Source organism: Lactobacillus mulieris, assembly GCF_007095465.1.
Lineage (GTDB): Bacteria > Bacillota > Bacilli > Lactobacillales > Lactobacillaceae > Lactobacillus > Lactobacillus mulieris.
Map to the genome: position 1 here is coordinate 1 of NZ_SDGL01000003.1, position 57671 is coordinate 57671.

Below are 57671 nucleotides of genomic sequence, written 5' to 3' on the forward strand. Positions count from 1 at the left end.
AGGAACTCCTTTTTCTAATGTTTTAAGAAATAAATTTAAGGAATTATTCATCCTTACACAAACTATTTTACAGTCTCCGATTTTCCAAAAAATAGTTTGTTTAAAACTCCTCGAACAAGTTTTATTGCTACATTTTTATAAATAACTAATTTATCATGCTGAGAAACATCTGAATTAATTTGGGGCAATTTTATTTCCTCACTTACTATAACTTTATTAATCAATACTCAATAAAAATTCATGCAATGCATCTTTCCACATTGGAAATTCAAATCCTGTTTCTTTTGCTAAATGCATTACAGAATAATGAGGCCGGTATGCTACAGTTGGATATTCCTCTGAAGAAACTGGCAAAACTTCTACGTCTTTGTCTTTTAAAATTTCTTTTGCGAAATCATACCAAGAACAAATTCCATCATTTGAACATTGATAAGTTCCATAAGCTACTTTGTTATCTACTAAATAAGTAATGAAATCTGCTAATGTTTTTGTCCATGTTGGACGACCAATTTGATCAGAAACAACTGTTAATTGTTTATGTGTTTTTGCCAAATTAAGCATTGTATAAACAAAGTTATGGCCATATTCGCCATAAACCCAAGCTGTTCTAACAATAAAATACTTACTACAATATTTTTTTACTGCTTTTTCACCTAGTAATTTTGCTCGACCATATTCATTTCTTGGACCAGTTGGATCAGAGGGCATATATTCACCAGATTCTTTGCTACCATCAAATACGTAATCAGTACTGATATAAACTAAAGTTGAATTATATTTTTCGCAAGCTTTTGCAATAATTTCAGATCCTAAGGCATTAACTTTTTCATTAAGTAGTTTTCCTTCACCTTCAGCCGCATCAACAGCCGTATAAGCTGCACAATGATAAACTATTTTAGGTTTATTATCAGCAAAATATTCTTCTACTTTACTTTCATCTGTAATGTCTAATTTAGTTCTATCAGCCGCATCAAAATCATCAATGCCTCTACTTCTTAATAAATGCTGTAATTCTTGACCCAGTTGGCCATTGGCACCTGTAATTAAAATTCGCATATTTTCCCTTTAAATCTCAAAAATAAAACCCTAAGGAAAAACCTTAGGGTCGCATGTTTATTGGCCATTTTTAGCATATTTTGCTTCAACGGCTGTTTTCTGAGCTTCCCACCAATCACGATGATTAGTATACCAATCAATTGTCGACTGTAAGCCTTCTTCAAAATTTGTATACCGCGGTTCCCATCCTAATTCATTGCGTAATTTGCTTGAATCAATTGCATAACGCAAATCATGACCTGGGCGATCTCTTACTTGATCATATGCATCAGATGGTTGACCCATTAATTTTAGAATTAATTCCAATACTTCTTTATTATTCTTTTCACCATCTGCACCAATCAAGTAAGTTTCACCAATTTTACCTTCAGTTAAAATTTTCCAAACTGCACTAGAATGATCATTAGTGTGAATCCAATCTCTAACATTTTTACCAGTACCGTAAAGCTTAGGTCTAATTCCACTTAAGATATTAGTTATTTGTCTTGGAATAAACTTTTCAATATGTTGATATGGACCATAGTTATTAGAACAATTAGAAATAGTTGCACGTAAACCAAATGAACGAACCCAAGCTCTAACTAAAAGATCAGAACTTGCTTTAGAAGAAGAATATGGACTACTTGGATTGTATCTCATATCTGGAGTAAACTTTTCTCCTGGTCCTTCTCCATGTCCTGGTAAGTCATCCCTCAAAGGTAAATCGCCATACACTTCATCAGTTGAAATATGATGAAAACGAACATCATATTTGGCACAAGCCGAAATTAAAACAGAAGTTCCAACAATATTGGTTTGAATAAAGGGTTCTGGATTTAATAAAGAATTATCATTGTGACTTTCAGCAGCATAATGTACTACTGCATCAGCCTTTTGTACTAATTCATCTACTAATTCCTTGTCACAAATATCACCAACTACTAACTTTACGCGATCAGAAGGTAATCCAGCTAAATTTTCTTTATTACCAGCATAAGTTAACTTGTCTAAAACTGTTACAAAAACGTCCGGATGATTCTTGACTACATAATGAACAAAGTTAGAACCTATAAATCCAGCCCCACCAGTAACAATAATATTCTTAAACAAAGTTACACCTCCTAAATCTCACCATAAACAAACGGATTATCTTTTTCAAATTCTGTTAAAGTTGGTTGATTAGCATCTTTCTCAGAAGTTATAGCTTTATCTAAATCAATTGGCCAATCAATATTTAATTCAGGTGTCTTAAAAGAAATACCTCCATCTGCTTCCGCATTATAATAATTGTCACACTTATATAAGAAATTAACATTATCCGTCAATGTCACAAAACCATGTGCAAACCCTCTTGGAACTAGTAATTGTCTGTGATTGCTTTCAGATAAAATATATCCTTCCCATTGTTTATAAGTGGGCGAACCTTTACGTAAGTCAACAATAACATCCAACACAGCTCCTGTAGCAACTCTAATTAATTTTGTTTGTGCTGCTTTACCACGTTGAAAATGTAAACCACGTAAAACTCCTGCTTGAGTAGATAAGGACTGGTTATCTTGAATAAAGTTGAAATTAATGCCCGCTGCTTTGAAGTCACGATCTGAATATGTCTCAGTAAAAAATCCTCTATGATCTCCAAAAACAGCTGGAGTGATTATTTTAACATCTTGCAAATTAGTTCCTTTTACAATCAACTTTCCCATTTATTGTACTTCCTTTATTTTATCTACATTATAAAAGAGTTTGTCATAACAATCAGCAATATATTGCCAACTATACGCATCTTTAATCCTTTGCTTAGCTTTTTCTCCAAACTGATCAATCTCAGTTTTGCTAAAATTATCTACTCTATTAATTAAATTAGCTAAATTTCCAGCTTCTTTTGACCAATACAGTGCAGCACTTTTTCCAACTTCTTCATTAAATCCAATATTTAATAGTAAATTTAATTTTGTACTTCCAAGTGCCTCAAGAAGAGAAGGATTAGTACCACCAACTGAGTGCCCATGCAAATAACCATAAGCATTTTCTCTAATTTTCTTTAAAAGTTCAGCATTGTAGACAGTTCCCACAAATTTAATTCTTGAATCTTGTTTAAAGTTTAATTTTTGATTCAATTCACTCAAAAATGCATCATCACGGGTAGTAATTATTGCTAAGTCTTTTTTACTATTTGATTTCATAAATTCTCGTATCATTGTTTCGAAATTATTTTCTGGAACAAATCTTCCGACAATCAAATAATAATTAAATGATTTAAGGCCTTTATCTGATAACCAGTTTACAAAAATATCACTATCATCAGCCAATTCAGAAGGAAAAACATCTGAACCGTAAGCAATATACGTTGTTTTAGGTGTGTATTTCGAATATTCGTGTTTTATATATTTTTCAATATTTACAGAATCACAAACTAACAAATCTGCCTTTTTAACCATTAAGGCTTCTGACGTTTTCCAATACCAACGTACTGGTTTAGACCGCTTTGCCCGTTTCCATTCATGACCATCAGGATTTACGAATACCTTTCCACCTAGTTCATGAATTTTCTGGACATATTTCCCCATAAATGGTCCAATGCGACAAGCCAAGATGTAAACAATTGGATTATTTATATTTTGCTTCTTACATTGCTTAATGCATTCTTTAAGCGCTGCTAAATCATAATAAATTGCCTGTGCTGGTCCCAATTTTTCCGGTATGTCTATTTTAAAGCAATCTGCATTATAATAAGTAAAGTGTCTGTCATCAACTGTTACAGCTCCAGGAAGTTTGTGTTCATCCATAAAACCTTGGCCGTTTGCTTTACATGCAATATGGTACTTAATTTTCTTATTATTTTGATGATATTCAATTAATTTTTGCAAAAAAGTTTCATAACCGCCGTAGTTACCAATACCCTTTGCTCCAATAATAAAAACATGTTGGAAATTCATTTATTAGTTTTAAATCCTCTCATTATTCATGATTTTTTTCTTTCACTAAGCGCAACAAATATTGACCGTAGTCGTTTTTCTTTAAATTTTGAGCAAGTTCAACTAATTTTTGCTTTGAAATCCAACCCATTCGATAAGCTATTTCTTCAATACAAGCAACTTTAAGATTTTGACGCTTTTGAATAGTGGCAATAAAGCTAGATGCTTCAAGCATTGAATCATGCGTCCCTGTATCAAGCCAAGCATAACCTCTTCCCATCACTTTGACATCTAACTTGCCCCTATTTAAATATTCTTTATTTATATCGGTGACTTCTAACTCTCCACGGTCTGATGGTTTTAAATTTGCTGCAATATCGACAACATTATTATCATAAAAATATAATCCAGTCACTGCATAATTGCTCTTAGGATTCTGAGGTTTTTCTTCTATTGAAAGTGCATGCATATTTTCATCAAATTCCACAACACCAAATCTTTGTGGGTCATTGACATGATAACCGAACACAATCGCTCCTTCATCTTTTTTAGTAGCATCTTGAAGAAGTGCAGAAAGACCACTACCATAATAAATATTATCTCCCAGAGCTAAACAAACAGAGTCTTTTCCAATAAAATCAGCACCAATAATAAAAGCTTCAGCCAAACCATTTGGTTCTTTTTGTTCTTTATAACTCAGATTAATTCCGAGATGACTTCCATCACCTAATAAATGCTCAAAAAAATGTAAAAATTCTGGAGTGGAGATAATCAAAATATCCCTAATCCCTGCTAGCATTAAAGTAGACAAAGGATAATAAATCATAGGTTTATCATATATAGGTATCAGTTGTTTAGAAATTCCTCTAGTTATTGGATAAAGTCTTGTACCAGAACCTCCGGCAAGAATTATTCCTTTCAAAATTACACCCTCTTTAATTCTTTATTTTTTAAATTATTTAAATTCAAAAAATCATCTGTTTTTGCAAATAATGCTAAAAATAATAAGTTACAATTAATTACTAAAAAGTTTTGATCTATAATCGAGCTAATAATTGCAAACAGTAAATAAATTACCAATAAATTTTTCTTTTCATCTCCAAATTTTTTAAGAGCAAAGATTATAGCAAAAATAATAATAATGAAAGAAATTACCCCATATTCTAGTGCAATATAAACAAAAGAATTATCAATATAGAAATAATCAAATTTTAAAAAGCTGTGACTGTATCCATAAAGTCCACCATTACCAATCATATTTAAACTTTGTCCCAAAAGTGTGAATGAATATCGAGAAAAGCCCAAATTAATTTGAGAAATTCTGTTAGTAAAAAATCGATCTAAAGATACATAGATGTCACTTCCATTATAAAAATATCCCAAAATAAAGAATAAGAATACCAAACAAAGCGCAAATAATGGAATGGTTTTTCTTTCTATTGTATTGAAATTATATAAAATTAATTTCTTAAAAAATAAACTTATAAGGATTATTAATAATATTAATACTGTATCCAATTTTGCTCCTAACTTTAAATAAACAAAGTAGGACAAATACAATAGCAGCAAATACTCAAATAAATTAAATTTAAATCTTCTTAATACTGAATATCCTAAAATAATATAAAAAATTTGTGCCGCAAAGTCAGTTGTATACATGTACCCATATGCAAAATATGAATGATTATTTGAAATGAAAGGTAGATTTAAAATAGCCCCTTTTACAGCACAATAAACCATTATCAAAATCAAAGGGGTTATAATACATAACTGTGTCTTTAATATATTACTAAACTTTATATTTTTTGAACCCACAACTGTTATAAGATAATAAACTAAATTGCTATTCGTATTTTTAGCAATTGCTGCACTTATTATAAGTAAAATTGTAAAAAGTAAAAATTCTTTTGAAGTATAACGTGAAAAAAAGATCACTTTAACTAACAGTATTAGCATTCCTAGTAATTTAATTTGATTAAAAATCGTTATTCCATAAACATATCTAAATGTCGTTGCTCCCAAGAAGAAGCCGGAAATTTCTATTGCAAATCCTAGAATAAACAGAAAGCTTTCAATATTTTTTCTGCTTAAACTAAACGTAAGCGATTTTTGCACTATCTATCTTCCTTACTTAATACGCTCCATTTGGATGAATCATGACCATAATTGTCTTAAAAATAATATACATATCATAGAAGAAACCACTCTTCTTAATGTATTCAAGATCAAGTTCAACCATCTCATCAAAATCTGCATTATTACGCTTAGTTGCTTGCCAAAGGCCTGTACAACCTGGCACAACTAATAATCGTTGCTTATCATAGTCTGTATATTCAGCCACTTCTGATGGCAAAGGTGGACGTGGTCCAACTAATGACATGTCACCAAGCAAAACATTCCAAAGTTGTGGAAGCTCATCAAGACTATATTTTCTAATTGTATGCCCAATTTTAGTAACTCTTGGGTCATTCTTAATTTTAAACATTGCCCCATTAACTTCGTTTTGGTCTTTTAATTGATCAAGCATTTGATCGGCATTAACAACCATTGAACGAAACTTATACATTCTAAATGTTTGACCATCTTTACCAACACGGGTTTGTGAGTATATGGCTTTGCCACCATCTTCTTTTCTAATCCTATAAATAAGATATAGAAACAGTGGGGATAAGAGTACTAAAGCAATTGCACTCGCAATGACATCAAACGTTCTCTTAGAGAAATAATATAAATATCTTTCACGGATTTTTTCTTTATCCAGTCTGACATGAATCATAGATTCCAATTCCTTCTCCTCCTACCTACAAATTTAAAACAATCCCAAAAATCTTCCTTGTTTCAATGGTCTCCAGTGCATCTCCACTGGTTCACCATTAATAATATTTTTTGCGTTTTCTTTCCAAGAATTCGCCAAATTCTTGTCAAATTCTCGTTCAAGCTTGTCATAAGCTTCACTTAACTGATATTGGCGGTTAGGTAAGTCATGAGCATCAGAAGCAAAAGTGCAACCTTGCCCTGCCTTAATAAGCTGGCGAGTAAATTTTTCTACCTTTGATCCAAAAATCCCAGTATATGATGAGGCAGTAATCTGAACTAAGCACCCCTGCTCAATAAAACCTTGTAATAACTCTGGTTTTTGCATAATCTTGGTATTACGTTCTGGGTGCACAATAACTGGCGTAATTCCCTCCCGTAATAATTCATAAACCATGCCACTACTATATGAAGGTACATCATTACTTGGAAATTCCAAAAGCATATATTTACCTTCTTCATCGCAAAACAAAATATCATCATTTGCAATTGCTTCAAGTAACTTACTATTGATGCGAACTTCCATTCCTGGAAAAACAGTCAAAGGAAGATGCGCTTCATCTAGCATTTCTTGAAAATTTTCAGTTAAACGAATAACATCTTTTTTATGATTTAAATACTTGCCGTTTAGAGTATGAGGTGTGACGACAGCATGTGTAACACCATTTTGAACAGCTTCCCGTGCTAGTTTCATTGATGTCATCCAGTCTTTTGCCCCATCATCAATTCCTGGCAAGATATGACAGTGAATATCTACTAAAACCATTTTTATTTATTCATCCATGAGAAGATACTCTTCTTTTCCTTCTCTGGTTCACCATAACCATAACCGTAACCATAACCATAGCCATAGCCAGCATCTTCAGATTTAACATCATTCATAATATATCCGAGTACATGGGCTTGAGCAATTTCTAACATTTCAACTGCTCGTTTAACAGCTTGCTTTTGGGTCTTACCTTGGCGAACTACTAATACAACACCATCAAGTTTTCTTGCTAATTCTTGTGTATCAGAAACTTCAAGAATTGGAGCCAAGTCGATAATTACCATCTCATAGTAATTTCTAACAAGGTCGATAAAAGTTTTCATTCTTTTAGAGCCAACAAGTTCAGCTGGATTAGGTGGAATAGGCCCTGCGGTTAAAATAGACAAATTTTCAATTCCACTGTCTTGAGTAAACTCATCTAAATTTAACTCATTACTATCTGAAGTAAGAATAGAAGTAAGTCCTCGACGATTAGTCAAAGAAAACGTACTGTGAACAGTTGGTCGACGCAAGTCACCATCAATTAACAAAGTCTTTTTACCTGATTGAGCATAAGTAATGGCAACATTAGCTGCAACTGTTGACTTACCTTCACTAATAGCAGCAGAAGTAAATGCTAAGGTATTAATATCATGATCAATTGCTTTAAAATTAATATTAGTTCTAACTGTTCTGAACTGTTCAGTTGTTTGACTCTGTGGTTTAGCAACAGTAATCAACTTAGCACCATAGTGCATAGTTTCATCTGTACCACGTTTTTTTCTAAATAATGCCATATACTCTAAACTCTCCTACTTCTAATTCTGCTTGAACTTGGTGATTTCGTAACTCTAGTAATTTTAAATGAGTTAGATAAATGGTAGTGATCAATTTGACCCAAGTTAGTCAAACCTAATGTCTTAGTCATAAATTCATCATCACGCACAGTTGTATTGAGCATTTCTTTTAAGATGATGACAAATAAGCAAATTACAAAACCTAAGACAAATCCTGCAATCGTAAATAATCTCACATTAGGAAATGTTTGAGTTCCATTGTTTGCATCAGCAATAACCGTCACATTGTTAACACTCATAATTTCAGGAATCTCAGTTTTAAAAGTCTGAGCAACGGCATTAGCTTCAGCTTGTGCCTTTTCAGGGGTGTCGGATGTTGCTTTAATTGAGAATACTTGTGATTGTTGTTGAGTTGAAACAGAAATTGCCTTGCTTAATTCAGTTGCTGAAATAGTATATGACTTACCAGAACGTTCAAGAACTGCTGGCTGAGCCTTTTTAACTAATTTTTTCGTTCCATCAGCTAATGTTTCATATTTAGCTGGAACAGCTTCTTTAACAACCTTTACAGGATTAGCAAGTTGCTTGGAAGCTGCTTTTAAAATCTTGGGACTAGTAACAATATCTTTGTAGGTTGTAATAACTTGCATATTAGCTTGTTGCAGAGTATATGCTGCCCCAATATTTTTTTCATCAGTCTTTTGATTAACTAAAAGCTGAGTACTTGCTGAATACTTGGGCTGAATCATAAAGCTTGATACTCCCCAAGCAATGATTGCAAAACCCAAACTCCAAATTAATAGTGATCCAATGTGTCGACGAAGTAACTTTAATAATTGTGCTAAATCAATTGTATTGTTTTCGTGTATTTGCTCCATTAATCAGTTTCCTTTTAATTATTCATAATATAGCTAGCTTTATTCTCTTTGACTTGCACCTTTGCTAAGTCCAAAGTTGATCTAATTTCATCAGAGACTCTTTGTCTTTCTTCTTGACTGATGACTTCGATTTCCATTTGGCCAAACTTAGGATTATTAGTCATTTTACTTGTTCCTTGTGCATGATCTTGTGTTAAGTTATCAGTAGCGTGACGATAATCCATACCAATTTTATACATTTGATTCATAGTTAAATCAGTTTGCATCTCATCAGAAATAGATTTCAAAAAGCCAGTATTTACTAATGTACTTGGCGAAATGGACTTTTTAAGAAGGGCCATCACAACTAAACGATTACGAACTTGACGACCGTAATCTTGCATTGGATCCCCATGACGAAGTTGGACAAAGGCTAAAGCCTTCTTCCCTTTCATGTGATAAGTTTTGCCTTTTTCAAATGAGTAACCTTGATTATCAAATGTAAGTGGTGAAGTAACAGTTACTCCCCCTACTTGATCAATTGCCTTTTCAAGGCCACCCATATTAATCATAATGTAGCCATCAATTGGCACACTATAGTATTTATCTAAAGTCTTAATAGTTTCGCTAACTCCTCCAAGAGTATATGCGGAATTAATCTTAGTCACTCCATATTCTGGATAATCTGGGAAAATTGCATTAGAGTCTCTTGGAATAGAAACAATTGTCGTCTTATTACTATTAGGATTAATAGCCAACATCATAATTGTGTCAGTTCTACCACGCCAGTCACGCCCCATTGCTCCTGTATCAGTTCCTAACAATAAAATATTGATTGGCTTTTTAGCTGCTAACACACTATCAAGCGAACGATTCTTATTGCTAGTAGTGTTTTTAGCAACTGGAGTATACATTTTATTAGCTGTATCACGTAAGTTCTTATAAATCATCCCACAAGCAATGAATCCAGCTAAAACTACAACACCAAATACCACCCAGAATCCACGCCAAAACTTACGATGATGACGGTGGTGATGATGGTGGTGATGATGTTTCACTTCATTATTTTCCAACTTCCATACCCCTTTTATTTATTAATTTTTTCTAAAGCGTACAAAGTCCATTTTACCCCCCCCCAATATTGCTTACGCAAGGGCTTTTCTATAGAAAAAGCAAAAAATATCGGGAAAATTATGTAAATGGTTTACATTTTTAAATGTTATATTTATTTTTTATATTTAAAAATATAAATATAAATCAATCTTTATCTATCCATAAATATTTTTTATTACTTCAGAACTTTAATTTATAGCAATAAAAAAACAGAATCGACTTTCATCGATTCTGTGAAAAAGATTATTAAAATCTATTTATTATTTATCGTCTTTTTTTCTTTTCTTACCAGCCAAACCAATTAGGCTTGCAACAGCCATTGCTGCGAGTCCTAAGCCGACAGTAGATGAACTTTCATTACCAGTTTGTGGGAGTTTAGATGAAGAACTAGTAATCTTCTTAGCTACATCCTTATGGATATTTGCTTCAGGGGTTAACGGAGTAGTAGCCTTTGGTTCATCCTGCTTTCCGGTTGATTTGGCAGGTGATTCTGGTGTCTTGCCAGCATTATCGTTTGACTTCTCGGGTTGAGTTGGTTGCTCTGGTGTTGGACTTGGAATCAAATTAGTGTGTAATTCAACAATTTGATCCACATCCACATCATTGTCATAGCGAGTTGGAATTTCAACCCCAGTCCAATCTGCTATATAACCTTTATCCTTCAATGCATCATCAACAGTCTTCTTAACTGTTTCTGAGTCGATAGTTTGGTAAGTCACACCATCAAATGGTACTTCCACAACCACTTTCTTGCCAGCATCATAAGCTTTAACAATTAATTTTTGTGGAAGTGGAACAATTTCCATGTTGACAACAACATCTTTGTCATTTTCCTTAACATGAACTTCAGGAGCTTGTTCACTTTCCTTAGTCAAGCCATATCCTTTGGCAACATCAGGAACATATTCTGACCAAGTATCAGTTCCTATAGCTTCACCATCAGTATATCCAAGTAATTTACCAGTTACCTTATCAACTTGAGCAGTCCGCTTGTATTGAACAACCTGAGTTTGAGTTTCAGTATGTTCAGCATTTGAACCACCTTCAGAATAGCCAGCTGGATACTTGACATTAATTATCCGAGTTATTGGTGTAGTCAAATCTTTATTTTCTACACCTTCTGGGTATTTAGGACTCTCTGGGTCGCCAGGACGAACTGGTTCTTCAGGAGTCTTACCTTCACCAGGTTTAACAGGAATAATTTGATGTTTGAAGTAAACGTTAATTATTCCATCTTTAATTTCTTTGATAAGTTCAGGAATATTGTCGTAATTGATAAATTCATAGCCACGTGGTTCAAGTTCTGATCTAATGGCTTGAACATAACTGTAGACTTGCTTGTCATCAACCTTGTCGCCTCCTTCACCAGAAATCAAAGTAGCTAAGCTGGCATTCTTAAGAGGAATTTCGGCATCATTACCATCTTTGTCAATTGCTCTGAACTTGATAGTTTGAATTGGACGATAGTCAACATCAATTACTTGGTCGCCAGCATTCTCACTTGGAGTTGAAGCATCAATCTTAATCCGGCTAGCAATGTAACCTGGAACTTGATCGTTTAAACCTAAAGTGTATTCGTCGAACTTACTGCGGTCACCATCAACTTTCCATTCAGTGTATGTGATTTCACCAGTATCAACATTAACTTTTGCATCCCGAACAAAGTGTACTGTTTGATCTTGAACAGTTACATCGCCAGAAGGCTTGTGTTCAATAATCTTACGAGTAACATCTCTGTTTAAATCAATCTTCTTAACACCATCTGGGAAGGTCTTTCCAGGATTATTAGGAATTTCATCTCCAGGGTTCTTAGGATCAGTGTGACTAACTTCTACAGTTTTAGAAATAATTGGGATTAAAATTGGGTTATCATTTGGCTGGATAGTTACTTCGCCAGGAATAGTAAAGCCCTTAGCAACTTCATATCCAGTTGGAATTTCACCGGTAACTTTATGAGTATCGCCAATATTTCCGTCGATTACTTGAGTTTTAACAACTTCACCCTTGTCGTTAATGTATTTAATGGTTTGGGTACTTGGCTTAGTGTGGTAATCAATTGTGGCTGAAGCATCACTTGGTTCATGGTTCTTATCAAATGTGACTGATGGAACACTTTCAGCATCTTTACCATCAACTTGGCTTACATAGTTTGGAAGAACTGGGGCGGTGAACTCTTTGAAGCCACCAGTCCAATCGCCATAAGTTACTTCTTTTGTAACTGGATCTTTGGTAGCAGTTCTAGTTGCAACTGCAGTTTGGGTGATTTCTTGGGTCTTACCACCAGGGTATTTAATGGTGATAGTTCGAGTAACAAGCTTCTTTGCGTCAGGATCAGTGTTTGAAACATCAATACCTGGGTGGTTAAAGATTAACTTAATAACTTGGTCTTTGGTACCAAAGTTAGTAGGATCGGTACTTTGAGAAACAAACTGGTATCCCTTGTCACCAAAGAATTCCTTTAAAGCGGCAATGTAGTCGTTCAGTTTTTGTGCTGGAACTTCATGATTAGTGTTACCAGTAATTGCCTTACCAAAACCAGCTGGAATTGGCAATTCAACTTCTTTGCCAGTTTGATTATCAAAAGTTTCAACCGTAACTTGTTGAGTTAATGGCAAGTAGTAAAGATTGATGTCCATATCACTACTATTTTCATTAACTGTGACACTTGGTGTACTTTGTGCAACGTAGCCGGTCTTTTCAGTTCCTTGAACAGCATCAAAGGTAGTCTTGTCGCTAGTTGTCCAAGGTGACCAAGTAAATCCACCAGTAACTTGATCAACAGTTAAAGTCCGTTTGAAGGTTGCTTGATCTGTCTTGGTTGATTGAACAGTCTTACCATCTGGTTCATAGACAGTAACTACCCGAGTAACGGTCTTTTGTAAGTCAGTCTTAACAACGCCTTCTGGTAAATCTGGTTCGTCACCAGTATAAGTAGTAGTCTTGTGAACTAATTTAACAGTAATGTCACCAGTTGGCTTACTAAAGTCAATTTCTTTTGGTTCACTAGAATCTTTAGCGATTTCATATCCATCTGGAATTTCTGATGGAACTTCCTTCTTATCACCATATCTACCAGTGATGACGTTTTGATGGATAATTGCGTCTCCATTTTCAGTATCTACGTAGTTGATAGTAGCTGTTTGGTTAGTCTTGGTGTAGGTAATGTGGATTTCTTGGTCGCCAGCTTCAACACTTGGAGTTGATTCGTCAACCTTAGTTCTACTTGCAGTGTAGCCAGTAACCTGATCGCTGTCGCCTAAAACATATTCACTAAACTTGTTGTTAGTGTTTGGAATAACTGTCCATTCACTATAAGTTACTGCACCAGTTGCTACGTTAATAGTAGCAGTACGAGTGAATTTAACACTTTCATCACTAACTGTGACTGAACCATCTGGCTTATCTTCGATAATCTTACGAGTAACAGTTCTGTTTAAGTCACTTTCACTAACTCCCTTAGGGTAAGTCTTACCTGGAACTTCGGTGATTGGGTCGCCTGGGTTCTTTGGATTATCTGGAGTTACAGTGACTTTCTTAGAACGTAAAGTAATGATGATTGGAGTATCAGTATCTTTAATTTCAACTGAACTTGGAATTGTTTCGCCAGGAGTTAATTCATAACCATCTTCAATCTTTTGGTTGACGGTTTCTTTGTCTCCAACATTACCCTTAAGAACTTGATCACTGCCAACAGGATTGCCATTTTCATCAACATACTTGATGGTTTGAGTACCTGGATTTGCATCGTAAGTAACAGTTACGTCATCACCATTTTGAGGTTCACCATCAACAATCTTGACTGCTTCACTTGGTACACTAGTAGCTGGTTGGCCGTCAACCTTAGTTGTGTGACCAGGAATTGACCCGGCGTCATAACCAGGGAATTCTGCCTTAGACCATTCACCTGGGGTAGTCTTGCCAGTTACCTTGTCAGTAGTATTAGTTCTATGAACAGTGACGGTTTGAGTAACTTTAGCGGTTGATCCGTCAGCGCGAGGAATAGTAATAACTCTAGTTACAGTCTTATCTTCTGGAGTTTCACTAGTTTGGTGAGTGAAGTACAACTTAATTGTTTGAACAGCAGTTGTGTACTTGTCTGGAGTAGGAGTAGTTGAGTTTGCAACGTATTGGTAGCCAAGCTTAGTAAGTAAGTTCTTAATCTTACCTTCACGATCACTAGCATCAGTTGCTGAAACTGCTTCATCCACCTTGCCAGCTAAGTCAGTATTAGTTGCGATACTGTCTAAATCAATCTGGACGTCTTTGCCACTAGCTTGGTCATAAGCTTCAAAAACAACCTTACTATCGTCAGGAGTGTAGTAGATGTTAACAGTTGAATCGCCACTGTCCCGATTTACGGTAATTGCATCAGCTTTAGTAGTTGGGGTGTAACCAGTAATTGGATCTGCATTATATTCTGCAAAGTTACTATCACCATCAGTTAGGGTCCAATCACCTAAAGTAATCTTCTTAGATACTTCATCATAAGTAGCAGTCCGCTTGAAAGTTGCTGTTTGAGAAACTGTTTTGGTAATGGTTTGTCCATCGGTTGAGTAAACATTAATCGTTCTAGTTACAGTATGCTTCAAATCAGCACTAGTTAACCCATTTGGCAAGTTAGGAGTTTCATCAGTTAAAGTTGTAATTTTGTGAACCAACTTAACTGTTTGATCACTAGTAGGCTTGCTGAAGTCAACTGAACCTGGAACTGAAGAATCCTTAGCTAATTCGTAACCATCAGGAATTTCAGGGGTAACAGTCTTAGTATCACCAGTCTTACCAGTAACGATTGTTTGGTGAACAATTGCGTTACCGTTATCTGAGTCAACGTAGTCAATAGTTACAGTGTGAGTGTCCTTTGCGTAAGTGATATGAATTTCTTGGTCGCCAGCTTCAACACTTGGAGTTGATTCGTCAACTTTTGAACGTGAAGCAGTGTAACCCCATACTTGATCATTGTCGCCTAAAACATATTCACTAAACTTGTTGTTAGTATTTGGAACAACCGTCCATTCACTATAAGTTACTGCACCAGTTGCTACGTTAACAGTGGCAGTACGAGTAAATTTAACACTTTCATCACTAACTGTGACTGAGCCCGTTGGCTTATCTTCGATAATCTTGCGGGTAACAGTTCTGTTTAAGTCACTTTCACTAACTCCCTTAGGGAAAGTCTTACCAGGGTTATCTGGAATTTCGCTGCCTTCATTTTGAGGGTTGTCTGGAGTTACAGTAACTGTCTTAGCCTTTAAGGTTACGATAATTGGCGAATCAGTCTTCTTAATGTCAATTGCACCAGGAATAGTTTCACCAGGTACTAATTCATAACCATCGGGAATAGTTGTGTTAACTTCCTTAATCTCGCCAACTTTACCGGAGATTACTTGGTCTTCACTACCATCACTGAATTTAATCGGATTACCCTTTTCATCAACGTACTTGATGGTTTGAGTACCAGGATTTGCTTCGTAAGTAACAGTTACATCATCGCCATTTTGAGGAACGCCATTGACAATCTTAACTGCTTCACTTGGAACAGTAGTTGTTTCTTTACCATCTACATAAGTAGTTTTGCCATCAACTTGACTTGCATCATATTCAGGGAATTCTGCCTTAGACCATTCACCTGGAGTAGTTGCCCCAGTTACCTTATCAGTAGTGTTAGTTCTATGGACAGTAGCAGTTTGAGTAACTTCAATTATCTTACCGTTTTCGCCAGGAATGTTAATCTTACGAGTAACTGTCTTTTCTTCTGGCGTTTCACTGGTTTGGTGAGTGAAGTAAAGCTTAATTGTTTGAGTGTCAGCTGTGAACTTGCTTGGAGTAGGGGTAGCTGAATTTTCAACATATTGGTAGCCCAGCTTAATAAGTAAGTTCTTAATCTTACCTTCACGATCACTAGCATCTTGTGCATTAACAGCTTGGTCAACCTTACCAGCCAAATCAGTGTTAGTTGCGATACTGTCTAAATCAATCTGGACGTCTTTGCCACTAGCTTGATCGTAGGCTTCAAAAATAACCTTACTATCATTTGGTGTGTAGTGGATGTTAACGGTTGAGTTGCCGTCAGCTTCAGTAACTGTAACTGCGCTAGCCTTAGTTGTTGGCGTATAGCCATCAATTTGATCAGCATTATATTCGGCAAAGTTGGCATTTCCATCACTAACTGACCAATTTCCAAAGGTAATTTGGTTAGTCGCCTTGTCGTAAGTAGCAGTCCGCGTGAAAGTAGCAGTTTGGGTAACAGTCTTGGTAATGTTTTGTCCATCAGTTGAGTAAACATTAATCGTTCTAGTAACAGTCCGCTTAAAGTCAGCACTAGTATAACCATTTGGAAAATCTGGTGTCTTATCAGTTAAAGTCTCAACAATATGTTCTAAGGTGATTTCCTTATCAGCAACTGGATCACCATCAAAGGTAATTGACGTAGGAATTGATTCACCGTCTTTTAACTTGTAGCCAGCTGGTAACTTTTGATCAACGCTAGCAGTGGTACCAGTTACGCCTGTGATTGTTTGAACTCGTAAAACAGTACCATCAGCGTCTTTAAAGGTAACGTGTGTGGTGTATGCTTGGTTGGTGTAGGTAATTGTATATTCCTTATCACCAGTTTCTGCAGTTGGCGTTTCAGCAGGTAAACTTGAAATAGTTGGAATGTAACCCTCAGTACCTGGTGTTGCCGGTATTGTCCATGCTGACCATGACTTTTGAGGTGAGTCACTAGCAATTTGCCAATCGGTGTAAACAACTTTACCAGTTACTTCATTGACAGTAGCGTCACGGTAGAACTTAACTGTTTGACTAGAAGTAGTTGTTTTGCCAGTCTTTGGGTCGATAACATTAATCGTTCTAGTGGCGGTCCGGTTTAAATCTTCTTCACTCACACCTTGTGGGTAAGTGAAGTTCTTTTCGATAATGTCACCAGCATTCTTTGGTGCATCATGGGTGACCTTAACAACTTTTTGCTGGATGTTGAAGACGATAGGGGTCTTTGGTTGACCTGGGTTATCGTTAGTTAAAGTGACTTCCTTGGAAGTATCTTGACCAGGAACTAATTCATAGCCATCTGGAACTTCATCGGCAGTAATCGTCTTCTTGTCACCAACGTTACCACCAACGTTTTCAGTCTTAATAATGTTACCATCAGCGTCTTTATAGTTAACAACCGTGTATGCTGGTACAGTCCGGTAATATACATCAATTGCGTTATAACTTGGGACACTGTCTTGGTCACTAAAACTGGTGCCATCAATTGATGACTGATCAACACGAGTACCATTATTATCTACTTGGCTGACATAGTTTTCAATTTGTGGAATTTGGTATTGAGTTAGACCACCGCTCCATTTGCCGTAAGTTAAGACTGTGTCAGTCACTAAGTCCTTCGTGTTAGTTCTAGTAGCAGTCCCAGTTTGAACTTCAGTCTTAACGGTGGTGCCGTCCGGTTGGTGAAGATTAATCGTTCTAGTAATTGGCTGATTTTCAACAACATCCCCGTGCTTGTGGCTAAAGTGGATTGTCACCGTCTGATCATGGAGTCCACTTGTAAGTTCCGTTTGCCTTATCAACAACTAATTGTCTGTGAGCAGTAGCAGTTTGATCAACTACTTCTGGATCAGTTTGACCAGGCTTATAAACCTTAATCAATCTGTGAACTGCCCTAGTGAAGTCACTTTGACTTACGCCTTCAGGTAAGTTGCCACCTTCAGAAATAGTGTCTTTAGCGTGGTGGAACTTCAAGATGTAAGTTGTGACATTACCGTCAACACTAGTATCAACAGTATCAAAGTTATACTTATCAGCTAAGTATTGCTTAATGTCAGCTTCACGACTTGCAACTTGGCTATCAACATCCTTAGTAGTTACATCAACATTGATTGGGCTAGTTAAGCTGCCAAGTAAGTCAATGTCCTTATTGTTGTCATCTTCGTCAACAGCCTTGAAGTGAAGCTCAGTCTTGTTTGCATTGTAGTAAACATCAACAACTGAGTCAGCTGTATCTGGAGTTACAGCAAGTTGATCAACTTGGGTGTGATCAGCCTTGTAACCGTCAACTTGAGGGATGTCACTAATTGCGTCAAAGCTTGCATTAGTGCCTTCGCCCTTAGTTGCGCCAGATACATCAGCAATGGTCCAAGCATTGTAAGTGATGTTTCCACTTACTAAGTCAACAGTAGCAGTTCTAGTGTAGTGAACTGTTTGAACAACTTGTTCATTGCCTGCTGGCTTGTGGAAGTTGATAGTTCTGGTTACGGTCTTGTCAAGTCCTTCAGGTGCATTTTCATCGCCTGACTTGTAAGTCTTAGTATCATGAACAATCTTAACTGTTTGAGTTTGTGGATGGTTTGGATCAAAGCTTACAACGATTGTCTTAGGAGCATTTTCATCAAGCTTCCAGCCTTCTGGAATGTTATCACCAGTATTAACTGTCTTTTCTTTATCACCAGTTTGACCACTTACAGGAACAGTCTTGATTACCTTTCCAGTATCATCAACGTACTGAATTTCAGTAGTTTGAGTCTTCTTAGTGTAGATAACGGTGATGTTTTCGTCATCGCTATTACCGGCAACTGAGTGACCCTTGACGATTGTGCTTGAAGCATCATAACCAGCAATTGTTGGTGCAGTTACATCAGTGAAGCTCTTATCACTAGTCCAGTTGCTGTAAGTTACGCTGTGAGTAATTGGGTCAACGTAAGCAGTTCTAGTTAAAGTGATAGTTTGAACATCAGGCTTGTGAGCCTCAGACCCATCTTCGTACTTGTAGCTAATCGTTCTAGTTACAGTCTTAGTCAAGTCAGACTTAGTTACATCCGTGCTTCCTTCAGGGATAGTAGTTGGAGTAACTGTTTGGACATCATGATCTAAGTAGATGTTAGTAGTGTTTGTACCATCAGTGAAGCTGTAAGTTGAACTTGTTCCTTGACCCTTAGCTAACTTGTAGCCAGCTGGAATTACGTAAGTGTAAGTTTGTTCAGAATCACCAACATTACCAGTGAATTGAACATCTGTACCAACTTGACTGTCGCTAACAGCATCAATGTACTTGAAGATTTGAGTACCTTGCTTACCCTTGTAGTAAACATCAACATTGGTATCACCAGTTGCAGGACTTGCTGCAAGTGAGTGAGTTTCGTTGTCATTTACAAATGGAGTGTAACCAGCTTTGTCTGGGATATTGTATTCTGGGTAATCAGCTGTACTCCAAGCGCCGTATGTGACAGCAGACTTATCAGTTGGATCAGCGTTAAATTTAGCTAAATCAACATGAGCAGTTCTAGTAAGAGTTACTTGTTGAGTTACATGCTCGACAACATCTTGGCCATTGACATTGTGGTGTAAGTTGATAGTTCTGGTGTAAGTCTTAGTTACATCGCTATCAGCGATAATGCCCTTGTACTTGTCTGGAATAGTTGTACCACCAGGTACATCATCATTTGCGCGAGTAAAGTCTAAGACAATGGTGTGCTTAGAATTATCAAACTTAACTGGGATTTCACCTTCAACACCTTGGTAGTTGTAACCCTTAGCAACAAGTGCCTTTCTAATTGCTTCAATTGCATCAGATAAGTCCTTGCCACTTACTGGGCTATCAACATTACCCTTCAAGGTTTGAGTTTGACCAAGGTTAACTGGATTAGAACTATCTGTTACGTCGCGTGCTACAACAGTGATATCTTGAGCAGCTTGTGAAGTGTAAGTTACTTCAACATCTTGGTCGCTCATGTCACCAGTTACAGTAGTTTCAGCTAAAGTACCACCAGTTACAACTTGTTGGTAACCTTTAACATTATCAACTGGGTATGCAGCCCACTTGTCAGCTCCATCAGCAGTCCAGGCGCCGTAAGTTACTTGACCAGTTACGCGGTCAATTGAAGCGGTTCTAGTGAAGTGAACTCTTTGAGTTGTAAGAAGCTTTCTACTTTCACCAGGCTCAGTTTCGTAAATAGTTCTAGTTACGTCCTTAGCCATGCCTTGCTTAATTGCATCAAGGTCAGTGCCCTTTGGCAAGTCACCCTTGTGAGTATCAACATCTCCAGGGTTATTAGCATCAACTGTGTCGTGCTTCAAGACAATTACGATGTCGTCAGCACCCTTTGCATCAAAGCTAATTGAACTTGGAATTGATTGACCATCAAGTTTGTAGCCAGTTGGAACACTAGTTACGATTACCCTTGGATCTTTGTTGTTAGTGTCTTGACTAATTGTGTAGGTTTGATCAGTTTGGCCGTAAACATTTTGACTGTAAATAGTCTTATTGTTGTTGTCAGCATCTTGGTAGATGATGTGGGCCATGTGAGTATCAGCAGTGTAACCAACAGTGATTTCCTTGTCGTTAGTAGCTGCGTCAACACTTTGATCTTGAACACTATCTTGACTTGGAGTGTAGCCTGCTAAAGTTTGTGCAGTAACACTTGGCCAGTGATCGCTATCGCCAACTGGTTGTGGATCTGCCTTAGTCCAGTTGCCGTAGCCAACAATCTTACCAGTGATTGCATCAACGTCAACGGTTCTAGTGAAGTGAACTGTTTGAACAGTGTCATCAAATACCTTAGTGCCATCAGCCTTTTGGTAATGGATAGTTCTGACAACATCCTTGTTACCAGCCTTAATGATGGCATCCCTGTCACCTTTTTCAGGAATATTGGTTGGCTTGTTAGGGTCAACACTTTCTACATGGTGCTTTACCAGAACTGTGATGTCTTGAACTTCGCTGCCATCAGCTGGGAAGGTTACATTAGCTGGGTTAGTTTGACCATCGACTAATTCGTAGCCTGCTGGAACAGTAGCTTGTTTGCTTACATCAACAGTAGTATGAGTCTTGCCAGATACAGTAATTGGATTACCGACAACCCTGTAGCCATCGTCAACGTCGCGGTAAATGATGTGCATGGTGTGATCATTTGCTTCATAAGATACGTTGACGTCTTTACCATTTTGAGGAGTCTTATCTTGACCAAGTGTTACTGTAGCATCGCTTACATAAGTGCTTGCATGACCATCAACTAATGAAGTGTAACCCTTGATTTGTTCAACACCGCTACCATCAAATGATGGAAGATTCCATTCGCCATAAGTTACATCCTTAGTAGCTTCATCAATAGTTACAGTTCTAGTTGCAGTAACTGTTTGAGTAACTGTGTTCGAACTGCCATCTGGCTTACTAGTGATGATCTTGCGAGTTACATCTTTTGATAAGGCTTCCTTGATAAGACCTTTATCACCATCTGGAATGTCATCACCGCTGTGGTAAGTCTTTTCTTGGTGCTTGAAGTTCAAGTTTACACCATCGTTAGTACCATCTTCGCCAACGAAGCTGTAACCCTTAGCAGCCAAAGCAAGCTTGATTCGAGCAATGATACCTTCCTTGTTAAGTTCAAATTGGGCTTCATCACTACCATCAGTTTTGTGTCTGATTACTGGGTTAATACCAGCAGGAATATCAATTGCGATAACCTTCTTAGGATCAGTTATATCATGAGCGTGGATAGTAAAGTCGGTACCAGTTGCAGTGTAGGTAATGTTGTAAGTAGTGTCAGGACTGTCAGCAGTTACCGTTTCAACTGCAATTTCACTAGTTGAAGGAGTGTAGTTAGCAACTGCTGGAGCAGTAAACTTATCAAACTTAGCATTGCCACTAGCTAATGTCCATTCACCATAAGTTACTTGACCAGTTACCTTGTCTCGAGTAGCAGTTCTAGTGAAGGTTGCACTATCAGTCTGAGTATCTTCAGCACCTGCTGGCTTCTTACCTTTTGGGTAAGTGATATTGATAGTTCTAGTTACAGTTCTAGTAGTATCTTCAGTTGCCCAAGCAGGCTTTTCACCAGTCTTACCGTCATAGTGATCTTCACCATGCTTCAAGTTAACGACGATATCGGCATGACCATCAGCATCAAAGGTGATGTTTTCAGGTAGGTTTTGACCATCAACTAATTGATAGTTTTCAGGGATACCGTCATTAATGTTAGTAGCAACTGTATCACCAGTCTTACCAGTCAATTCCTTAGTGTTGATAGTTAAGTCGCCGTACTTGTAGATGACGTGAGTCGTTTGATCAAGTGCAGTGTAGTTAATATCAACAGTTTGGTCTTGAGTTGTTGGTAAAACATTGTAGCTATCAACATGAACTGGGTCGTGGCTATAGCCAGCTAGCTCTGGAATGTCGCTATCATTAATAGCATCCCAAGTTTGACTGCCATCTACCTTCCAGTCGCTGTAGTCCCAACTCTTAATTGCATCATTCCAAGTTGCAGTTCTAGTGAAGTGAACTTCTTGACTTGCAATTGTTTGAGCGGCTTTACCTGGAACATGAGCAATGACAGTTCTAGTAATGGTCTTAGCTAATTCTTTAAGAGTACTCTTGTCGCTACCCTTAGGAGTTGTCTTTTGGGTATTGTCGACAACAGTCTTTCTTACGTAAACCTTAATGGTTTGGTTAGTTTGACCAAGTTCGTGTTCACCTGGAAGAGTAGTATTAGGAACTAATTCGTAACCGTTAGGGATATTAGTCTTAATATCACCATCGAAGTTGACCTTGTCACCTACTCTACCATTTGCACCTTGATAAGTTTGACCAATTTGACTACCAGAGTCAGCATCAACGTATTCGTAACTTTGACTAGTTTGAACACCAGTGTATTTAATTGTTACATCAGCTGTTTGACCTGCGTTAATTTCATCAGCAGTTGGCGTATGACTTTCAACACTAGCAACACTTGGAGTGTAACCAGCATATTGAGGAGCAGTTACGCTAGTCAATTCTGGAGTAGTCCAATCAGTGTAGCCAATTACCTTATGACTTACTGCGTCAACCTTAGCTTGTCTAGTTGCAGTAACCTTTTGAACGATATCATAAGTTTGACCATCTGGTTCAACCACATGAATCGTTCTAGTTACATCCTTAGATACTGCTTCAGAACCATCTGGCAAGTCAGTAGTCTTGTCATCAGTTCTATGAGTGAAGTAGATGTTCAAAGTAGTGTCGCCGTTAAAGGCAGTTGGGAAGGTATCAGTACTATCGAATTGGTAACCTTCTTTTTCAAGAGCTCTGCTAATAGCGTCTACATAAGTTTGAACGTTCTTAGGGTCAACGCTTGCAGCAGTTTGACCTTCAAGCGTAGTTGAAACTGAATCTGGAATAGCAATAGTTTCATTGTTGTTACTCTTGTCTTTAGCAACGATAGTGATGTGAGACTTAGCTGCTGCGTAAGTTACTTCAACATCAATGTCATTGTCATCAGCAGTGACTGTTTCTGAACCATAAGTATGAGTAGAAACAATTGAGTAACCTGCTGGAGCTGCTGGAATCTTGCTTGATACATCGCTAAAGGTTGAGTCATCACTAGTCCAAGGATCGTAAGTAACTTCACCAGTTGCAAGGTCGATCTTAAAGCCGCGCTTGAAGTGAGCGGTTTGTTGATCAACTTGGTGACGCTCACCACCAACTGGAGTTACATAAACAGTTCTAGTTACGGTCTTGGTCATACCTTGCTTAATAGTACCAAGGTCAACGCCCTTAGGCATGTCACCACTGTGGCTATCAATATCGTCACCAGGGTTGAAGTGTTCAGTTGCGTGATCAACTTTAACAGTTACTTCGTTAGGTTCACCAGGCTTAAAGGTTAGGCTTGGTAAAGTTTGATCCTTGACTAAAGTGTAGCCCTTAGGAAGCTCAACATTTCCTTCAGTTACTTGGTAAGTACCATCAGTTGTGCCATTTACGTTTTGAATACCAACAACAGATACGTTGCCGTTCTTGTCAGTGTACTTGTAAATTACACGGCCGACTAAGTTATCTGGAGCATAAGTGATTGTGACATCATCGTAAGTTCCATTGGCCTTAACGCCAGTTACTAAAGCAGCGCTTGAAGTTGGGTGGTAACCGTGGATGTCTGGAGCGTTAAATGTATCGAATTGGTCGCTGCCTTGAACTGTCCAGTCACCATAAGTTACATCACCAGTAGCTTCATTCTTAATTGCAGTTCTAGTAAAGTGAACTGTTTGAACAACATCTTCATGCTTTTCACCTGTGTAATTTTCTGGGTAAGCAAAGTGAATAGTTCTAGTTACGTCCTTAGTAGTAGCGTCCTTTACCCAACTAGGCTTGTCGCCAGTGTTATCGTAAGTGTCATTCTTAGCTTGAACAGTTACAACTACAGTCTTTTCACTACCATCAGTTGGATAATGTACTGTTACAGCTGTGTCGTTAGGATCAGTTAATTCATAACCAGCTGGGACATTCGTCTTGTAAGTATCAGTTTCACCAGCCTTGCCACTGATTGCTTGGCTACCTACTTCAGTACCATCACTAGTTTGGTAACTAATCTTACCACTTGCATCGTTAAGCTTGTAAGTTACGATTACTGGTTCGCCATTTTCTGGCTTAGCATCTGCATCTTGGCCAGTGATTGTAATATCGCTAGCCTTAACATCGCCGTCAACTCTAGTAGCTTCAGCACTATCACCGTACTTAACTTCAGTAGTATAACCTTCGACATCACTTACTGGGTAAGCCTTAAATTGACCACTAGTCCAGTTACCGTAAGTTACAGTACCAGTTTCTTCATCAACAGTAGCAGTTCTAGTTAAGTGAACGGTTTGAACGATAGTTTGCTTAGTGCCATCAGGACTAACAATGGTGATTGGACGAGTAACATCAGCTTCAAGAGCACCCTTAACTACGCTAGGCTTAGTAGAATCTGAGCCGTAAGTAGTAGTTGCATGCTTGAAGTGAAGAGTAATGACATTGCCATCAGTAGTTTGACCGTCGAACTTGTACTTGTTACCAAGAGCACCCTTGATTGCTGCTTCAACACTAGCCTTATCTTGATCAATTGTAGTTTGGTCAATACCCTTAGCAGTATTAACAGTTAAGTTAATTCCACTTGGAGTAATGTCCTTACCACTTGCATCATCATCAACAGCCTGGTATCTAATTGAACTTGCCTTTGGACTGTAAGTAATGTAAGCAGTTTGTTCACCGTAGTTTTCATCAACTGTGATTGAGCTGACTGGGTTTTGAGTGTAGCCATCAATATCATCGCTAGATACAGCTTCAAAGTTCTTATCTGAACTGGTCCAGTCAGTGTAAGTAAGCTTACCAGTTGCCCGGTTTACAGTGACATCACGAGTAAATGTAGCTACTTGATCCTTGACAAACTTAGTTTGACCATCTGGAGTCTTGACATAAACGTGACGAGTTACTGTGCGCTTCAAGTCATAAGTCTTGTCGCTAGTGTCGTCGCTTCCGCCCTTAATTTGGTCAGAATGTTGAGTCAAGTGAATGATAGTGTCGCTTGGAGCTGTACCATCAGTTGGAACTGTGATTGTAACAGTTGCAGCTTGACCCTTAGCTAAGTCATAGCCAGCAGGAGCAGTTGCAGTATATTCGTGAGTATCGCCTGCGCTAAGACCAGTTACGCTATCAACCTTAACTGGAGTTTGGTTATTGTTATCATCAACGTAAATGATGTGAGCAGTTAAGTTCTTGACAGCTGTGTAGTGAATATCTACATCTGGGTAAGTTTGATCAGCAGTTACTTCAACTTCAGGAGCATTCTTATCTGGAGTGCAACCAGTAACAGTTGGAGCATTGAATTCACTGAACTTGTTGCCACTTACTGGTACCCATGCTGAGTATGAATCAACCTTTCCAGTTGCTTCATTGTAGTTAGCAGTTCTAGTGAAGACTACCTTTTGAGTAGTTGTTTCAGGAGTAGTTGCACCAGGCTTGTAAACGTTAATTACACGAGTTACATCCTTGGTTAAATCGCTGTCCTTAACAGCATCAGGCTTCTTAGTATTGTCTAAGGTAATGACATCAATCTTAGGTTGAACCTTGATGATGATTGGATCACTAGGCTTGCCAGGAATAGTTACAGTACCTGGGTTTGGAGTGCCAGGAACTACTTCATAACCTGCTGGAACCTTAGTTTGATCAACCTTAACAACATCACCAGTCTTACCAGTTAAGGTTTGACTACCCTTGTCAGCACCACTTGGATCTTGATACTTGATTACTTGGCTGCCGTCTTTAGCGTTGTAGTAAACATCGACTTGATTGCCGTCAACTGGGTTACCTTGACTGTCAACTGCGCTAGCGCTAGCAACACTTTCTGCTTCAGCAGCTTCTTGACCACTGTATTGAACAGTAGTTGAGTAGCCTTCAAGTTGAGGGATGTCGTATTGGTCAAATTCACCATCAGTTGGAGTCCACTTGCCGTAAGTTACAGTGCCAGTAACGTTATCAACTGTTACAGTTCTACCAAAGCTAGTAGTTTGCGTAATAGTTGAAGTTTGGCCATCTGGAGTGTGAACAATAATCTTACGAGTTACGCTCTTAGATAATTGGCTTGTATCTACACTCTTAGGTAAGTCTTGATCACCACGGTTGTAAGTAGAAGTTGCGTGAGTGAAGTGAATTACTAAATCTTGACTTGGCTTAGCCGTATCATCAACATCGTCAAACTTAGTTACTACATCAGTATCAACATACTTGTAACCTAATTTTTCAAGTTGCTCTTTAGCAGAAGCTACAGCAGCTTTAATCTTAGCAGCATCAACAGCTCCATTAGCCTTACCAGTGATATTAGCAATTGCTTGACTAATCTTAGAAGTAATGTCGCTGTTATCAGTATCATCAACTGCCTTGATACCTAATTGAGCATCATTTGCTAAGTAGTGGATAGTTAAGTTTACATTATCAGTATTAGCATCAACAGTTGCTGCATCGATTCCTTGGTCAGTGTGGTAACCATTAATCTTGGTTAATTCAACACTAGCCCATGAGCCACTAGTTGCAGTATCTCCCTTGACATGCCAGTTACCAAAGCTGTAGCGATCAGCACCTGACTTAGTGAGATCAACAGTGACATCACGTTCAAAGGTTACGCTTTGATCAATTGGAGTAGCTAGCTTGTCACCAGTGTAACCTTCTGGGTAAATGATTTCGATGTGACGAGTTACGGTCTTGGTCATTTGAGCCTTGATTGACTCTGGGACATCACTTGGAACGTTACTTGGGTTATAAGTTTGTGGATCATCATCAACGTAAACAGTAATATCTAAGTTTTGTGCTTTTAATTTAATGTTTGGTGGTAATTGTTGTCCATCAGTTAGCTTATAACCAGCTGGTGCAGTGTAAGTCAAATCAACAGTTTGATCAACCTTACCAGCAACAGGAACTGTAGCAACTACCTGGTTATTATCATTTCTGCGGTAAACGATATTGACAGTTGCAGGATTTGCTTCATAAGTTACATTAACATCAACATTTTGGTTAGGAAGTGGAGTTTCTTCAGCAACCACATTGCCCTTCACACCATCAATGTATGCAGTATAACCATCGGTTGATCTACCAACATTTACTGCACCCCAGCTAGCTTGACTACTATCTTGAGCTTGCCAATCACTATAACCAGTAACTTTATTAGTTACCAAGTCAATATATTCATCACGAGTGAAGGTAACTGTTTGAGTTTGTGGAGTATCTTGTCCTTGGATATGGATAGTTCTAGTTGAGGTGGTAGTAACTTGCTGAGTTGCATGCTTATGTCTTACATAAATCTTAATTGCCTTTGGAACACCATCTGGTCCCATAGTGAAGTCTACAGGGTAACTCTCACCAGTGATGTATTCATAGTTAGCACCATCTTTAACGTTATCATTTAAGAAGTTTCGGTCGTAAGTATTGCTATATCTTACACCAGCGGTTACTTCAGTCTTAGCAACTGGTTGAGTAACTTGTTTGCCATCAACAGTGACAGTTTCAGTCTTACCAATTGCAACAGATGGGGTAGCTGAATCTACATCATAGATGTAAACAGGAACAGTCTTAATAGCAGCCTTATATCTTACAGTTAAGCTAATCTTAGTTGGGTTAGGACTATCAATTAATGAAGAATCAATGTTCATAGATGGAATTGCAGTCCATGGAGCTTGACCATCAGTACCATCATGGCCATCAATCTTATCGAAAACATAACCTGTTGGTGCAGTTGGAATTGCTTCAAATGGCATAGACAAAGTCGTGGAGGTTGTACCATCTGGGTTAACAAGTTGCCAAGGAGTATAAATTACTTTCTTAGTAGCTAAATCAATTGTTGCAGTTCTCTTTAAGATGTAACTTTCATTAGTTGAGTAGTCAAGACCAGCTATATTACCTTCACCAAACTTGTAGCTAATTGTCCGGTAAATGACCTTATTCAATGGATCAACAGTAATGCCCTTAGGAGCTGACCCTTGATCAGTCAAAGTCAATTTAGTGTGCTTGAAGTGAAGTACGTATTCATTTGGATTTGAAGTATCAGTTTCTGGTACAAATGTGTAACCAAGCCCTTGAACTTTGTTGATAATAGCTTGTTCAATTGTTTGAACTTGAGATGAATCAACTGCTTGACCTGCTTGATGTGAAATCGAAGTAATAATTCCACTTGGAGTAATATCCTTACCACTTGCATCATCATCAACGGCCTTGAAGTTCAAACTAGTAGTGTTTGCAACATAAGTTACATGAACATCGTAGCTCTTTGAATCACTAGTTACAGTTTTCTTTTGAAGTCCACCTTCGCCTTGTTCAGCAGGGTTAGAACTTGTAGAAGTTACCACACGGTTGTAAGTTACACCGTTGTAGTCAACTGTTGCTGGAGCTTGAGCGTAACCAACTAAGTTCCAAGTACCAGTAGTCCAAGCACCTGTACTCTTAATTGCACCAGTTACAGCATCAAAAGTAATCGTCCGAGTCAAAGTTACCGGTTGAGTGATTACTTGATCAGCTTGACCAGGCTTAGAAATAGTGATGGTTCTAGTGATGGTCATTGAAGTTGCTTGCTTATAAGCATCATCACTTAATGGCCAATCGCCTTGACTAGAACTTGTCTTATGCTTTACGTAAATTACTGTATCAGCTGTTGGAGTTCCATCACTAGTAAATTGAACTGAACTTGGCCACTTAGCAGTTCTTGCAGTATCAAGTTCATAGCCCTTAGGAGCTACTGGACTAATTTCAGTTGTACCACCAGTTACACCAGTTACAGTATCAACACTAATTACTGCATCGTGATTGTCAGAATCTTTGATAATTACCCGCGCAGTTTGAGCATTTGGAGTGTAATTAATAGTTTCAGTAACGTCTTGAGTAGTATCTGGGTCAACAGTTACTTGATCTAAGTGATCAGCAGTACCAGTGTAGCCAGCAACTTGTGGTGCGTTGAAGAAGGCCCACTTATTGCCGTCAGTAGCAGTCCAACTACTAAAGTCGTACTTGTTTTCACTAGCATTCCAAGTTGCTGTTCTAGTGAAGGTTACACTTTGAACAACATCATCATGTGTAATACCAGTAAACTTAATTGTTCTAGTAATTGTCTTAGATAATGCATCAGTTAAGTCACTTGGCTTGTTAGCATCAGTGTAGCTAATTTGTCTTACGTAAACCTTAACTGGAGTGTTGTCACTAGAAATAGTTACTGAAGTTGGGATTGATGAATCATTTGCTAATTCATAACCCTTAGGTAATGAACCAGTGTATGAAACGCTTTGACCAACACTGCCAGTTACATTGTCAGCCTTAACTACTTTACCAGTTGCAATATCTACATATTGAATAGCTTGAGTAGTATCTTCATTACCCTTGTAAGTTACATAGACATCGCTACCATTTTGAGGAATATCGTTCAAAACAGTTACATCAGCACTTGCAACCTTGTCAGCTTGAGTTTGATCAGCTTGGCTTGGACCTGCGTATGACTTGTAACCAGCAACTTGAGGAATATCATATTCATCAAATTTAGCTGCTGACCAGTCACTGTAGGTTACCTTGCCTGTTGCTAAGTCTTTAGAAGCAGTTCTTGAAACAGTTGCATGTTGAACATAATCATGACTTGCACCAGTAGTGTCGATAACATGAATGGTTCTAGTTACTGTCTTAACGAAGTCATCGCTAGTACCAGTACCTGGGTTATTTCTGTCAAAGTTTTCGCTCTTGTGCTTGAAGTGAAGTACTAAAGTACCAGTACCACTTTCACCAAATTGAGTGATTGGATCAGAAGTTACATAGACGTACTTATCAGCTAATCTATCCTTAGCAGCTTGAATTGCTTGGTTAATCTTAGCTGGATCAATTGGAGCATCAGTCTTACCAGTAATAGCGTCAATAGCTGGTTGAATTAATGAGGTAATATCAGTTTCTGAATTATCATCATCAACTGCCTTAATCACTACACTTTGATCTTCTGGAGTGTAAGTTACGTTAACTACACTGTCGCTTGAAGCAGCAGTAATTGCTTCTTCAGCTAAACTACCATCAACATTAGTCTTGTAGCCAGTATGAGTTGGTGCAGTTGCTGCAGCAAATTTAACACCATCTGGACCTACAGTTACATCGCTACCTGAGGCAGAACTTACTGAAGCAGTCCAATCACTGTAAGTTACCTTGCCTGTTGCTGCATTCACAGTAGCAGTTCTAGTGAAGGTTATGCTTTGCTTTTGAGTTGAAATTGAGCCAGTCTTTGGATCAACAATGTTGATTGTTCTAGTTACAGTCTTAGCTAATTGAAGGTCACTTGGAACATCACTATCACCATCGTGGTAAATGTGGCTACCAGTAATTACCTTGACTTCAATGGTTTGGCCTTCCCCATCACCAACAGTGTAAGTTGCTGGAGCTGGGTTATTTGGATCAAGTTCATAGCCACTTGGAACACCACTTTGAGCATCAACTGGAATAGTTTGACCACTCTTACCAGAAATAGTCTTAGTACCAACTTCTTTACCAGTTGGGTCAACATATTTAACAACTACATCGTGACTGTTTGCAGTGTAAGTAATGATATCAGTTTCATCATTGTCACTAGCTTTGACAGTCTTACCAGTAATTGTTGCAGGACTTGCAGTGTATCCAGCCTTAGCAGGTGCTGTAAAGTCTGCCCAAGTAGTGTCACCACTAGCAGTCCAGTCACTATAACTTACGCTGCCATCAACACTATCAACAGTAGCAGTTCTAGTAAAGGTTACAGTATCAGTCTTAGCTACTGAAACTGCGCCACTTACAGGGTCAACTACCTTGATAGTTCTAGTAATAGTCTTGGTTAAGTTATATGAACCTGGGTTGTCACTAGTGTAAGTAGTAGTGCCATGGTCAACAGTGACATAAAGATCACTTGGATCTGCACTCATTTTGACATTAGCTGGGATGTTTTGACCAGCAACTAACTTGTAGTTACCTAAATTCCACTTAGATTGATCAATTGTGACACTTTCACCAGTCTTGCCTGAGTAAGTTACAGGACTAAGAACTTCATTACCAGTCTTAGCATCAATGAAGTGAACCTTGAAGCTGTGATCATTAGCAGTGTAAGTGATATTTACATCGTGAGAGTTACCTTGGTTAAGCTCATCAGCAGTTACTTGACGACCAAGAACTGCGGTTTGATCATCGTTGCCATCAACATCAATTTGTGACTTGTAGCCATCATATTGTGGAGCACCATATTGATCAAAGCTTGGTAATGTCCAGTCACCTGGAGTAACCTTTCCAGTTACTAAGTCGCGAGTCAAGGTTCTAGTTGCGGTAACTGTTTGCTTGTAGTCGTAAGTCTTGCCATCAGGAGTTGTTACATGAATAGTTCTAGTAATTTCCTTGGTAGTTGCTTCATCAGTATCAGTTGCAGTTACTGGACTAGTCTTGTGAGTGAAGTGAACAATTACAGTACCATCTTCATCAGTCGTGGTGTTAATAAAGTTGTACTTGTCACCAACTGCTGCCTTAATACCATTAACTACATTATCAATTTCAGTTTGGGTAACTGTAGTATCACCAGCGTGGCTGATTGAAGTTTGCAAAGTGCTTGGTAAATTGATGTCTTTACCAGTAGTGTCGTCATGAGCCTTAAAGTTCATGCTTGCAGTCTTAGTAGTGTAAGTAAGAGTTACTGTAGTATTTTGACTGTTTTCATCAACTGTTAATGCTGGAACTTCACCTGGAGTTACTAATCCTTCACGATCAGCTGGCTTGTAGTTTTCAAGAGTTGCAGTATTCCAATCACCAAAGATTACAGTCTTAGTTGCTTGATTGTATTGAGCAGTCCGCTTAATAGTTACAGTTTGATCAAAGTCTGTATCCTTAGTGCCCTTGTAACTAGCTGGGTATTCAAAGTGAATGTGACGAGTAATGGTCTTTTCTAAGTCGTCCTTAGTTAATGGAGTACCATCACTCTTCTTAGCACCATCTGGAATATGATCTGGATCAATGTCGTCAACCTTTTGGCTAACCTTGATAATTACATCAGCGTGGTCAGTTGCACCAAAGTCCATATTTTCAGGAACAGACTTAACTTCTGAATCAGCAGCAATTTCATATCCTTCTGGAACTGATGCATTAGTTGCAACGCCAGTTTGACCAGCCTTAGCATCAACAATCTTGTCTGAAACTAAAGCACCGGTCTTGTCATCAACAAACTTAATGTGACCAATTACACGGTCAGGCTTGTAAGTTACAGTGATATCAACGTCATGAGCAGTTTCTGGAGTTAATGCTACTGCAGGAATAGTTGCTACAGTTGCCTTAAAGCCAGCCTTTTCAGGACTAGTTACATCATCCCAATTACCTGATTGAGTCCAGTCACTGTAGCTAATTACCTTGCCGTTCTTGTCTAAGTTAGCAGTCCGGCTGAAGGTTACAGATTGAACACTGTCATCAGCCACCTTGTTGCCATTTTCATCAACAAAGTGAATCGTTCTTGTGACAGTCTTTTCTAAGTCGTCCTTAGTTAATGGAGTTCCGTCACTCTTAGTTGCACCTTCTGGAATCTTAGTTGGGGTAGCATCTTGCGTGTTGCTGGTGTATGTAATGTGAACATCAGCTGCGTGCCCTGCTGCAATTTCAGCACTAGTTACTGCACGACCAGCAACATTACCACTTTCATCACTATCAACATCAACATGAGCAGTGTAGTCCTTATATTGAGGAACACTGTATTCGTCAAAGCTTGCGCTTGACCAAGCTGAGAAGCCAGTAACTTTTTTAGTGTTCATGTCAATTGTTGCAGTTCTGGTTACAACAACAGTTTGAGTGAAATGAGTAGTGTTACCTTGAGGATCAGTAGCGTAGATAGTTCTAGTTACGGTCTTAGTAAGGTCATCGTGGCTTAAGTTAGAGCCATCATCCTTCTTAATATCTGAAGGAACTGGATCGTTAGGGCCAATTGTGTCACTAATGCGCTTGAAGTTCATGTCAAGGTATTGCATTACGCTACTATCAGTATCGTAATCAATTGGCATATCTTCACCAACGTATTGGTAACCTTGCTTAGCTAATTCATCCTTAATCTTGCTAATAGCAGTCCGTAAATCAGCTGAATAAATTGGTGCACCACTCTTGCCGTGGAATACACTAGTTACACCTGCTGGAATTGCAATATCAACAGACTTAGAAGAATCAGTTACATCGTGCAAACGAATAGTTAAGTCTTGATCACCTGCTATGTAGTTAACTACTACGAAGCTGTCTCTATCTTCAGCTGTGACATCTTTAGCAGCAACACTTGCATCATCTGCAGCTACAGTTGACTTGTAACCAGCTACAGTTGGAATGCTAATTGCATCAAAGTGACTGTCTTCTGAAGTCCAAGCAGTGTAAGTAATGGCACCAGTTGCCTTGTTCAAAATAGCTTGACGATTGAAGTGGGCAACTTGAGTGTAAGTCTTACTATCCTTACCTGGTTCATTGATAATCACAGTTCTAGTTACAGTTCTATGTAAGTCACTATCAAGAACGCCTTGCTTTTTAGCATCTTCATCAGTCAAAGTTTGAGTTTCTTGGTGAACGTAAACAATGGTTGGATCAGTTGCTTGATCACCTGCTGCAATATCAATTTCAGTAGGAACATTTTGACCATCATCTAAGACGTAGCCAGTAGGTACTGAAGTAGAAATGTTAGTTACCTTTTGACCAGGAATACCAGTTACTACATCAGTCTTAATAACTTGTTGAGTCTTGCTATCAACGTAACGAATTTCAGCAGACTTTTGGCTAGCCTTGTAAGTTACGTTAACAGTTTCATTAACCGGGCTAGTTGGAGTTTCACTAGCAACAGTGTCCTTTGGAGCACCATCAACTAAAGTGGTGTAGCCAGCAACCTTATCTGGAGCATATTCAGCAAATGAAGCATTTTGTGGATCATCAGCTTCCCATGCAGTGTAAGTTACAGTACCTGCAGCACGGTCGATAATAGCACTTCTGTGCATTGCGACTGTTTGAGTTTCAGTAGTAGTTGTGCCATCAACCTTGTGAACAGTAATAGTTCTAGTTGCATTACCAGTTAAGCTTTGAGTAATTAACTTCTTAGTAGCTTCATCTGGGGTGTCCTTTGGACCAATCGTATCAGTGTGATGCTTTACGTAAACAGGAACAATAATAGTCTTGCCATCGCTTGAGAAGGTAATGTTCTTCTTAGCATCGCTTGAATCTACAAAGTCATATCCAGCTGGTGCAGTTAAGTCAAATTCTTTACTTTCACCAGATGGGCCAGTTACTTCTTGAGTAGTACCAACTTGGTTACCAGAATCAACATCCTTAAAGATGATTTGAGCGTTAGCGTCATTTTGATCTTTTTCGTAATGAACGTAAACTGTAGCATCGCTATTTACATTTGTTACTTCTTCAACAAAAGTCTTTTGACTGCCATCACTGTAGTCAGAGTTAGTGCCAACGTATGAAGTGTAGCCCTTAACTTGACTAATACCGAATTGGTCGTAAGTGTCGTTATTGTCATATACCCAATCAGTGTAGCCAGTTACTTTACCACTAGTCTTGTCAATAATTGCTTGACGGTGACCAGTTACAGTTTGCTTGTAAGTAGTTACATTGCCATCAACGCCTTTGACATTGATTGTTCTAGTGAAGCTTTGAGTCAAGTCCTTATCAGTAACTTCTTTACCAGTGGTATCAGTAGTTCCTGAAGGGATGGTTGACTTAGATTCAGTATCCTTAGTAAAGACTAACTTAGTGCCTTCAATAGTTACGTACTTGTAACCTTGTGCTAAGAACTTACCCTTGATTGCGCTAATTACACTGTCAGTATCCTTCTTAATATCAGCTTCGCTTCTGCCCTTGCTGTTATCAACAGTGACATCTAAGTCTGAAACGTCAAGTGGACTATCAGTACCATTTTCACGGTCAACTGCTGAGTAAGTAATGTTAGCAGTGTTTGGGGTGTAGTTAATTACTACATCGTAGTTCTTAGTTGGATCATCTGGAGTTACAGTAGCAACACTAGTTTGAGAAGCAGTGTAACCATCAATTGTTGGAACATCTGAGTATGTATCAAATGAACCATTTGCTGACCAGTTCCCAAATGTTACTTCACCAGTAGCACGGTTGATAGAAACAGTTCTAGTCATGTGAACTGGTCCTTGTTTGATAGTCTTTGCATCTTGGCCTGGAATATTAATGGTGATAGTTCTAGTTACATCAGCAGCTAAATCACTATTAGTAATTGGAGTGCCGTCAGACTTCTTAGTGCCTTCTGGAACGTTGCCTTCAGAGTAAGTGTCAACATGTTGTACTACAGGGATGTTAATTGGCGTGTCGATTGGGCTAGTTTGACCCTTGTCGTCAGTCTTAGTTGAACCATCCTTAGTAGTTACAGTCTTAGGAATTTGAGCACTTGGATCAACATCATAACCTGTAGGTGGTTGTGGGGTAATTGTAGTTTCCTTACCAGTCGTAATTGGGGCATGGTCAGTATCAACTACAGTCTTTTCTTCAGTCTTAGGGTTAGTGTAAGTGTAAGTAATTTCAACTTGCTTAGTTTCAGGAACAAACTTGACGTTGATAGTAACATCTTGAGTACCTGGTCCTGGAGTAAATTCAGCAATTTGACTACCTGAGTCTGAAGTGTAGCCTTGAGGAACACTAATTGTGTAAGCTGCCCAAGTCTTGTCTTTACCAACTAATTCCCAGTCACTGTAACCAATAACCTTCTTATTAGCATCTAAAGTTGCAGTCCGCTTGTAAGTTACAGATTGAGTTTCTGTATGGTCAATTGCTGAACCATCAGTATTGTAGACATTAATGGTTCTGGTGCTGGTTACATACAAGTCCTTCTTCTCTAATCCAGTTGTACCGTCACCTTTCTTAGTACCATCTGGAATAGTTACATCACCCTTATCATCTGGGTTAAGGGTTGTAGTGTTGCCAGTGTATTTAATAGTTACAGCATCCCCATTAATTGGGTTACCATTACCATCCTTAGCGCTAGCAGAAGCAACAGTAGTTGCGGCAGTACCGTTAACAGTTGAAGTGTAACCAGTAAGTTGTGGAACATCATATGATGCAAATTGTCCATCATTTGAGTAATTCCAACTACTGAATGTGACATTCTTAGTAGTTTGATCAACTGTAGCAGTTCTAGTTGCAACAACAGTTTGAGTAAAGCTTGAAGACTTACCATCTGGAGTTTCAGTGGTAATAGTTCTAGTGACTGTCTTGTATAAGTCATCATGAGTTAAGTCACGTGGACTAGTTTCACCAGGGATGTTTACATTCTTTGGTAAATCACTATCTGGAGTGTTTGAATCGTAATTCTTTTCACCCTTCGTGAAGTAAAGTTTAACAGTTTGTTCAACATTGCTGTCAGTGTCATAAGTGTCGACATCTTGGTGATCAAAGCTGTAACCTTCACCCTTGAAGTAACTAATAATGTCATTAATTGTCTTACCAGCAATACCTGAACCTGATTTACCAGAAATTTCAGTAGTGTAGCTAGATGGAATAGTTAATTGGGTTCCATCAGTAGTGTAAGCTTCAATCTTAGCCTTTTGAGTTGAATCAACGTAGAAGACATCAACATGTTGATCTTCCATATCACCAGTTACAGTTACTTGACCAAGCTTATTCTTATTAACAGTAGTGTAACCAGCAACATCAGGAACTTGACTGGTTTCATCAGCCCAAGTACCGTTTTCTGGAGTCCAAGCTGTGAAGCCTTTGAAGGCACCAGTTGCATCATCAACAATTGCTTGACGAGTAAAGTCAACTGTTTGTGCAGTTAAGTCTTCAGTTGTGCCGTCAGTCTTATGAATAGTAGCTGTTCTAGTAACAGTCTTCTTCAAATCGCTAACTGTAACGCCACTTGGCAACTTAGATGGATCATCTGGGCCAACATTATGAGTACCAGCAGATTGAACGTAAATAACAACAGTTTCATCACTAGTACCAAAATTGTGGTTACCAGACTTCAAAGCATCATATGCAGCTTGTGACTTTGCTTCAACACTGTAGCCATCAGGAATTGTAGTTGTACCTTCAGCTAAAGCAACACCTTGTTGGTTAGCCTTACCCTTAATAGTGTAACTCTTGAGAATTACACCACTATCAGTTTGGTATTGAACAGTGAAGCTTAAACCATCTTTGGCCTTAAAGTGAACATCAACTTCTTGGTTTTGAGGGTTGTTAACATCAACTGCGCCTGATGGAACATAAGTAGTTATGTGACCATCAATCGTAGCATCCATCCCTGCTGGGGTCTTTTCAGTTAAATCTTCTGAATTCCATGAACCTGAAATAATTCTCCAGTTAGTGTAACCAAGGAACTTCTTGTTGACATTGTCGTATAAGACATCTGCACCAAGGTTGATTGTTTGAGTAATAGTCTTAGTAGTATCTTCTGTGCCATCAGCATTGAAGAACTTAATAGTTCTAGTAACAGTCTTGTTTCTACCGTTCCATTGATCATCAGTTACACCGTCTGGCTTAGTACCATCATGTGAAATAGTGTTACCAGTTACCTTGACGTAAACATTGATTGGGTTGTCATCAGTTGTAAACTTATTATTTTCATAACTAGTAAAGTTTTGACCTGGAACTAATTCATAACCACTTGGAACATTGCCGTTAATCTTATCAACAACACCGCTTCCAAGAACTGTGCCAACATTACCAGACATTGAAGTTGTACCAACTTTAGTACCATCTTCAGTTACGTAGTTAATAGTTTGAGTAGCTTCACCTGCTTTATAAGTTACAGTACTTTCAAGCGTGCTTGGTGTGTTGTTATCGATAGTTACGCTAGCAACTTCCTTAGCATCCTTGCCATCAACTTGTGAAGTGTAACCAGTGTATTGGTTGACGTTAAATACAGGAATTGAGCCAGTCCAATCAGTGTAACCAGTAATCTTCTTAGCTACCTTATCGTAAATTGCCTTACGAGTTGCAGTAATTGTTTGAGTTTCATCATGACTGCTCTTAGTTGGTTCACCTTGAACGTGGATAGTTCTGGTGATGGTCTTAGTTAAATCTTCTGGAGTTACACCTTCTGGAAGTTGACCTTGGTCATCGTCTTCAGTTTGGTGAGTGAAGTGAATAGTAATCCATTGATCAGTCTTTGAGTCATCATCATAAGTATCAATGGTGTTATTTCCAGCAAACTTGTAGCCTTGATCTTCAAGAGCCTTAACAATCTTGTCAATTGCACCTTGAAGCTTATCTTGGTCAACTGGTGTGCTACTTGTACCCTTAATTTCAGTAGTTAAACCACTTGGAATAGTAATTTCAGATTCATTATTAGCATCGTCAACTGCCTTTAACTTAAGGTTTTGGGTGTTGTCGGTGTAGTTAATGGTAATGTCGCTATTTGGAGTTTCTGCAGTAACAGTTTGACTAGCAACTGTAGCAGTGGTTGGAACATAACCAGTAATTGTTGGTGCGTCATATTCTTCCCAAGTACCACTAGCATTATTATCATCAGTTAACCATGCAGTTGCAGTATCAGGAATAACTTGACCAGTAACTTTATCAAACTTAATCGTTCTGTGGAAGATAACAGTTTGCTTAATTACTTGTGGAGTCTTATCACCAGGACGGTTAACAGTAATTGTTCTAGTAACTTCCTTAACTACTTGGTCACGTAAGTTAGCTGGAACATTGTCTTGAGTGTATGTGTCTTGACTAGCCTTAACGTAGATAGTACCAGTTGGTAAATCTTTATCTTGGAAGTGAGCAACAATACTTTGACCATCTTGACTGAAGGTTACGTTTTCAGCTGGCTTAGCAGTATCTTGTTCATAACCTGCTGGAATTTCAAGATTTTCTGAAGAATCTTGTCCTGAAACACCAGTAATAGTTTGACTGCGAACAGTCTTGCCAGTAGCTGAGTCAACATAGTTGATAACTTGTGTCCGCTTTTGGTTGTTGTAAGAAATGTAAACCTTAATTAAGTGTGGAGTATTGTTATCAATTTGAATAATTGGAGTTACTTGAGCAACTGAAGGAGTGTAACCAGCATAAGCAGTTGGAGTGTAGTCTGGCAAAGTGTCATCATAACCATCAGCTGTATGTGCCTTGTTATATTCAGAGTTTACTCTCCAATCAGAGTAGCCAATAACTTCGTGAGTAAATTGGTTGACTAAAGCATCCCTAGTTAAACGAACTCTTTGTTCCTTAATCAGCTTAGGTTCAGTTGTACCAGGTGCAGTTTCATAGATATCACGAATAATATCAGTACCTAAATCAGCATCTGTTAATTTAGTACCATCCTTCTTGGTAGTACCATCTGGAATGTTTCCTTCTGGAACTGTTGAAACCTTCCGGTAGTATACGTGGAAAGTATCAGCATCAATTGGAACACCATTTGATTTTGCAACTACTTGACTTGGAACTACAGTAATTGGGTGACCAGTTACACCATCACTATCAACATAAACACTGATATATCCATCTACTTGATCGATTGCCTTTTCGCTGAAGATTGAATCAGCATCAGTCTTAGGAGTCCAATCACCAAAGACAACCTTTTGTGGTTGATCAGCTGTAGCTGGGTAAACAGTGACAGTTCTGACAAAGTTAGCATCTTGATTAATATACTTATCATGTTCTTGACCAGCACTTGTCAAGTGTTCAATGATTTGACGATGAACTGTCTTTTGTAAATCATCAGCAGTTATACCAGTTGGCAAGTTCTTGTCAGTGTAAGTGTAAGTAGTACCCTTACGTTGAACAGAAACAACAACAGGAACATTATCTGAAGTTATAGCAACTTGACTTGGAACTTCAATGTTAGGTGTTAATTCGTAGCCATCTGGGACATGCCCCTTAATATCAACATCTACTTGAGTACCAACCTTAGCTGGATCAGAGTCAAATGATCCAACAATCTTACCAGTATCTTTATCTTGGTACTTAATTGTTCTAGTTGCATCTTGAGCATCATAGTAAACATCGACATTTTCACCAGGAACAGTATCAGCTGTAATATGTTGAGCATCAACATCATATGCAGGTACTACTTGGTAATCAGAATCTCCACTCTTAGCAGCAATTGTAGCACCTTCACCAAATCTAGTAGTCCAGCGAGATTTGTAGCCCTTTTGTGGAGAAATTGTGTAAGTATCACTTGAACCAGACCATGGATTGTAACTAATTACTGTCTTAGTAACCGGATCATAGTTGGCAGTTCTAGTTGCAATAAAGTCTTGGCTAACAGTTTGAGTTGAACCATCAGTATTATGAACAGTTACAGTTCTCTTAACAGTAGTTTCAAGGTCAGCCTTCTTAATTGGACTACCATCAGGAATATGATCATGATCAACTACATCAGTCTTGTGATCAAAGTCTAATTCAATAATTTGATCAACTTTATCATCACTATCATAATTCTGAGGAATTACTGGATCCTTGGTAATCATAGTGTAACCGTTAGATTCAAGATATTGCTTAATAGCATCAATTGCAGCTTGAACTTCACTAGTATCAACAACAGCCTTACTCTTACCAATAATTGAAGTCATAATTCCACGAGGGATAGCTAACTCGGTCTTAGAATTATTGTGAACATCATAAGCCTTAATTAAAATCTTTTGGTCATTGGCAATGTAGCTTACGTGGACATTAATGTCACTACTATTTGGAGTTACTGTTTGCGCATCTAAACTGCCACCATTCAATACTCGAGTATAACCATTAATTGTTGCTGGAGCCACATCATCAGCTACTGCATTAAAGCTTTGACTATCATGGTCGTACTTAGTAGTAGTCTTACCATTTACCAAGTCTGTATCAGTAGTGTAGTTAAATGTTACCTTGTCGCTGTAGTTAATTGCACTACCATCTGGCTTAGTACCATCAACAGTTCTAGTGACATCTTTTGTACCTGTTGTTGTTTTATGCATGTGCTTTACATAGTAAACAGTTACAGCAGGTGTAGTGTCGCTAAGGGTGATACTATCGCCTAACTTATTATTTTCATCAGCCCATTCATAGTTTGCAGGCAAAGACTTTTCAGTATCGCTATAGGTATGTGTTTCTCCCACTTTATTATTGAAGATAAATGCCTTAACAACCTTATTGCCATCATCTTGGTCTTCCAAAACAACTTGGAAAGTAGATGATACAGGAGCATAACTAATCGTTACACTTTCTGGAGTAGTGCCTGCTTTAATGTAAGCATCATCAACACTTACAGAACTTACGCTAGATCTATTAGGAGCATAACGTGAAATTTCTGGTAAGAAGGCTTCACCGTAGTTAAGTCCTGGTAAAGTTGCGCTAGCTTGGCTAGTACCCTTAACTACCCATGGGGAGTAGGTGTAAGTATTAGTTACTAAGTCCTTAGTAGCAGTTCTAGTAAAGCTTGCGGTATCAGTTCTAGTTACTGATTTACCATTTACTGTGTAACCTGCTTGACCAGCAAATGCTTGAGCATGAGCTTCATCTGGGAAGTTAACAGTAATTGTTCTGCTAATAGTCTTTTCTAGATCTTCAGCATCACTAGGCTTGTTGTCTGGAGTAAAGTCTTGGGTATTGTGAGTGAAGTAAAGGGTAATAGTTTGATCAGCATAAGTAGTTGGGTTTGAAGTTGGAGTTTGAGAGTCAAACTTATAGTTTTGGCCAGCTAATCTTTGCTTAATTGCATCAATATAACCATTCAAGGTAGTTTGGTCAATATTTGAACCATCTTTACCTTCCATAGTAGTGGTTAAATCACCTAATGCGATTGGCTTATTGTTACTACTCTTATCAACAGCCACAATTTGAATGACACCATTTTGAACATAATCAATGGTGAATGATTCATTTTGAGTATTTTCATCAACTGTTTCTGCATTAATTGAGTCAACAGTTGTCTTCTTAATATTGTCAGTTACAGTTGGAGTGTATTTGGTAATTGCTGGTAATAAGTCACTACCATTAGTTACATCTGGCCAGTTTCTGTCAGTGTATTGCCAGTCAGTAGTTTGCCAAGTACCATCACTCTTCAAACTTACAGTTCTAGTCATCGTAGTAGTATAAGTTCTAGTGACAGTTTGACCATTAACAGTAGTAGTTACACCATTACCATCATTTGCCTTTAAGGCAGTAGCATCAACTGAGTAACCAGCTGGGAAGTTGACAACAACAGTACGAGTTACAGTCTTTTGAGCATCTGGCTTCTTAGTACCTGGATTTTGATAGTAAACATCAACAAATTCATCGTTAGTATTTGAGTCGATAGTTTCTTCAGGAACATTTCCATCTGAAATGATTGTAGGATCTGTCGTCTTGCCATCTATTGTCTTAGTGTAGACTATTACTTTATCTTGAACTGAAGGTACATTATATGCTGCCCACAAACTATCATCAGGCTTGTAAGCACTAGTTGCAATAATCTTCTTATCTACTTCATCGTAAGTAATAGTCCGGTAGAAGTCGACTGGTTGAGTGACAGTTTCAATCGTGCCATCAGTCTTGTGAATTCTAATAGTCCGAGTTACAGTCTTAACCACATCACGGTAAGTTATCCCATCAACTGGATCAGACTTATCCTTATCTGGGAAGTCACCAGGGGTAATTACTCTTTGGTTGTGAACATAACGGAATTCAACATGCAAGTCAGTGAAGTAAGGTTCTCCTGTAATCGCATAAAAGACTGAAGAACCCCAAGCATATTCTTGGCCATCTTTACCAACTAAGACCTTTTTATCTAGTTTCCAGCCAGCAGGAATCTTACCATCTGCCATTGAATCTGGATAATCACTTTCAGTATAAACTTCCCCAGCATTTGGTGTGTAAACAGGTCCACGACCTAAGTCAATATCAGCTATTCCTGAGTCACTTGGAAAGACTGCCTTGACATCAAGTGAATCCATAACAGTAGCATCAACTTCAGCAGCACGGCGACGACCATCTGTATTAGTCTTAGTTAAGATTGATAAAGGCCCATTGTCGGTATTATCTGGCTTCTTAGTATAAGTAATCGTTGGCAAGAAGGCAGTCCCAGCATTAGAATACCGAGACTGAGTAATGTAACCAGTAATTTCAATTCTACCAGATGAAGATTTAGGAGGAAGTGAGTCAATAGCAATTGCAACATACTTAACCTTTGACCAATCGGTAATTTGATCTGCTGTTTGCCATTGAGATAAATCTGGCTTGCCACTAACTTCAGTATTGTCCATGTTAAAGTCGCCAGTGTAGTAGTAGGCTTTAGCATTAGTTAAATTGCTTGGCAAAGTAATTGGACCAGTTAATTGGAAGTTCATTGAGTTTCCATGCTTATCAATTTGTGGTACTTCAGCAACAGAAACAATCCCTTTAACTCCATCAGAAGCTTGGTTATTCAAAGTCCATCCAAATGAAATAGTGTGGTCCTTAAAGTGAGTTGGGTTAACATCCGTTTTTACCACATCGCTCCAAGCCCCATTATCTACTTTAGCTGAAGTTACAGTGTTAACAATATCACCACTATTAACTTTAAAGGTCAAATCAGATACGTGGTAAAGATTAGTTGCATCCCCAGCTAAATCAAGTAAGTTTTTAGCATCATCACTAGTAGCCTTTGGATTTAAAGTAGAATCCATTGGCGTGGTTGACTTAATGTAAACTGACCCCTTGTAATTACCAGCAAGCACATCAAGTCCTGGAACTGCCCCAATTGTGTATTGATCGTTAATACCAGACTTATCCTTTGGCCAAGTATAGTATGATTTAGTCCCAGTATAATCCACCTTAATTACTTGTTCACCTTGTGAGTTAACAAAGGTGGAAACTTTAGGAATTGCAGTATTCCCACCTGCAGTAAAGTTACCTGCAGCTAAACCTGGAGCATTACGGTAAGTGATACCCTTGGGCAATACATAGTAAATGATTGGTTCATATGAACTATAACCACTAGCAGTCTTGCTTGAATCATCATATAAACCACGAATAGTCCAACCCTGTAAGTCACCAGCTTGAACACTTGTATCAGGTAAGGCTTCAAATTTAAGTGAGGCTTCAGTTTCGTCCACCGTTTGTGTTAATTTAGCAATTGGTGAATTAATTACTACACCTTGGGCAGTAGTTGACCTAAATTGGAAGGTTGCAGTCAATTTGTCACCAACATTTGACTTAGTTTCACCAGTTGCTAAATTCTTATTAACTACACGACCATAGAATGTATATTGATTATGTTTATCAAAGTAGTGGTTAACAATAGAAGCTGAACTTACTTGGTCAGGTGTTAAAACAATGCTTACAATTGCTGATGTAGGGTTAGCATTTTCAATTATTCCACCAGCATCAATTTTACCTGTTTGGGTACTACCATCTGCACGGGTTAAAGTGTAGTGATAATTATTAATGAAATTTGTTCCCTGCATAAAAGCAGCATTTGGAGTTGATAACTTATAGACATTTAACTTTTTATCAAAAGTGAAATATAAAGTTGGATTTCCATCTTTAGTAGTAAAACTTTGAGCCGTACCAGTATCAAATCTAAATGAGCCTTCATTATCATCAGGTTCTGCATCCAAAAATAATTTTTCACTTTTTCTCTTTGGTACCTTGTAAGAATTTACACTACCATAATTTCCAGCAATACTTGATGCTTCTTTTGGCATTCCTGTATCTGGGTCAATAGCTGTTTGAGAAGCTTTTTTTGCTTTATCAATACTATCTTGACCCATGATAGTTTCATTCCAAGTTGAATCACCAGTATATGAAATAGTAACTTTTTTACCTGTAGAATCATAGCTATTAGTCTTTTCAACATGTATTGGTCCTGACGCCCAAACTCGGGTATCAAAGTCTGGGATAGCTTGAGTAAATCTACCAAGAATTCGATATGAAGCTTGTGGAGTATCTTGGTACATAATACCGTAGCCAGAATCGATTTGGATAATGATATCTTTACCCGGACCATCTTGAGTAATATGGTAACCCTTACTATCCCAACCATTAACATTCATAGTTCCAACAGCATCAATTTGGTAACCTTCTGGTGTTGGAATAGTAATAGTTGTCCCTAGATTAGTTCCGCCATAAATTCCCCAATAGTTTGCCTGACCATTATTAGCTGGCAATGATACATTATCCCAGACGTGTAGAAACGTCGAGAACTCTTTTCCTGCTATTACTTTAGGTGTTCCATCTGGATAAGGATCTTGTCCAGATCCAGCAACTAAACTGGAATCGTTAGACATTCTAGCAAAAGTAAAATTTTCTTTAATATGAGTTGTAAAATCAGCTGAACTTTCTTGTTTGTCTTTATCTTTTTCTGGATCTTCTCCGCTACCGATAACGGCCTTAATTTGATAAGTCTTATCACCTATATCACTAGCTGAAAGATTATAAATCTTCGCTGAATCCTTACCTGAAACAATCCACACACCTTGGTTTTGGTATTGGAAGTAAACCGTTACTAAACTTTCAATATTGTTAGTCAAGTTATAAGTTTCAACCAAATATTGTCTACCATCTTCACCAGTAATAGTTTCTTCTTTTTGAGAAGTTACAGAGGCTGGTAAATCAGCTTGGGCACCTAACTTACTTGGACTAAACCCCTTAACATAAGGAAGGGTAATTTTAACAGTGTCACCAGCTTTTCCTTGAAAAGATACTGCAGCCACATAGTAACCTTGATCTACATCAACGCCAGGGTTGACGGCGCCTGTTGGTTGATCATCCCCATCACTACTTGCATAGAACTGATTACCACCAAGGAAGGTAACCTTAATGTTACGCCCTTGAATAGTAGAACCAGTAGTTGATTTATCAGCTTCAGCATTTGTCACTGCCTCACGTTTAGAACGATTTTGAGTTTGATCACTACTTGTAACCACTTCATTTGCATTAGTAACTGTAGTAGCTGCTGTCTGCTTAGCTACTTGGTCAATCCCATTTGGTGCTGTTTCTGAAGTAGAAATAGCTTCAGATTCTGCACCTGCATCGTTATTGGTAGCAGTATTAGCAGCATTACTATTTGAAGCTTGAGCAGCTAAATTGGTAGTTAGTGCTGCAACTGTCGCATTATCTTGATTTGCTACCTTGGTAACACTCAAACTATTATCCTTAACTACTGGTTGTGTTTCTTGAGTTTGCTTAGCTACTTTTGTTTCACTAGCTTGAGCATTAGCTTGCTCTTGTTTTTTAGCATTATCGCTCAAGGCTTTAATATAAGCCTGCTTCAAGCTTGCTAAAGCTGAGTCTACTTCCGTTTGTGAAGCGCTTTCATTATTAAGAATAGACTTAACAGAAGTCAACTGTGAAGCTAATTGATTCTTTTCTTCACTTTTGACAATCTCATCATAAAGCTTTTGTAAATCCGTCTTATCAGCTGATTTAACTGATGAACTGGCAGAACTAGTTGAACTAGAAAGTACCTCTTTATTTAGCTCGCTTCGTGCCGATGACGAACTTGCCGAACTTGTCTGCTCAGTACTTTCAGAACTGGTCTGACTTAACGGTGTTGTTGCAGCTTGCGCTCCCGCTCCCATAAAGCCAAAATACAACGACGTCGACAATAAAACACTCGTCAAGCCAACTGAAAACTTACGAAAACCGAAGTGTTGAACCTGTCTTGACGACTGTTCCATCTTATTTCGGAAATTATTCTTTGAAACTCCCATTATAATAACCTCCCACGGGAATATTCCCTTTATTACAATAGATATATTTGTTGTAGATTGTATTTGTTTAATATTAATTTATATAATAATAACGTTTACAACGTACATTACTATTTTACCACTTTAGTGCTATATACAACTCATTTACACATGAAATATAATTATATTTTTATCTTAAAAAAGCGCATAAAAAGAACCATATATTTTCTATATGGTTCTTTTTATTGGTTATACTAATTCATCATATAAGTCGAGCATTTCCTCATCATCTGGAATTAACTCCAAATACTTTTGAAGTAAATCTTTCAATGCCACTCTTTCTCCATCGATATTAAAGAGCCGAATCATGTCCTTCAAAAAATCAGCATTATTTTGCAAGTTTGGATAGGCAAGTAAGAATTCTTTGCGTGATTCTTGATATTTTTCTAAACGATACAACGAAACTGCAATATTCCATCTTGCTTGCGGTTCAAGATTTTCTTCATCAACTTCTCGGAATAACTGTAAGTTTTCCTCGTCTTTTTTCAAATAGAGATATAAATTCGATAATTGTACACGTAAATCCATATTATCGGGGGCAAATGATAGACCTTTCTTTAGCATATCAACAGCTAGGTCATATTTAGCACAGTTAGCAGCTACACGGCCAATTAAAGCGTAAAGGGTCTCATCATATTCATTGTATGTTAAACCTGTCTGAGCCGTCTCTAGCGCCTTTTCATTATCACCATTTGCTTCATAAGCCTGTGCAAGCAATGGATAGGCATTTACATAATCACTTGCCTGCTCTAATACACCAGTTAAATATTCAATTGCCTTTTTATAATCTTTTGTACTTAACAGAACTAAGCCTGCTTCGTATCTGGTATCAATATCAATAAAGTCCTGTCCATATTGTTTGATTATTTCACTGGCTTCTTCATAGCGACCTAATTTAGCTAAACTAGCAAAAATCCGCTCACGCAAATTAATCTCACCAAAATGTTTTTGTCTAGTAGCTAAATCTTGATAATAATGCAATGCCAGTTCATTTTTTCCAGTTGAATATGCTAATTCAGCCAAACCAAAAATAATTGCATCTTCTTTAGGAGCTAATTCATGTGCTTCTTGTAATTTTGCTTGCGCAGTTTCAAAAAGACCTAATGATTGGTAATAATCGGCTTGTACTAACAAGATTTCAAGGTAGCTATCACTATTTTCGTCTATGCTATAAAGCAAGCTTAAAGCATCGTCATCTTGACCATCATTCAATAAGATTTCGGCTAGATAAACTTTAAACAAGTCCTCTTCGGGATTCTTAGCAATCAGTGAACGATAAACATCTTTTGCCATATCACTAAAGCCCATATCTGTTAAGTTCTCTGCCAAAGCTGCGAGAAGCTCACTACTGTCAGAATCAAGTGCCTTCTTTAAAAGAATATTATTTTGAGAAAAATCATGTTTTTCAATTGCATCAAGCAGTTGCTCAGAATATGACATCAATTGATCCTTCTTTCTAGGTAAATTCGCTCTTTCTATCTTAACAGCTTCAAGTCATTTAAGAAATAAAAAAAGCCTAGGAAAACCTAGACCTTTTAAAAGTTAAGTAAAAATTACTTAACAGCATCCTTAAGAGCCTTACCAGGCTTGAATGCTGGAACCTTGCTTGCTGGAATTTCGATTTCAACACCAGTTTGTGGGTTACGACCCTTACGAGCGGCACGGTTACGTACTTCAAAAGTACCAAAGCCGATCAATTGAACCTTTTCACCCTTAGCAAGATCATCTTGGATTGATGCAAAAATTGCGTCAACTGCTGCAGCAACATCCTTCTTGGTAAGCTTAGTCTTAGCTGCAACTTCTGCTACTAATTCTGCTTTGTTTGCCATTGTATTCACCTCCTGAGTTTGAACCTATGAGTTCAGACTTATTCTTTAAAAAAGAATAAGGAAGAATGATCATGACCAATCATTGTTTCCTGATTCTAAAAATAGCACAATAAGCCCGTCATAACAAGGTTTTTTCAAAAAATAAATAATAAATCTTTCTTTGCTAGATACAAATATATATTTTCTTAGTTTATTATTAAAAACTTCTTTTAATTCCTTTATTTTCGCTTACGTGGCAAGATTTTTATCGGAGTACCAGTAAAATCAAAATTGTCACGAAGTTGATTAATCAAGAACCGTTTATATGAAAAGTGCATCAATTCAGGGTCGTTTACAAAGACAACAAAAGTTGGTGGTTGAACAGCTACTTGAGTCATGTAGTAAACCCTTAAACGTTTTCCCTTAATTAAAGGTGATGGTACAAGCTTAGATGCTTCAATTAACATGTCATTCAAGACACTAGATTGAATTCTTTGACTTTGGTTTTCAGCAACTTCTTTAATTAAATCTGGTAGTTGATCCAAATTTTTGCCAGTTTTTGCAGATACAAAAATAATAGGGGCATAGTCAAGATATTGAAATTCTTCACGAATGACTCTAGTGAAGTCTTTAGCGGAATTAGAATCTTTTTTAGGTAAATCCCACTTGTTGACAACAATAATCATTCCACGGCCTGCATCATGCGCAAATCCAGCCACATGCTTATCTTGTTCACGAATGCCAGTACTTGCATCTAAAACTAGGCAAACTACATCAGAGCGTTGAATTGCAGCCTGAGCACGTAAAACAGAATATTTTTCTGTCTTTTCGTAAACTTTTCCGCGACGTCTAATACCTGCGGTATCAATCATTCTAAACTTCGTGCCATCTTCGGCTACAAATGGTGTATCAACAGCATCCCTAGTTGTACCTTCTTCATTAGCAACAATAACTCGTTTTTGACCCAACATGGCATTGATAATTGATGATTTACCAACATTTGGACGCCCAATCACACTAAAGGCAATTTCATCTTCATCCTTAGTATCAGCTTCAGGTGGAAAATTCTCAACAACAGCGTCAAGCAAGTCCCCAATTCCTGTACCATGAGTTGATGAAATTGGAATTGGATCTCCTAGTCCTAAACTATAAAAATCATAAATATCTGCACGTTGTTCTGGATTATCTGCCTTATTAACAGCCAAAATAACTGGTTTACTTGAGCGATAGAGAATTCTAGCAATTCTCTCATCCAAATCAGTCAAATGCAAGGCAACGCTTGTAATCATTACAATTACATCCGCTTCTTCCATAGCAATATCAGCTTGAGCGCGAATTTCATCTTCAATTCGTCCACCTTCCCAAGTAATACCACCAGTATCGATGATATTAAATTCATGGCCTAGCCAAGAGGCTTTGGCATAATTACGGTCACGCGTTACTCCTGGTCGGTCTTCAACAATAGCTAAACGCTCATTAATAATTCGATTAAATAAAGTTGATTTTCCAACATTAGGTTGACCAACAATTGCAACAGTTGGTAGAGCCATTATTATCATCCTTTCTTTATTTGATTAAATTTAAAATCCAACAAAAAAAGCCGACTATCGTCGGCTTTTAAATCATCATTATTGACGGTCTTTCAATTGGTCACCAATGATGTCGCCAAGTGCAAAGCCGTTGTCGTTGTTATCGCTCATGTACTTCTTAGCTACAGAATCGTTACGTGATGCGCTACGACGAGCGTTGTTTCCTTCGCCTTCAGCTGCTGGTTGTGCTTGCTTAATTGAAAGAGAAATTCTCTTTTCATCTGGGTTAATGCTCAAAACCTTAACCTTAACAGTTTCGCCAACCTTCAAAACATCGCTAGGCTTTTCAACACGCTTGTTTGAAATTTCAGAAACGTGTACTAAACCTTGAATACCATCTGCTACTTCAACAAAGGCACCAAATGAAGTCAATGACTTAACTTCACCTTCAACTACTTCGCCTTCACTTAATTCTGAAGTTGCTTGTTCAAATGGTGATGGTTCAGTTTGCTTAATTGAAAGGGAGATGCGGTGTCTGTCGTCATCGATACCGATAACTTTAACCTTAACATCTTGACCAGTCTTCAATACATCACTAGGCTTGTCAATATGCTTGTATGAGATTTCAGAGATGTGAACTAAGCCGTCAACACCACCAACATCTACAAAGGCACCAAAGTTAGTTAAACGAGAAACTTTACCTTCAACAATATCACCAGCAACAAGTTGTGAAGCTACAGTTTCAAATGCTTCTTCACGTTCTTCTTCGATTAATTCCTTGTGTGAAATGATTAAGCGGTTCTTGTTAGGATCAATTTCGGTAATCTTAACCTTAATAGACTTACCAATGTATGGCTTAAGGTCTGAAACAAAGTGGTTAGAAATTAATGATGCTGGCAAGAAACCTCTAGTACCAACGTTAACAATTAAACCACCACGTACTGAACTAGTTACAGTACCTTCAATAGCGTTACCTGCTTCGTAGTCCTTTTGAAGCTTATCAAATGCTTCTCTTTCCTTCAAGCGAGTTACTGAGAAGAAGAATTCGCCGTTTTCCTTATCGCCACCGGCTCTTCTCAATACCAAAGCCTTGAAAGTATCACCAGGCTTAACTAAGTCGTGGAGATCTGCATTACGATCTTGTGTGAATTCACGACGAGTGATGACACCTTCAACACCTGCATTTTGAACACCAACTGCAATTTGTCCGTCTTCAACACTTAAAACTTCAACGTCTACAATGTTGCCAACTTCAACACCTTGCATTTCCTTTAAAGCATCTAAAAATTGATTACTGTTATCTGACATAAATACCTCCCAATATCATGTTTAATTTTAAATGAAAGCATGATATTTTTCCACCTTTTCGAGCTTTTTTTTCAAAATTTCTCTTGATTTTTTGTTATTTTGCCATTTTTGCCTTAATTTTTGCCAAAATGTCACTAACTACTTCATCAATTGACATATTTGTTGTATCAACTTCAACCGCATCATCTGCCTTTTTTAATGGAGAAATTGCACGATGCGAATCTTTATAATCACGCTCGGCAATATCATGTTCAATTTTAGCTAAATCTTCATGAATTCCCTTTTCAGCATAATCAAGCAATCTTCTCTTAGCTCGTGAATGAACACTTGCAACTAAAAAGATTTTTAATTCAGCATCAGGCAAAACCGTTGTACCAATATCACGGCCATCCATAATAACATTAGTTGAACCAGCCATTTCTCGTTGTAATTCAACCATTTTTTCGCGTACACCTTTTAATGCACTTACTTGCGAAACATTAGCAGTGATTTCTGGCGTTCTAATAGCAAGAGAAACATCTTCCCCAGCAACGTAAACTCTTTGTTCACCATTTTCTGACTTAAACTCAATTTTATTTTGACTAATTGCTGTTAAAATATGAGCTTCATCGCCATAATCAATATTTTCTTTTCTTGCAATAAAAGTACATGCGCGATACATCGCACCAGTATCAATATAAATAAAACCTAACTTTTTAGCAATAATCTTGGCAACTGTACTTTTTCCAGCAGAAGCTGGACCATCAATAGCTACTTGCATTTCAATAAAAAAGAGACCACGGTCTCTTTATCCTTTCCTGTGATTTTAATTAAGTTTGAGTGTTTCCCCAGCTCTAATACTTGTTGCATCAGTAATATTATTCAACCGAGCTAATGTATCAACAGACATCCCATGAGCTGCAGCAATAGATGATAAGCTATCTCCATCTTGAACTACATATGTCCGCAACTCTGAACTTGATGAACTAGCAACTGAACTTGAAGAAGCGGCTTGAGAACTAGATGATGATTCGCTTGAAGCTGAGCTAGAACTTGAGGATTCTTTTACAATTTTAATTTTTTTACTCTTAGAACTTGCAGAACTTGAAGCTGAAGTTTTAACTCTAGTCGGTGTAGTCACATCTGAACTTGAAGATTTATGATTAAATGTCAAGTAAACTGGGACACCAACCAATACAACAATTACTAAACCAATTACCCATTTAACAAAATGATGAGCCTTTTTAGGCTTAGATTGTTGAACTCGTCCTTGTTCAGGCCGCTTAAAATGCTTGTAAGGGCCGTTATTTGATGAATTATTATTCACGATAAACACTCTCCCAACATAATCACTGTTATTTTAGCATATTTAAGGATAAAGAAAAAAGCCCCTCTTAGGGCTTATCTAATATTAGTCAAATTAAAATCTCTTTGAAGCAAAATTCTCTAGTTGTGGTAAAACAAATTTAATCACCATAACTGCTAAAATTCCGTTAATTACTCCCTTTATCACATTAAATGGAACAACTCCATAAAGAATGTAAGTTGCTGGGAATGAGAAATTAGCAAACTTAGCATACATTGGCATTAAAAGCCAAATATTTGCTAAGCTCATCGCAAGGGTTAAGCAAATTGTACCAACTACTACTGCGGCTATTTGCATAATGAATTTATCTTCATTTTTCTTGCTAACCACATATAAAGGCACAATATAGCAAATACTTGCCAAAAATGCTGCTATTTGGCCAACTAAAGACAGAATATTAAATCCTGATAAAGCTAAACTCAAGAAGCACTTAATAAAAGCCATTCCAATTCCAGACACTGGTCCGAATAAAAAGCTACCAATTAAAATAATGACATCTGAAAAATCCATTTTTAAAAATGGGAAAATCGGAATAATTGGGAATTCAATCTTCATTACTACAAAAGCAATTACACCAATCATTACTGCTGCTAAAGTCTTAGCTAGATTTGATCTTGTCTTAGTCATAAATATTTCCTACAAACAAAAGGGTCTGCGCTCCAAGAGGCAGACCTTTGAGAAAGTATTATGTAATTTTCCTTTATCAGCCTGTCTTCTTCCATCTAGACTATACTATCGGTACCTTAGGGTTCAGCCACATAAGTGGGTTGCTGACTCAAACAGCCGGTCGGGATTTTCACCCTGCCTTGAAGACGCTTTCCTATTAAATTCAGCTTCAGTATACTACATGCTTTTTAGTTTAGCAACTTCTTCACGAGTTAATTCACGATATTTACCTGCAGTAAGTGACTTTAAGGTTAAAAAAGCATATCGTTCACGTGATAACTTATCAACTAAATGACCTACTGCCTTAAACATTCTTTTAACTTGATGGTAATGTCCTTCATGAATTGTTAATTGAACAATTGAAGTTCCCTTTTCTCGATTAGTGCTAATGATTTTTACCTTTGCAGGTGCTGACTTTTTACCATCAATCCTTACACCATGTTTTAAACTATATATTTCTTCTGGGGTTAAAAAGCCCTTAATTTTTGCAACATACACTTTATCTACCATGTGGCGAGGGTGCATTAGTTTATTAGCCAATTCACCATCATTAGTAATAAGTAGTAACCCAGAGGTATCATAGTCAAGTCTCCCTACTGGATACAAACGATAAGGACTCTCTTCAAAAAAGTCCAGAACAGTTTTTCTTCCTTTATCATCTTTTACAGAAGAAATAACTCCTCTTGGCTTATATAAAAGGTAAGTATGTTTACTTTCTTTTTGAATTGGTAAGCCATCAACTTCAATATTTGCACTAGGTTCAACCTTAGTTCCCAATTCAGTTACAATTCGCCCATTAACTGCCACTCTGCCTTCAGTTATCATTTTTTCAGCTTTCCGACGAGAAGCTATACCTGCTTGAGCAATCAATTTTTGCAAACGTTCTGCCATTATCTTTCTCCTAGTCTATTTTGAGGATTATTACTATCTTTTGCCTTAAAGAGATCTACTTGTCCCTTTTCATCAATACTTTCATTTTCAAAATCTTCAATCACTGGCAAATCAGCTAAAGACTCATATCCAAAATATTGCAAGAAATAATCTGTCGTTACATATAAGTTAGGATGACCGGGAACATCTTTTTTCCCGCTTGTTTTAACTAACCCACGCCAAATTAACGTTTGAATTGCACCAGCAGAATTAACTCCTCGAATTTCATCGATTTCAACTCTTGTAATTGGTTGACGATATGCAACAATTGCCAAAATTTCTAAAGCTGATTGGCTCAAGGTCTTTGAAAGATCTTTTTGATAATATTTTTCAACAACATCAGCCACATCATAACTTGTTGTCATCTTATATGTATCTTTAATCAAACTAACTTGCAAACCTGAATTTTCATCCTCAGATAGTTTTTGAGTTAACTTCTTCGCTAACTCACGCAAAGCCGGAGCTTCAATTTCTAATAATTGACACAAGTTAGCTTGTTCAACACCTGTATCACCAGCTAAGTATAATAAACTTTCTAATTCAGCGAGCTTAGTTGCCATTTACTAATCAATTCTTTCTAGTGTCAAATCGCCATATTCACGACCTTGACTTACTTTTATTTTTTTATTTTTACTCATTTCTAAAATAGCCAAAAAGAGTGAAATTACATCATCTAAGGTTTTAATTTTTTGAATACATGAAAAAAAACTAATCCTTGTTACTTGCGAGAACTTATTTTCAAGCATTTTAGTCATATCACTTACAGAAGAATATTTAATCTTTACTGTAGCTGATTCTGGTGTCCGCAATTTATACCGCCGAATCAATAAGGAGAAGGTATTAGCTAATTCACTCTCACTAAGTTGTCCTAATGGTAATGGAGATATGCTTTTAGCTTGTCCTACACTAGGCTCTTTGGCTACAGTAACAGGGACACTATCATTACGCTGTTTTAAATATTTAGATATTTTCTTAAAAACAGAGTATTGAACTAATTGTTCAACTAATTCTTGTCTTGGATCGATATCTGGTTCTTGCTCTAATTCAACAAAATCATTTTTGGGCAATAAATATTGTGACTTAATTCTCAATAAAGTTGATGCCATAACAAAGTACTCACCAGCTAGTTGCAAGTTGAGTTCTTTCATTTTTTCAAGATACGTAAGATATTGTCTTGTTATTTCAGCAATTGGAATATCATAAATATCAATCTCTTGAGAACGGATTAAGTGTAATAATAAATCTAATGGCCCTTCAAAATTGGGTAATTCAACTTTTAAATTTTCTGTCATCGTTAATCCTTAAATAAGTAACTATAATCTGGAAGTGCTGTTAATCGCTTCTTGGGAAATTCTTCACGTAAATCTCTAATTATTGCTTGTTCATATTCGTGATTTCTAAATCCCGGTGCTAGTGACAAATATCTAATTAAAACAAAATGTTCTAATAATTGAATCCCCACAATCCCGATTAAATCAGACTCTTTATCTCTAAATAAATATAGGAAGAATTCACCAGAATTATCATACAAACTCATTTCTTCTTGTAAATTTTTTAAATTTCGTAAATCAGGCAAATAGGATAACAACCCCATTGCGATTTTTTCATAGTCTTTTTTATATTTTACTAACATAATTATGCTCTAGGATGTGTTTTCTGATAAACATCAAAAATATGCTTTTGTGATAAATTAGTATAAATCTGAGTTGTACTAATGTCACTGTGACCCAATATTTCTTGCACAACTCGCAAATCTGCTCCGTTTTCAAGTAGATGAGTCGCGAAAGTATGCCTCAAAGTATGCGGCGTAATATCTTTGTCAATCTTAGCCAATTTACTATATTTCTTAATTGACTGCCAAACTGCTTGTCTTGTTAACTGTCCGGCTCTATTATTTAAAAATAAAAAGTCACACGCAACACCCTTTTTGAGCAATGCTGGATCTCTTACATTTTTTAAATACTTATCAAGCCAATTTAAAGCAAAGTCAGTCACAGGAACCAACCGCTCTTTTGAGCCTTTCCCCAAAACCCTAATTATCTTTAAATCAGTATGCAAGTCCGCTTCTTTTAAATTAATTAATTCGCTGACCCGCATGCCAGTAGCATACAGTAATTCCAAAATTGCCCGATCACGCAATCCAGTTGTAGTTTTGATATCAGGTTGAGCTAGCAGCTGTTCTACTTCCTTTTGTGAAAGAGCAAGTGGTAGTCTTTTTTCTTGCTTAGGAGTATCAATTTGAATTAAAGGATCAACTACCAAAATATGTTGTCGCAACAAATAGCGATAAAACCGTCGCAAAGTAGTTATGCCACGACTAATTGTACTAGTCTTTTTTCCTTCATCACGCTGTTTAGCTAGATAAGAATCGATTATCAATGGATCTTCTGGCCAATCAGTAATTTTTTCTTTATCTAAATATTCAATAAATTGGTTTAAATCCAATTGATATGAATCAACTGTATTCTTACTCAAGCCCCGCTCCAAACTGCAAAATCTCAAGAAATCAGCAACTTGATCAAGATTATTCTTCTTCATTTTTATCTACCAAAGTAATTTTACCAGCATCTTTATCTTCAACAATCAAGCCTTGCTTTAGCAATCTACCAATTGCTCTCTTAAAAGCTGATTTAGAAATACCAAAATGATTTTTTATATCTTGCGCATCACTTTTATCGTAAAATGGCAAAGATTTGCTTGCTTCACGTCTAAGTGACATCAAAATCATCTGACTATCTTCATCAATTTCTTCAAATGCTCTTGGTAATACACTCAAATTTAAACGGCCATATTTACTAATTCCTACAACTCTAGCCTTAATTTGTTCCCCTAATCTAAGTGGGGTCATCATTTCGCTTTCATGGATAAAGCCTAAATAAAAATCGCTTGTTAAAACAAAATCTCCTACT

26 protein-coding genes and 1 riboswitch (1 of these 27 running past the window's edge) are annotated in these 57671 nt (G+C 37.6%); all 26 genes read right to left on the minus strand.

The window, feature by feature from the left end:
* Nucleotides 1-216 precede the first annotated feature (216 nt).
* The gene (rfbD, locus tag ETI37_RS01565) at nt 217-1056 is read right to left on the minus strand and encodes a dTDP-4-dehydrorhamnose reductase (RefSeq protein ID WP_006586653.1); all 840 of its coding nucleotides are present in this window, start codon (nt 1054-1056) and stop codon (nt 217-219) included.
* A gap of 57 nt (nt 1057-1113) precedes the next feature.
* Nucleotides 1114-2145 (minus strand): dTDP-glucose 4,6-dehydratase, encoded by a 1032-nt coding sequence (gene rfbB / locus ETI37_RS01570; protein WP_006586652.1) that lies wholly within the window; start codon nt 2143-2145, stop codon nt 1114-1116.
* A gap of 11 nt (nt 2146-2156) precedes the next feature.
* Nucleotides 2157-2738 carry a dTDP-4-dehydrorhamnose 3,5-epimerase gene (gene rfbC, locus ETI37_RS01575; RefSeq protein WP_006586651.1) on the minus strand — a complete coding sequence of 194 codons (582 nt, stop codon included), beginning with the start codon at nt 2736-2738 and terminating at the stop codon, nt 2157-2159.
* On the minus strand, nt 2739-3971 hold the full coding sequence (gene cps2T, locus ETI37_RS01580) for a beta 1-4 rhamnosyltransferase Cps2T (RefSeq protein WP_006586650.1): 1233 nt from the start codon (nt 3969-3971) through the stop codon (nt 2739-2741). It abuts the gene before it with no gap.
* A 22-nt stretch (nt 3972-3993) separates the two neighbouring features.
* Nucleotides 3994-4872 carry a glucose-1-phosphate thymidylyltransferase RfbA gene (gene rfbA / locus ETI37_RS01585; RefSeq protein ID WP_006586649.1) on the minus strand — a complete coding sequence of 293 codons (879 nt, stop codon included), beginning with the start codon at nt 4870-4872 and terminating at the stop codon, nt 3994-3996.
* Nucleotides 4873-4874: 2 nt separating this feature from the next.
* Nucleotides 4875-6065, minus strand: a complete 1191-nt coding sequence (locus ETI37_RS01590) for a hypothetical protein (RefSeq protein WP_006586648.1) — start codon at nt 6063-6065, stop codon at nt 4875-4877.
* A 16-nt stretch (nt 6066-6081) separates the two neighbouring features.
* Complete coding sequence (locus tag ETI37_RS01595) at nt 6082-6726, minus strand: sugar transferase (protein WP_034535786.1); 645 nt, start codon at nt 6724-6726, stop codon at nt 6082-6084.
* Nucleotides 6727-6759: 33 nt separating this feature from the next.
* Nucleotides 6760-7530 carry a tyrosine-protein phosphatase gene (locus tag ETI37_RS01600; protein WP_006586646.1) on the minus strand — a complete coding sequence of 257 codons (771 nt, stop codon included), beginning with the start codon at nt 7528-7530 and terminating at the stop codon, nt 6760-6762.
* Between the two features lie 2 nt (nt 7531-7532).
* Complete coding sequence (locus ETI37_RS01605) at nt 7533-8309, minus strand: CpsD/CapB family tyrosine-protein kinase (protein WP_006586645.1); 777 nt, start codon at nt 8307-8309, stop codon at nt 7533-7535.
* A gap of 5 nt (nt 8310-8314) precedes the next feature.
* Nucleotides 8315-9187, minus strand: a complete 873-nt coding sequence (locus ETI37_RS01610; RefSeq protein WP_006586644.1) for a YveK family protein — start codon at nt 9185-9187, stop codon at nt 8315-8317.
* 14 nt (nt 9188-9201) lie between these two features.
* Entirely contained in the window at nt 9202-10239 is a 1038-nt protein-coding gene (locus ETI37_RS01615) for an LCP family protein (RefSeq protein ID WP_006586643.1), read from the minus strand.
* Between the two features lie 300 nt (nt 10240-10539).
* A complete protein-coding gene (locus ETI37_RS01620) occupies nt 10540-17802 on the minus strand; it encodes a mucin-binding protein (protein WP_240404708.1) in 7263 nt (2420 codons plus the stop codon).
* 7 nt (nt 17803-17809) lie between these two features.
* Entirely contained in the window at nt 17810-47137 is a 29328-nt protein-coding gene (locus ETI37_RS07785; protein ID WP_006586641.1) for a mucin-binding protein, read from the minus strand.
* A 228-nt stretch (nt 47138-47365) separates the two neighbouring features.
* On the minus strand, nt 47366-48616 hold the full coding sequence (locus ETI37_RS01640; RefSeq protein WP_143458376.1) for a tetratricopeptide repeat protein: 1251 nt from the start codon (nt 48614-48616) through the stop codon (nt 47366-47368).
* Nucleotides 48617-48729: 113 nt separating this feature from the next.
* Nucleotides 48730-49005, minus strand: coding sequence for an HU family DNA-binding protein (locus ETI37_RS01645; protein ID WP_006586639.1), 276 nt, complete (start codon nt 49003-49005; stop codon nt 48730-48732).
* Between the two features lie 218 nt (nt 49006-49223).
* Entirely contained in the window at nt 49224-50534 is a 1311-nt protein-coding gene (gene der, locus ETI37_RS01650; RefSeq protein WP_006587242.1) for a ribosome biogenesis GTPase Der, read from the minus strand.
* 78 nt (nt 50535-50612) lie between these two features.
* A complete protein-coding gene (gene rpsA / locus ETI37_RS01655; protein ID WP_006586637.1) occupies nt 50613-51821 on the minus strand; it encodes a 30S ribosomal protein S1 in 1209 nt (402 codons plus the stop codon).
* 94 nt (nt 51822-51915) lie between these two features.
* Nucleotides 51916-52581: a (d)CMP kinase gene (cmk, locus tag ETI37_RS01660; RefSeq protein ID WP_006586636.1), complete on the minus strand. Its 666-nt coding sequence runs from the start codon at nt 52579-52581 to the stop codon at nt 51916-51918.
* A gap of 45 nt (nt 52582-52626) precedes the next feature.
* Complete coding sequence (locus tag ETI37_RS01665) at nt 52627-53127, minus strand: LysM peptidoglycan-binding domain-containing protein (protein ID WP_006586635.1); 501 nt, start codon at nt 53125-53127, stop codon at nt 52627-52629.
* A gap of 93 nt (nt 53128-53220) precedes the next feature.
* Complete coding sequence (locus ETI37_RS01670; protein ID WP_006586634.1) at nt 53221-53793, minus strand: ECF transporter S component; 573 nt, start codon at nt 53791-53793, stop codon at nt 53221-53223.
* 79 nt (nt 53794-53872) lie between these two features.
* Nucleotides 53873-53984: riboswitch (FMN riboswitch) on the minus strand.
* Nucleotides 53985-54009: 25 nt separating this feature from the next.
* Nucleotides 54010-54723: a pseudouridine synthase gene (locus ETI37_RS01675; RefSeq protein WP_006586633.1), complete on the minus strand. Its 714-nt coding sequence runs from the start codon at nt 54721-54723 to the stop codon at nt 54010-54012.
* Complete coding sequence (gene scpB, locus ETI37_RS01680) at nt 54723-55322, minus strand: SMC-Scp complex subunit ScpB (RefSeq protein WP_006586632.1); 600 nt, start codon at nt 55320-55322, stop codon at nt 54723-54725. The genes ETI37_RS01675 and scpB overlap by 1 nt, the downstream gene beginning before the upstream one ends.
* Nucleotides 55323-55325: 3 nt before the next feature.
* The gene (locus tag ETI37_RS01685; RefSeq protein ID WP_006586631.1) at nt 55326-56054 is read right to left on the minus strand and encodes a segregation and condensation protein A; all 729 of its coding nucleotides are present in this window, start codon (nt 56052-56054) and stop codon (nt 55326-55328) included.
* 2 nt (nt 56055-56056) lie between these two features.
* A complete protein-coding gene (locus ETI37_RS01690) occupies nt 56057-56395 on the minus strand; it encodes a hypothetical protein (protein ID WP_006586630.1) in 339 nt (112 codons plus the stop codon).
* Nucleotides 56396-56397: 2 nt separating this feature from the next.
* Entirely contained in the window at nt 56398-57300 is a 903-nt protein-coding gene (gene xerD, locus ETI37_RS01695; protein ID WP_006586628.1) for a site-specific tyrosine recombinase XerD, read from the minus strand.
* Nucleotides 57287-57671, minus strand: the end of a protein-coding gene (locus tag ETI37_RS01700) for a CvfB family protein (protein ID WP_006586627.1). 494 nt of this gene lie beyond the right edge of the window; the window shows 385 of its 879 coding nt (coding positions 495-879); its start codon lies beyond the right edge, outside the window; it ends in the stop codon at nt 57287-57289. The genes xerD and ETI37_RS01700 overlap by 14 nt, the downstream gene beginning before the upstream one ends.

Bases quoted from the DNA above. Each gene is read 5' to 3' on its own strand.
- ETI37_RS01600 (WP_006586646.1), bottom strand. From the start codon at position 7,530: ATGGTTTTAGTAGATATTCACTGTCATATCTTGCCAGGAATTGATGAT.
- xerD (WP_006586628.1), bottom strand. From the start codon at position 57,300: ATGAAGAAGAATAATCTTGATCAAGTTGCTGATTTCTTGAGATTTTGC.
- ETI37_RS01690 (WP_006586630.1), bottom strand. From the start codon at position 56,395: ATGTTAGTAAAATATAAAAAAGACTATGAAAAAATCGCAATGGGGTTG.
- rpsA (WP_006586637.1), bottom strand. From the start codon at position 51,821: ATGTCAGATAACAGTAATCAATTTTTAGATGCTTTAAAGGAAATGCAA.
- cps2T (WP_006586650.1), bottom strand. From the start codon at position 3,971: ATGAATTTCCAACATGTTTTTATTATTGGAGCAAAGGGTATTGGTAAC.
- ETI37_RS01605 (WP_006586645.1), bottom strand. From the start codon at position 8,309: ATGGCATTATTTAGAAAAAAACGTGGTACAGATGAAACTATGCACTAT.
- rfbD (WP_006586653.1), bottom strand. From the start codon at position 1,056: ATGCGAATTTTAATTACAGGTGCCAATGGCCAACTGGGTCAAGAATTA.
- ETI37_RS01595 (WP_034535786.1), bottom strand. From the start codon at position 6,726: ATGATTCATGTCAGACTGGATAAAGAAAAAATCCGTGAAAGATATTTA.
- cmk (WP_006586636.1), bottom strand. From the start codon at position 52,581: ATGCAAGTAGCTATTGATGGTCCAGCTTCTGCTGGAAAAAGTACAGTT.
- ETI37_RS01675 (WP_006586633.1), bottom strand. From the start codon at position 54,723: ATGGCAGAACGTTTGCAAAAATTGATTGCTCAAGCAGGTATAGCTTCT.
- ETI37_RS01670 (WP_006586634.1), bottom strand. From the start codon at position 53,793: ATGACTAAGACAAGATCAAATCTAGCTAAGACTTTAGCAGCAGTAATG.
- ETI37_RS01645 (WP_006586639.1), bottom strand. From the start codon at position 49,005: ATGGCAAACAAAGCAGAATTAGTAGCAGAAGTTGCAGCTAAGACTAAG.
- der (WP_006587242.1), bottom strand. From the start codon at position 50,534: ATGGCTCTACCAACTGTTGCAATTGTTGGTCAACCTAATGTTGGAAAA.
- ETI37_RS07785 (WP_006586641.1), bottom strand. From the start codon at position 47,137: ATGGGAGTTTCAAAGAATAATTTCCGAAATAAGATGGAACAGTCGTCA.
- scpB (WP_006586632.1), bottom strand. From the start codon at position 55,322: ATGGCAACTAAGCTCGCTGAATTAGAAAGTTTATTATACTTAGCTGGT.
- ETI37_RS01685 (WP_006586631.1), bottom strand. From the start codon at position 56,054: ATGACAGAAAATTTAAAAGTTGAATTACCCAATTTTGAAGGGCCATTA.
- rfbC (WP_006586651.1), bottom strand. From the start codon at position 2,738: ATGGGAAAGTTGATTGTAAAAGGAACTAATTTGCAAGATGTTAAAATA.
- ETI37_RS01640 (WP_143458376.1), bottom strand. From the start codon at position 48,616: ATGTCATATTCTGAGCAACTGCTTGATGCAATTGAAAAACATGATTTT.
- ETI37_RS01610 (WP_006586644.1), bottom strand. From the start codon at position 9,187: ATGGAGCAAATACACGAAAACAATACAATTGATTTAGCACAATTATTA.